The sequence below is a fragment of the Streptomyces sp. NPDC005004 genome (assembly GCF_053600675.1).
This window is the reverse complement of record NZ_JBSGAH010000005.1, coordinates 113732-168960: the sequence shown is the minus strand read 5'-3', so window position 1 is coordinate 168960 and position 55229 is coordinate 113732. Positions and strand designations below refer to the sequence as shown.

The following is a 55229-nucleotide window of genomic DNA, read 5'->3' as shown; positions in this document are numbered from 1 at the left end:
CGTGCACCTCCGAGGCGCGTTCGATGACGGAGCTGCGGTCGCGGATGATCTCGTTGGCGCGTTCGAGCCCGGCCAGGGCCGTGCGGGTCTCGGTGAGCAGGTTGGTCGCGTCGATGGCGGCCGCCGCGAGGGCGGCGAACGAGCCCAGCAGGGCGCTCTGTTCGCGTTCGAAGACCCTGGCGCGCCGGTCGGCGGCGTACAGGACGCCGATGACGTGCGGGCCGAGCATGAGCGGTACGCCGAGGATCGCGACCAGCCCCTCGTCACGCACCGCGGCGTCGATGGTGAGGGTGTGCCGAAAGCGGGCGTCCTGGAAGTAGTCCTCGGTGACGTACGGCCGGGCGGTCTGCGCGACGAGCCCGCCGAGCCCCTCGCCCATGCCGAGGCGTAGCTGCTGGAAGCGGGCGGAGACGCAGCCCTCGGTCACCTGGAGGTAGGTGTCGCCGCGCTCGGGGTCGTTGAGGCTGAGGTAGGCGGTGTCGGTGCCGAGCAGGGAGCGGGCGCGTTGCACGATGGCCCGCAGCACGGCGTCCACGTCGCGGAGCCCAGCCAGGTCGTGGGCGGTTTCGAAGAGCGCGGAGAGTTCCGCCTCGCGGCGGCGGCGCCCTTCCAGCTCCGCGCGGACGCGCAGCGCGAGGAGCTTGGCGTGCTCCAGCGCGGCGATCCGCTCGGCGGGCAGACCCTCGGCACGGGCGAGCAGCACCGGGCGCTCGTACATCTCCGGGGAGGCGTCCCGGGCGAGGAGTTCGAGGTACGGAATCTCCGTGCCTGGTGGGGGCGGTGCCGCGACGGTCCCGGTGCCGGGGCCCGCGGCCTGGTGGGCTTGATCGCGAGACATGGTCACAGCATCGCCCATCGGCCGCCGGACGCGTCAGCCCTGTGGACAACTCCGTCCGCGGGCTCCGCGCGTCCGTTCAGTGGGCCGTCCATCCGCCGTCCATCACCAGAGAGGTGCCGGTGATGAAAGAGGACTGCGGGGCGCACAGATAGGCCACCGCCTCCGCGACCTCCTCCGGTTCGATGAGCCGCTGGAGGGCGCTGTCCTTCAGCAGGACCTCGGAGAGCACACGTTCCTCGGGGACGCCATGGGCCTGCGCCTGGTCGGCGATCTGCTTCTCGACCAGTGGGGTGCGCACATAGGCGGGGTTCACACAGTTCGAGGTCACCCCGTGGGGGGCGCCTTCGAGGGCGGCCGTCTTGGACAGTCCCTCGAGACCGTGTTTGGCGGCCACATAGGCGGACTTGAAAGCCGAGGCGCGCAGCCCGTGCACGGAGGACACGTTGACGACGCGGCCCCAGCCCTGGTCGTACATGTGGGGCAGCGCGCCCCGGATCAGCCGGAACGGCGCCTCCAGCATCACGGTCAGCACGGTGTGGAAGACCTCGGGCGGGAACTCCTCCAGCGGGCGCACCAACTGGATTCCGGCGTTGTTGACCAGGACATCGGTGCCGGCGGCGGCCCGCTCGGCGGCGTCGAGATCCGTGAGGTCCAGGACGTACGGGACGACCGCGCCCCCGCCCGTCAGGTCCCCCGCGCGCTCGGCGAGTTCGGCCAGGCCGTCAGCGTCCCGGTCCACGGCCCTGACCTCGGCTCCGGCGGCGGCGAGCCGCAGCGCGCAGGCCCGGCCGATCCCGCCGGCCGCCCCGGTGACGAGGGCGACGCGACCGCCGAGGTCCAGGGGCACGGAGTACGGGCGGGGGCCGGGCTGCGGGCTGGGCGAGGTCATGTGCCGACCCTAAGTGGAACGGGAGGCTCGCCACATGTGGTGATGACCCATACTTCAGCCGCTGGTCATAGGGTCGAACCATGTGGGTGCGTCGGACATGGCCTGCTTGATCCGGAACAGCGCGAAGTCGTTCAGGTCGGGGAGCGCGTCCACCGCGTACCAGCCGACCTCCAGCGACTCGTCGTCGTTGACGCGCACCTCGCCCCCGGTCGCCCGGCAGCGGAAGGTGATGTCCATGTACTGGCAGACGTCGCCGTTGCCGTAGGTGACCGGTCCCAGCGCCTGGACGAGGACGACCCGCTCCACGGCGCAGTGCACCGCCGTCTCCTCGTGGACCTCCCGCACGGCGCAGGCCGCGGGCTGCTCGCCCGGCTCCGGGATGCCGCCGATCACCGACCACTCGCCGGTGTCGGAGCGGCGGCCCAGGAGCACCCGGCCCGCGTCGTCGAAGACGATCGCGGTGACTCCGGGGAGCCAGAGCAACTGGTGGCCCGCCGAGGCCCGGAGCGTACGGATGAATTCAGGTGTAGCCATGGGCCGACCCTATGGCCCCGTACTCCCCCGGCGAACCGCTTCCGGGGGCGTACGGCGGTCGTACGGCTACGCGCGACCGGCGCGCCGCCCGCGCATCCCGGCGCCGATCGCCCAGCCGAGGCCGCCCGCGGCGACCAGGACCAGCGCCAGCTCGGGCAGGACGCCCAGCCGGGTCGCCGGCGTCTCGGAGGAGCGCAGCGGGATCTTCTGATCGAGGTAGGCGGGCACGAACATGCCCGTCTTCCGGGTGACCTCGCCGTCCGGCATGATGACCGCGCTGACGCCGCTGGTGACCGGGACGGTCACGGCCCGGCTGTGCTCGACGGCGCGGACGCGGGACATGGCGAGCTGCTGATAGGTCATCTCGCTGCGGTCGAAGGTGGCGTTGTTGCTCGGCACGGAGATCATCTGCGCGCCGTGGGTGACGGTGTCGCGCACGGCCCAGTCGAACGCTGCCTCGTAGCAGGTGGCGAGGCCGACCTTGGCGCCGTCCATGCGGAACACGCCGGGCTTGTCGCCCCGGCTGAAGTCCTGGCGGACCATGCCGGTCCACTCGCTGTTGATCGCGCCGACGAGCGAACGCAGCGGCAGGTACTCGCCGAAGGGCTGGATCTGGCGCTTGTCGTAGGTCTGCGTGGGGCCCTTGCCCGGGGTCCAGAGGATCTGCTCGTTGTAGAGCTTGCCGTTCCGCTCGACGACCGAGCCGACCGAGATCGGCACGCCGACCGCCTTGGCGGCGTCGTCGATGACGATGGCGGCGTCGGGGTAGGCGAAGGGGTCTATGTCGGAGGAGTTCTCCGGCCACAGCACGAAGTCGGGACGGGGTGCCTTGCCCGCCTTGACGGCGGCGGCGAGCTTGAGGGTCTCGCGCGCGTGGTAGTCGAGCACGGCCCGGCGCTGGGCGTTGAACTCCAGGCCCGAGCGGGGCACGTTGCCCTGGATGAGCGCGACCGTGGCGGTGCCGTCCTCGGCCTTGTCGCTCACCAGGGTCCGGGCGGCGACGGCGCCCACGACGGGCACGGCGACACTGAGCAGCGCGGCCACCGCGGCCGAGCGGCGCACCTCGCGGGCGCGGCGGCGCTCGGTGACGAGCCGCACCGCCTCGTACAGCCCGAAGCCGCACAGGACGACCGCGAAGCCGAGCACGGGCGTGCCGCCCACCGCGGCGAGCGGCAGGAAGACGCCGTCCGCCTGACCGAAGGCGATCTTGCCCCAGGGGAAGCCGCCGAACGGCATCCGGGCGCGCACCGCCTCTCCCGCGATCCACAGCGCGGCCGCCCACACCGGCCACGCGGGCAGCCGGGAGACGGCGGCGATGCCCACGCCGACCAGGGCGACGAAGATCGCTTCGATGGCGACCAGCGCGAGCCAGGGACCGGGGCCGACCTCCACGCCGGTCCAGACCAGCAGCGGCAGCAGGAAGCCGAGCCCGAAGAGGTAGCCCAGGCCGAGGGCCGCCTTCCAGGTGCGGCCGCGCAGCACCCACGCCAGACCGGCGAAGGCGGGCAGGGCCAGCCACCACAGGGGTCGAGGCGGGAAGCTGAGGTACAGCAGCACACCGCACAGGGCGGAGACGGCGGCCGGGATCAGACGCAGCAGACGGCGGCGGCCCGGCGAGACGGGCGGCCGGAGCTGTTCCGGCTGGTCCACGGAGGTTGCGGTGACGGTCACGCGGGGAGTCTACGGCGCGGGGTGCGACCGCTGACAGGGCGGGCCGGGGCGCCGACCTGCGCGGTCTGTGGTCCGGGACGGAACAGCGTCGGCCCCTATGTGGTGCGGCACCATGTGGTCCGCGCATGTGTGGCGGCACCATGTGGCCGATGCCGCCCCGCGCAAGGCCGACGCCTCGTCCCCACCCGGAATCGCGACCTTCCCGCGCAACTCGTCCACAAACCGGCCAACAGCCGTTACGGTGTGCCCCAGCCTCGGCGGTGCGGCCGGTCCCGGTGCGCGTGGCGAGGCTGCGACCACAGGTCGGGGGACCGGGGGCGAGGGGCGACGGTGGGGTCGACGGGGATGACGCGCGCGACGGAGACGGATGCGGAGCGGGCGGGGCGGAACGTTTCGGACGGGGTGGGCATGATGCTGCTCGGTCTGTGCGCGCTGTGGGCGCTGATCACGGCGGCGGTGCACGACGGGCGTCCCGAGGGCATGCTGCTCGCGGTGCTCGCGTCGGCGGCCGGGTGTGCCACGGGCCGGATATCCGGGGCGCTGCTCCCGGTGGCGGCGCCCGGCGCGGGAGGGGCCGTCGGGCTGGTGCTCGCGGTGACGATGCCCGCCCTGCTGCCCGGACCGCCGTACGCCGTTCCGCTCGGGCACACCGGTGCCACCGCGGCCCTGCTGGCGCTGGCCGCGGGCGCGGCGTGCTGTGCCGCGCGGGCGACGCCCGTACCCGCGCTCAGGTCGGCGCTGTGGCTGCTGGCCGCGCTGATCGTGCTGAGCGGTGTCGCCGTGGGGTCGCCGGTCGGGTGCGTCGCGAGTGGCGCGGTACTGCTCTGTTCGCTCGCGGCGGGCTCGATGCCGCACCGGGGTGTCGGGGTGGCGGGGCTGGCCCTGGCGGCGGCCGGTGCGGCGGGCGCGGTGTGGGCGGTGGCGGCGGGCGTGCTGCCCGGCGGGCTCATGGAGGCGGTCACCGACCGGCTCGGCCCGTACCGCGTCCACATGTGGCAGGACGCGCTGGAGCCGGCCGGACGGGCCCCGCTGTCCGGGGTCGGCCCGGGCCTCTACGGTCAGCCCGGCGGTGCCGTGCCCGGAGTCCCCGCCGAGGTGAGACCGCACTCGGCGCCGTTGCAGTTGCTGGCCGAGCAGGGGCTCGTCGGGGTGCTGCTGCTCGCGGCCGTCTACTGCTGGGTGCTGCACGCCCTGTGGCGCGCCCCGCGTCCGACTCCGGTCGTGCTGACAGCGGGCGCGGCCCTGACGGTCCTGGCCGTCTTGGCCTCACTGGGCAACGTGCTGAGCTTCACCACCGTGACGGCGGGCGCGGGTCTGCTCGCCGGATGGGCGACGGCGCGTCCGTGGGTGGTGGAGGAGTGCACGGCCCGCGAGGAAGCGGTGGCCGGGGAACGAACACCGATCTGAGCGGGGTGGCGCGCCCCACCCCCGCATATATACGGGCGGCACGCGTGGGCGCCGTACATGTGGTGACACCACATATGAGAACCGCACCCACCGTGACGGGTAACCACGTGGGAGCCACACCGGGCGTCTCCGCCCCACACCCTCAGCGCGCGGACCCCGCCGTTCCCGCCCGCAGCCGGGACCGGATGACCCGCACTGCCGACTCCGCGTTGTCCACGGTGACGGTGAACGTGTGGCCGTCCCACAGGCTCAGCTCGATCCCCTCGCCCCGGCGCACCACGACGGCCGTGCCGCGCTCCGGGCGCCAGCGGTAGCCCCAGCCGCCCCAGTGGCGCGGGGTGACGAGCGGGAGGAAGTCGGCGCCGACGACGTCGGACAGCGGGATGCGGCGACGGGGCAGCCCCACGTGGCCGCAGCGCACTTCCAGGCAGTCCCGGTCGAGGATGAGGTCCACATGGACGAAGGCGAGCGTGCCGTAGAGGACGAGCAGGCCGGCCGCGATGCAGCCGACGACGGACATGACGAGCGGGATGACGCCGGACGTCCAGGCGGACTGGACGGCGAGCGCGATGCCGAGCGCCATGCAGGCGGCGCCGACCAGCGCCAGCAGCCATTGCACCCGGTTGGTGGCGCGACCGGTCCAGACGTCGGGGTGCGAGTCCTCGGCGTCGTGGTGCTCCCTCATGCCTATGAGGTTACTCAGGTTTCGCTGCGCCGGTACCCGGTCGCGCTCGGTGACTGCTCCGAGCGGCCCACCGGAACCGCACGCCGCCCCGCGTCACCGCCGGCACGTCGCATGGTGCCGAACCACACAGCCCCGGACCACATGGCGCCCGATCACTGAGGGCACCGGACCACGCCGCGCGCCCCGCGACACAGTCCCAGACCACATGACGCCGGATCACAGAGTGTCGAGCCGCCCGGCGGCCGGTCGCCGCGTCATCGCCGGTCGGCCAGCCGTTGCGTCGCCGGAAGCAGCCGTCCCTCCGCGTAGTGCAGCGCGGCGGCGGGCAGCTCGCCCTCGCGGCCGCTGAGGATCACGGTCAGCGTGCCCCCGGCCGGGGCGTCCGGCGCGGGCTGCTCGCCGATGCGGCGCAGCGTCTGGGCGGCGATGGCACCGGCTGAGGCGTGCAGGACGAGCGGGGCGGCGCCGGGGCGCTGGATGGCGGCGCGGATACGTTCCGCCACCAGCTCGTAGTGGGTGCAGCCGAGGACGACGGTCGTCACGTCCTCGGGGGTGAGTTCCGCGGCGGCGGCGATGGTGGCCTCGATGGCGCTTTCGTCGGCGTGCTCCACGGCCTCGGCCAGACCCCAGCACGGCACCTCGGTGACCTGGACGCCCTGGGCGAAGTCCTCGATGAGTCCGCGCTGGTAGGGGCTGCCGGTGGTGGCGGGGGTCGCCCAGATGGCGACGGAGCCGCCCCCGGCGGCGGCCGGCTTGATCGCCGGGACGGTGCCGATCACCGGGATGCCGGGTTCGAGACGGGCGCGGATCGCGGGCAGGGCGTGCACGGTGGCCGTGTTGCAGCCGATGATCAGGGCGTCGGGCCGGTGGGCGGCGGCGGCCTCGGCGACGGCGAGGGCGCGGCGCGTCAGGTCCTCGGGGGTGCGGGGCCCCCAGGGCATCCCGTCGGGGTCGAGTGAGAGGACGAGATCGGCGTCGGGTCGCAGGCGACGTACCGCGGCGGTCGCCGCGAGAAGGCCGATTCCGGAGTCCATGAGCGCGATCTTCACCCGGCCACGATAGTCGATGGCCCGCGCACCGGCCGTCCCGTGGGGCAGACTGCGGCCGTGAGCGCCATCCTGTGGACCGCCGTCGCCTCTCTCGTCGTCTGGTGCTGGCTGCTGTTCGGCCAGGGGTTCTTCTGGCGGACCGACGTACGGCTGCCGCCCCGCCGGGAACCGGACGCGTGGCCGTCGGTGTGCGTGGTCGTGCCGGCCCGGGACGAGGCGGAGGTGCTGCCCGCGAGTCTGCCCTCGCTGCTGGCGCAGGACTATCCGGGGCGGGCCGAGGTCTTCCTGGTGGACGACGGCAGCACCGACGGCACCGGGGAGCTGGCGCGGGAGCTGTCCCGACGCCACGGCGGGCTTCCGCTGACGGTGACCTCGCCGGGCGAACCGCCCTCGGGCTGGACGGGCAAGCTGTGGGCGGTGCGGCACGGCATCGGGCTGGCCCGGGCGCGGGAGCCGGAGTACCTGCTGCTGACGGACGCCGACATCGCGCACGCGCCGGACAGCCTGCGCGCGCTGGTGGCGGCGGCCGGGACCGGCGGCTTCGACCTGGTGTCGCAGATGGCGCGGCTGCGAGTGGCGAGCCCGTGGGAGCGGCTCGTGGTCCCGGCGTTCGTGTACTTCTTCGCCCAGTTGTATCCGTTCCGGTGGATCGGCCGGGAGGGCGGGCGCACGGCGGCCGCGGCGGGCGGCTGTGTACTGCTGCGCACGGACGCGGCCGAGCGGGCGCGGATTCCGGACGCCATCCGGCAGGCCGTGATCGACGACGTGGCGCTCGCACGCGCGGTGCGCGGCTCGGGCGGTCGCATCTGGCTGGGGCTCGCGGACCGGGTGGACAGTGTGCGCCCGTATCCGGGGCTGGGTGATCTGTGGCGGATGGTCTCGCGCAGCGCCTACGCGCAACTGCGGCACAACCCTTTGCTGCTGCTCGGCACGGTGGCCGGTCTCGCGCTGGTGTACCTGGTGCCGCCCGGCACGGTGGTGGCCGGGGCCGTGCTGGGCGACGCGGCGACGACGGCCGTGGGCGCGGCCGCGTGGGCGGTGATGGCGGGGACGTACGTGCCGATGCTGCGCTACTACCGGCAGCCTTTGTGGCTCGCTCCCCTGCTGCCGTTCACGGCGTTCCTCTATCTGCTGATGACGGTGGACTCGGCGGTGCGGCACTACCGGGGCCGGGGCGCCGCGTGGAAGGGACGGACGTACGCCCGTCCCGACGCGGTGGCCGACGAGGGCTGACCGAAGGCGGTCATTTCCGCCCGGGGGTCCAGTTCATGCCCCATCCGTAGGCGCGGTCGACGGTCCGCTGCGGGCTCATCCCGCGTTCGGGCACCAGGTAGCGGGCCTCGCGCCGGACGACGAGGTCGCCGCCCTCGTTGGTGAGCAGCGCGAGCGCGCACACGGTGGAGGGCACCGCGCACTCGTCGAGGGAGAAGTCGACCGGGGCGCCGTGCTGGGGGCGCAGGGTGACGGTGGCGTGGAGTCCGGCGAAGGAGGTGGCGCCCTCGTAGATGGTGACGAAGACCAGGATCCGCCGGAAGTCGGCGGCGTGGTCGAGGCTGACGGTGAGGTTCTCGCCGTCGGCGGAGGCGCCGGTGCGGTCGTCGCCGTCGAGGTGGATGTACGGCGGCCGGTACAGGGTGCCGAAGGCATTGCCGAGGGCCTGGACGACGCCCTTGCGGCCGTCGGTGAGTTCGTACAGGGCGCACAGGTCGAGGTCGAGGTCCCGGGCGGGTCCCTTGGTCCATCTGGTGTCGCAAATCCGCCAGTTGAGGTTGACGCGGAGATCTCCTGAGGTGGCGCCCTGCTTGGCGAGCGAGACGGCGGGGGCGGCCTTGGTGAGAGTGACCTTGGCGGGCCGGGCGGTCGACTCGTCTGCGGCGTGCGGGAGTTCAGGGGCAAGCTGCCCCGACCCGGCTGCCCGCTGACGGGGTTCGGTCGTCACCGGCTCGGGTTGCCGGATCTCGCGGCGAGCGGTGATGCCGTACTCCTGCGCCAGTCCCTCGAGTCCGCTGCCGTACCCCTGTCCGACGGCGCGGAACTTCCAGCCGCCTTGTCGGCGGTACAGCTCGCCGAGCACGAGGGCGGTCTCCACGCTCGCGCCGGTGCCGTCGTAGTGGGCGACGGTATTCCCGTCCGGGCCGGTGATGCGGATACCGAGCCCAGGGACCTGGCCGAAGGTGCCGCCGTCCGCCGTCGCGGCGAGGACGATCCGTTCGACGGTGTCCTCCACGCGCGCGAGGTCGACGGTGAAGACATCGGTGGCGAGGCCGTCGTCGCGGCGTGTCTCCTCGTGCCGGACGGCGCCGGAGGGGTGTACGGGATGGTCGCGGGTGAGGTGGTCGGCGTCGGAGCGGATCTTGCCGGAGGTCAGCAGGAGGGCAACGATCTCCGTCGCGGGTATGCCGGGGCCCGCGCGTCGGTTTGTTTCGAGACGCAGCACCGTGGTGGGCACCGGCGTGTTGGAACCTTTCGACATTGTCATGTCCGCCCCCAATAGATCTTGCCTTTCCGGTCCCGCGACCGTACCGGTGATCGTCTCGGTCGCCCCGCGTGCGGGTGTCGCGAACTCCCCTGCCCCGCGCGGAAGAACCGCACGCCGATCCCTGCCAACCCGTTGGAAACTCGCCCTTTACACGATCCAAACGTCGAATGGCGTCCATTTTTGCCAAGTTCGCTCGGATTAGCGATCCAAGTTCGCCACCGACACGGAAAACAACCTTCTTATCGGTCTCCCCAACCAGCACATCGTGGGCTTAACTTATGTGCCATGACCTCCCCCCGCTCCACCTATGGCGGCGGCTACTACTCCGCCTCCTTCCCGGACACCCCGATCTACGACTCGCTCGTGGCCGAGCGGGGCACCCCGCAGATCGCCCCGATCCGCGTCCCGGCCGCCTACGACACGCCCGGCGGCAACCTCCCCGTCGGCAACATGCCGGGCGCCCACATGGGCGGCAGCAACCTCCCCGCGCTGCCCTCCGCGCTGCCCGCTCTCCCGGCCGCCCCGTCGCAGCCGGCTCCCGCGTCCTACGGCTACCCGCAGGCGCCGCAGCCCGCGCCTCTGCAGCAGGCGCCCACCGCGTACATCCCGCAGCAGGCCGCCGCGCCGCGCGGTTACCCGGGACCGCAGCAGCCCCAGCCGCCGCGTCCCGCCGCGCCCACGGGGTACGAGGCGATGCGTCCGGCCGCGCCGCGCCCGCCGCAGCAGCCGTACCAGGACCCGTACAACAACCAGCAGCAGTACCGGGGCTACTGATCGCACCATCCCGTGGTCGGTGCCGTCCGGTGGTTCGGCGCCGTGGGGAGTCGGCCGGACACCGCTGCGGGCGCTGACGGACGACGGGGGGAAGGTCGCCGTACAACGCGAACGCGCACGTCGGACGGACGCCGCCGCCGAGCAGAGACTCGGCGGCGGCGTCCGTGCGTGCATCCCGAGGCGAACGGGCAGCGACCGGTCTGCAGTTCGGGTCGCGGGCGGGGAACCGGCGGCGGGGTCCGGTCGTTCGCAAAGATGAGAATCTCGTGAGTGTCGACCGCCGGAGGCGGCACCGCTCTCCCCCGGCCGTGCCAGGGGGCCGCGCGGTCCGGTGGTGCTCACGTCGGGCGAGGGGGTGGGGCCGTGCGTGCGATCAGCGGTCTGTGGCGCTGGCGGGGCAGTCCGCTGCGGCGGCCGACCGACCGGGCCGAGGCATGGGTGTGCCTCGTGGCGCTGCTGCTCATCTGCGTCGCCGCGCCCGCGATCGGCTGGCTGACGGGTACGGCCGCCCAGGACTCGTTGCGCCGTTCGGTGGCCGAGCAGCGCCACACCCGGCAGCGCGTGCCCGCGACCGTGCTGCGCCGGATGGCCTACCACCCGCCCGAGACCGATCCCGACTCCGGAGCCGCGCACAGCGTCCGCAGCCGCGTCCTGGCGGGCTGGACGGCACCGGACGGCGCGCCTCGGCACGGCGCGGTCCTCACCGGTCTCAAGTCCCCGCACCGGGGCGACCGTCTCCTGATCTGGACGGACCGGCAGGGTCACATGACGACCCGTCCGCTGGACTCGACCACGGCCCGGGCTCATGCCGTACTGGCCGGATTCGGGGCGGCGTTGCTAGCCGCCGCACTGGTCGAGACGGTCCGGCGGGTGGTGGTGTGGCGCATGGTCCGCCGCAGGTACGCGCGTTGGGACCAGGCGTGGGAACGCGCGGGCCCCGACTGGGGCAAGGCCGGGACAGGGAGCTGACCTGCTTGACGGCTCTGGTCAACCCGGCGTCCGCGCACACGCTACGGTGGACCGGCCGACTCCCTTTCGGCATCGACCCGCGCGCGAGCGAGCCGAAGGCCGCGCCGGAGTCCGGAGCGCACCCGCGCCGGCCCCGGGGCCGCGGGCGGTCGCCCCCGGCACCCGGCGGCGGAGTCCCAGAGGCGGACGAGCACAAGTACCACGAGGTGGGGGGCACAGCAACGCCATGGCACAGGGCACGGTCCAGGTGACGCACACCGGTACGTCGCGATGGCGGCGTCGCACAGGTGAGTACGCCTCGCTCGCCGCCGCCCTGGAGGCCGCCGCGGAGGGCGACGTCCTCACCATCGCCCCCGGCACCTACCGGGAGAACCTCGTCGTCGGCCGCCCGGTGACCCTGCGCGGCCCCGAGGGCGTGCCCGGCTCGGTGCGGATCGCGCCCGTGGACGGGGTGCCGCTCACGGTGCGGGCCTCGGCCGTCGTGCAGGGGCTGCACGTGGAGGGCCAGGACGGCACGGCGCCCGCGTTGCTGGTCGAGGAGGGCACGCCGGAGCTGTCGGACCTGCGGATCGTGACGCGCTCGGCCGCCGGCATCGAGGTGCGCGGCGGGGCCCGCCCGACGGTGCGCCGCTGCACGGTCGACAACCCGGCCGGCGCCGGCATCGCCGTGCTCGACGGGGGCGGCGGGGTGTTCGAGGAGTGCGAGGTCGTCGCGGCCGGGCAGGCCGGCGTGGCGGTCCGCGGCGGTGCGCATCCGCGTCTGGAGCGCTGCCGGGTGCACCACGCGGCGGGCTCGGGGCTGAGCGTGACCGGGGCGAACTCCACGCTGGAAGCGGTCGGTTGCGAGGTGTACGAGGTCCGGGGCGCGGGGGTGCACGTCACGCGGGAGGCGACGGCGCAGCTCACCGACTGCGCTGTGCACCGCACTTCGGGCGACGGCGTCACGCTGGACACGGACGCCTCTCTGACACTGGCCGACTGCCGGATCCACGACATCCCGGAGAACGCGGTCGATCTGCGTTCGCGCTCCGTGCTCACCCTGACCCGGACGACGGTGCAGCGCTTCGGGCGCAACGGTCTGTCGGTGTGGGACGCCGGTACCCGCGTGGACGCCAACCAGTGCGAGATCTCCGACAGCACCGGCGACTATCCGGCGGTGTGGGTGAGCGACGGCGCCACGGCGGTGCTCGACTCCTGCCGCGTGCACGACGTGCCGGACGCGCTGTTCGTCCTCGACCGGGGCTCGCGGGTGGACGTGGTGGACAGCGATATCCACCAGGTGCGCAACACGGCCGTGTCGGTGAGCGACGGGGCGACGGCGCAACTGGACGACTGCCGGGTGCGCGACGCGGCGACCGGCGCCTGGTTCCGGGACCACGGCAGCGGCGGCACACTCGCCAACTGCGTGCTGCAGGGCACCCAGACGGGTGTGATCGTCACCAAGGGCGCCGACCCGTCGCTCGAACGCTGTGTGGTGGAACGCCCTGCCGAGGCGGGTTTCTATGTGTCCGCAGGGGGCCGGGGCAGCTTCGTGAACTGCCGGGTGAGCGGCAGCGGTGGCTACGGCTTCCATGTGATCGACGGCTGTCGCACGACGCTGCGCGGCTGCCGCACGGAGCGGTGTGCGCGCGGGGGGTACGAGTTCGCCGACGCGGGCACCGATTCCGGCTCGGTCACGGGTCCGGTGGTGGAGGACTGCACGAGCGACGAGTCCGGCGGCGGTCCGCGGTCCCCCGAGCCGCCGCGCGCGACCGCGGTGCAGACGGCGTCCCCGTCGACCGGTGGGCTGCTCGGTGCGATCCCGGGGCAGCGCGGCACGGAACCGGAGGCGCCCGTCGTCCCGGCCGTGCCGGAGCCCGAGGTCCGTAAGTCCGAGGCGGTGCTCGGTGAACTGGACGCGCTGGTGGGCCTGGAGAGCGTCAAGCGCGAGGTACGGGCGCTGACCGACATGATCGAGGTGGGCCGGCGTCGCCAGAAGGCGGGCCTGAAGGCGGCCTCGGTCAAGCGGCACCTGGTGTTCACCGGCTCCCCCGGCACCGGCAAGACGACGGTGGCCCGGCTCTACGGCGAGATCCTCGCCTCGCTCGGCGTGCTGGAGAAGGGGCACCTGGTCGAGGTGTCCCGGGTCGACCTGGTCGGCGAGCACATCGGCTCCACGGCGATCCGTACCCAGGAGGCGTTCGGGCGGGCGCGCGGCGGTGTGCTGTTCATCGACGAGGCGTACGCGCTCTCCCCCGAGGACGCCGGGCGGGACTTCGGCAAGGAGGCCATCGACACGCTGGTGAAGCTGATGGAGGACCAGCGGGACGCGGTGGTGGTGATCGTCGCCGGCTACACGGCCGAGATGGAGCGCTTCCTCTCCGTCAACCCCGGTGTGGCGTCGCGGTTCTCGCGGACGATCACCTTCGGGGACTACGGTCCCGGGGAACTGCTGCGGATCGTGGAACAGCAGGCGGACGAGCACGAGTACCGGCTGGCGGAGTCCACTCCGGAGGCGTTGCTGAAGTACTTCACCGAGCTGCCGAAGGGCCCGGCCTTCGGCAACGGCCGCACCGCACGGCAGACCTTCGAGGCGATGGTGGAGCACCACGCGGGCCGGGTCGCGCAGCTTCCCGACCCGAGCACCGACGATCTGACGCTGCTGTACGCGGAGGACCTCCCCGAACTTCCCTGAGCCGTCAGCCCGTCGGCGTCCCGCCCTCGTGTGCGGAGGGGCGCTGTGCGGGCAGGCCGGGGTGGAGGCGGGCGAGCAGTCCGGCCCGCGCGCGGGCGAAGGCGGGGTCGTCCTGGTAGTCGGAGTGGCCCAGGATCGGGGCGGGCAGCGGGTGTTCGGGGCTGCGGCCGTAGGCCCGGGGGTCGGCGAGCGGTTCATGGTCGACGTGCGGCTCACCGGGGACGCGGAGCGGGCCGCCGATGGGGTCGGTGCGGCGGTAGAGGTTGGTCCAGGGTCCGGTGTCGCGGTGCAGCGCGGCCAGCGCGTCCGGACCGAAGTGGGCGGGGAACCAGCGGCCGTAGAGGCGTTCCAGCGGTGAGCCGTAGGTCAGCAGGGCGACCCGTTCACGGGTGGCGGGGCTGAGCTGCCAGGCCGCGGCGGCGACGAGGACGCTGCCCTGGGAGTGGCCGGAGAGGACCAGGCGGCCGCCGGTGCGCTCGGTCCAGGTGGCCGTGCGCCAGGTCAGGTCGGGTACGGCGCGCTCGGCGTAGCAGGGGGGCGCGAAGGGATGGGCGGCGCGCGGCCAGAAGGTGCCCACGTCCCACAGGATGCCTATGGTGCGCCGGGCGGAGGCGTCCTTGTAGGCGCGGCGGCCCCAGGTGACGACGAGCAGCAGACCGGCGCCGACCAGCCAGGAGCCGAGGGCCTGCGCGGTCTCGGCGGCGATCCGGACCGGTTCGTCGGCGCCCTGGGCGGCGCGGGCGGGCGGCAGTCCGGTGCTCTGGGAGCCGGTCAGGGCCGCCGCACCGAGCAGCAGGGTGGTGACGGAGACGACGGCGAGAAGCAGGGGCGCGCGGTCGGTGAGGGTGGCCATGGCGCGGGTGCGGGCGATGGCGCGGGTGCGGGCGGGGTCCTCGGGTTCGCCGGGGTGCTGATGGCGGACGCGCGCGCGTTCGGCGCGGGCGAGGCGCGCGACATGCGCTCCCAGCAGGGCGGACGTGGCGAGCAGGACCAGGAGGAGCGGGGGGATCGCGGACGCCTGCCAGGTCAGCGTGACGGGCGGTCCGGAGAGCGAGGAGCGGGTGCCGTCCAGCCAGTCGGCGACGCGCTGGGCGACTCCGCCGGAGGCCACTCCGCCGAGCGCGCAGGCGAGCAGGGCGACGGCCGGTCCGCCGAGGCCGCGCATGGCGGCGCGGGGGTCGGGGTCGCGGCGGTAGAGGTCGTACGCGACGACGGCGAGCGCCAGCACGAGGACGCCCTGGATCAGCATGAGCGTGCCGAAGACGGGGTCGCCGGGCAGCCGTCCGGTGGAGTGCCAGCCGGGGCGGGACCAGCCTGCGTACAGCGCGGCGAGGATCAGCAGGGCGAGGGCGCCGAGCGGGAGGCCGCGCACGAGGTGGCGGTCGGTCTCGGGGTCGAGGCGCGCCTCGCTGCGTCCCCGGCGGCAGACGACCACGACGACGGTGATCGCCCAGCCGAGCAGGGCCGTGCCGAGCATCAGGCCCAGGGTGTGGAGGAGCGCGGGGTGGTGGTCGCGACGGAGGGCGGGGAGGGTGAGGGTGGCCGCGACGGTCAGCAGTCCGGCGGCGGTGTGGGCGGCGCGGAGCCGGGCGCCGAGGCGGCGGCCGTACCAGAAGCCGGGGCTGGCCAGGGCTCCCGCTTCGGGGTCGGCCTCGGGGGTGCGGGCCATCGGACGGTGGGATTCGTACGCGCTCCAGGTGCGGTGGGAGAGGTACCAGAGCAGGGCGGTCAGCGCGGTGGGTACCAGGGCGGCGAGGGCGAGGCGGCGGCCGGGTTCGCTCCACCAGCCGTGACCCGCGGGCGAGAGGGGGGACAGCCAGGAGTGGCGGCCGGAGCAGGCGGTGACGCTCGCGCACTGCCAGGCGACCAGGTCGAGGGCGACCTCGCAGGCGGCGGCGCCCAGCAGCACGGTGAGGGAGAGCGCGGCGAGTCGGACGAGGAGGCCGTAGAGGCGGATGGTGCGGGTGCGGCCGGGGGCGGCGGGGCGCATCCAGTGGGCGAGGTTGACGACCATGAAGGGCAGGAGCAGCAGCCAGAGGGCGCGGCTGGCGTTGCCGGAGGTGAGGTTGCACCAGACGTACGCCTCCTGGACCGGTTCGCCGCGCGATCCGCCGTCGCGGTCCGGCTCGCCGCGGGGTCTCCCGCCGCTCGTGGCGTCGTCGGGGTCCTCGGGCGGGCCGGCGTCCTCGGCGCGGCGGAAGACGGCGGCCGTGTCGTCGCCGGTGACGCGGACCGTGCGCGGGTCGCCGAGCATCTTCTCCGGGGTCGTGCCGCCGACCCCGTGCACCAGCAGTTCCAGGTCCGGGCGTGCCGTCGGGGGCGCTGTGGGGGGAGGCACCGGTTCCGGCGCGGTGGGGTGTTTCTGCGCGCCTGCCACTGTTCGCTCGCATTCGTGTGACGCGGTCGGGATGACGCGCACGGCGAGCGTTTCCCGTGCGGGCTCCATGCGGGGGTTTCCGTGCGGGGTTTCCGTGCCGTGCGGGAATCAGGTTCTCCGCTTCGCGCGCTGTGTACACCCGCCGTCACTTTTCGTTACCGAATCTTCCCGATTCGTGCGACTGTCGCCGGTGTGGATGCGGCACACATGTGGCCGCAACCCAGGTGGACGGCGTGACAGGCGGTGGCGCGGCCTGTGGGGCGGCGTGACAAGATGAGACGCCCGCATAGTTGCTGCCGGACGGAACGTCCTGGTCGGACCAGGTGTGCCGGGCGTGTCGGACGAGCATGGGGCGAAAGGACCGGAGCGTACGTGAGTGAGAATCAGAACCTCCTCGCGGAGCAGCGCCGCGCCCTGATCGTGGACGAGGTACGGCGCCGGGGCGGCGTCCGGGTCAACGAACTGACCCGCAAGCTCGGCGTGTCGGACATGACGGTGCGCCGCGATCTGGACGCGCTGGCCCGCCAGGGCGTGCTGGAGAAGGTGCATGGCGGTGCGGTGCCGGTGGTCGAGGCGAGCACGCACGAGCCGGGGTTCGAGGCCAAGTCGGGCCTGGAGCCGACCGCCAAGGAGGAGATAGCGCTGGCCGCGGCGAGGCTGGTCGCGCCGGGTGCGGCGGTGGCGCTGTCCGGCGGTACGACCACCTACGCGCTCGCCCGGCATCTGCTGGAGGTGCCGGACCTGACGGTGGTGACGAACTCGGTGCGGGTGGCGGACGTGTTCCACGCGGCTCAGCGGGTCTCGGGGCAGCGGCAGGGCGCGGCCACGGTGGTGCTGACCGGCGGGGTGCGCACGCCCTCGGACTCGCTGGTGGGTCCGGTGGCCGACCGGGCGATCTCCGCGCTCCACTTCGACCTGCTGTTCCTCGGTGTGCACGGCATATCGGCCGAGGCGGGGCTGTCCACGCCGAACCTGGCGGAGGCCGAGACGAACCGGCGTCTGGTGCGCTCGGCGCGGCGCGTGGTGGTGGTCGCGGACCACACCAAGTGGGGCACGGTGGGACTGAGTTCGTTCGCCGCGCTGGACGAGGTGGACACGCTCGTCACCGATGCGGGGCTGCCCGCCGACGCCCGCGCGGAGGTTTCCGAGCGGCTGCGGCGCCTGGTGGTGGCGGGCGAGCCGGACGCGGACGAGGACGAGCCGGACGACACCGAGGACGCCTGAGGGCGCCTCGCGCCACCAGCCCTGAGCGCTCGCGGACAACGGCACCTCCGTCCAGCGACGACGCTCCCGCTCAGTCCGGCCAGACCCCCGTCGCCAGCAGCGTCTCGATCGCGGCGGTGTACGGCGCGATCTCCAGCCCCTGCTCCTCCAGCCAGCCGTCCGAGTAGTACTTGTCCAGATAGCGGTCGCCGGGGTCGCAGAGCAGGGTGACGACGCTGCCCGTCCGCCCCGCCGCGACCATCTCGGAGACGATCTTCAGCGCGCTCCACAGTCCGGTCCCCGTCGAGCCGCCCGCCTTGCGGCCGATGGCCCGTTCCAGGGCGCGTACGGCGGCCACGCTCGCCGCGTCCGGCACCTTCATCATCCGGTCGATGGCGCCGGGCACGAAGCTGGGCTCCATGCGCGGCCGTCCGATGCCCTCGATGCGCGAGCCGCAGTCGCAGGTGACGTGGGCGTCCCCGGTGGTCCAGCCCTCGAAGAAGCAGGAGTTCTCCGGGTCGGCGACGCAGACGCGGGTGTCGTACTGCATGTAGTGGACGTAGCGGGCGAGGGTCGCGGAGGTGCCGCCGGTTCCGGCGGTGGCGACGATCCAGGTGGGTACCGGGAAGCGTTCCAGGGCCAGTTGACGGAAGGTGGACTCGGCGATGTTGTTGTTGCCGCGCCAGTCGGTGGCGCGCTCGGCATAGGTGAACTGGTCCATGAAGTGGCCGCCGGTCTCGGCGGCGAGGCGCGCCGACTCCTCGTACATGGTGCGCGGGTCGTCCACGAAGTGGCAGCGGCCGCCGTGGAATTCGATGAGGCGGCATTTCTCCGCGCTGGTCGTGCGGGGCATGACCGCGATGAACGGCACGCCGATCAGGCTCGCGAAGTACGCCTCGGAGACGGCGGTCGAGCCGCTGGACGCCTCGATGACCGGGCGGTCCGGGCGGATCCAGCCGTTGCAGAGGCCGTAGAGGAAGAGGGAGCGGGCGAGGCGGTGCTTGAGGCTGCCCGTCGGGTGGGTCGACTCGTCCTTGAGGTACAGGTCGATGCCCCAGTGCTCGGGCAGCGGGAAGCGCAGCAGATGAGTGTCGGCCGAGCGGTTGGCGTCCGCCTGGACCTTGCGGACGGCCTCTTTCAGCCAGTCGCGGTAGGTCGCGTCGCTGCGGTCGACGTCGAGGGTGGCCCCGGCCCGGGCCGGTGGGGTGGTGCTCACGGCGAGGCTCCTTACTCGGTCGCGCCGACGGCGCCCCGCGCGGTCGGCACGCCGATCATAGGCACCTCCCGTCACGCTTCTCACCTGCATCAACGCATCTTTCAGCCACCCAAAGGAAGCCTGGGGCACACCTGTACGGGGGGCGTGGGGGCGCATTGGCGTGAGTACTCCCGGCGCTCGCAGCGCACTCCCTCCACACCCTGGTGCTCCGGTGCTCGGGGGGGCAGACTGCGAACGGCACGCGTCGGCGCGCGACACGCCGCGGCACACGACACGCGGTGCGGGCGCACGCCACGCGGCACGGACGACTCGCGGACGATCGGACGACACGCGCAGGAGGGACGGCGAGGATGGCGGAGCCCGAGTTCACGGCGAGAGGCGTGCGCGTCGGCAAGGGGCTGCGCTCGCTCACCCGGGCCGGAAAGGTCCGGATCAGCGACGGCAGGGTGGAACTGCTCAACAGCTACGACAGCGAGATCGACAGCGCGCCGGTCCAGGCGGTCCGCGCCTCCAAGCCGTGGTTCGCGCCGGACGACCGCGCGCGGGCCGAGCTGAACGGGCAGCGCTACGAACTGACACTCGGCGACCAGGATCCGGCGCCGGGCGAATCGGGTCCGCCCGCGGCCCGGCGCTTCATCGACGCGGTGCGCCGGGCAGCCCGACACGGCGACTGACCTGCGTGCCGCCGCGGCGAGTTGCGGGAGGGCGGGCACTGCGTCACGCTGATCTCACGTCACTCTGGGTTTACCTGAGGTAACGCTGAGGTCCAGCCTCCGGCCGCGCAGTCGGGCCGCCTCCTGGACGCGGGCGCCCTCCTGGATTTCCGTTGTTCTCCGTGTTCTTCCGGTTCCTTCCGGACCTCACATCGGGGAGTCGCAGCCGTGATCAGTCACCCCAACAGGCACTGCACGGTGGAGCTCCAAGCCCTGCCGTCGCGGATCGGACAGGTCCGCAGAATCGTCTCTGCGCAGTTGCGCTACTGGCATCTGGACCCTCTCATCGACCGCGCCGCGCTCGGCGTGACCGAACTCCTGAGCAACGTCCACCGACATGCGCGCCCCGACAAGTCGTGCACCGTCGAACTGGAGCTGCTGCCCGACCGCCTCACCGTCTCGGTACGGGACCGCGATCCGCGCCTGCCCGTGGTGGCCGACGCGACCGAGACACTCGAACTCGCCCCGCTGGCCACCTGCGGCCGGGGCCTGGCGATGGTCGCGGCCGTCAGCGAGAGCTGGGGAGCACGCCCGGACGGCGAGAGCGGCAAGGTCGTGTGGTTCACGCTGGCAGCCACCGTCGCGGAACCCGCCCGCCCGGCCCGCGACCCGCTCCGCTCGACGAGGCGGCGGCCCGCGTCCCGTGCCGCCGAACCGCGCCCGGCCCCGGTCGGCCCGGTCATTCCGGTCACCCCCGTCACTCCGGTCACCCCGAGCCCCGTCCCGGCGCCCCTCCCGGTCACCCCGGTGACTCCGGCGCCCGCGCCGACGCGCCCCGCACCGGCACCCGCCCTCGCGGCCGCGTCCGCCGGTCCCGTGACGGAGCCGGCCCTGGCGCCCGCTCCCGCCGGTCCCCCGCCGGCACCCGCCCTGGCCGGCCCCGCACCCGAACCCGCGCTGGCGTCCGCACCGGCCGTGGCCCAGTCCGCGGCGGCAACCGCTCCCGCCCGGTCGGCCGTTCCCGGCTGACCGGGCGGTGACCTTCCCGGTACGGCGGCGGGGCGGCGGGTGTCGATGACCCGCCGCCCCGCCGCACGGCCACGTCGCGCGGGGCGGCGGCGCCGCTGCCTCCGCCCACGGCTCTCAGCCCTTGTCCATGGACCCGAACCGCTCGTCCAGCACGGACAGCCGACGCCAGTACTCGTCCTCGTCGATCTCACCCGAGGCGAAACGGCGCCCGAGCACCGCGAGCGGCGAGTCGCCCAGGGGGCGGCCGGACTCCAGCGGCCGCCAGGGGGCACCCCGCCCACGCCGGACCGTACGGCGCAGCAGGGTGACGGCTCCCACCACCACGGCCGCCCAGATCAGTGGGAAGAACAGGATCCAGGGGCCGGGTCCGCCGCCGCCCCAGTTCGCCAGGGTCTCCATCTCGGGCTCATCTCCTCGGTCGAGCTCACGCATCGGTTGACGCTCCGAGGCTCCCTCCGCTCGGGGGTCCGGGTCGTCGTGCGGCGGGCGGCAGTGCGCGTACGACGCCGGGAGTACCGCGCCCGAAACCGGGCCCCACCGTGCCTTCTGTACCTATCGGTATGTACAGTGACCGCATGAGCACCTCCGAGCGTCTGATCGAGTCCACCCGCGAGCTGCTGTGGGAGCGCGGCTACGTCGGCACGAGCCCCAAGGCGATCCTGGAGCGGTCGGGCGCCGGGCAGGGCAGCATGTACCACCACTTCCGCGGCAAGCAGGATCTCGCCCTGGCCGCGATCCGCCGGTCCGCCGACGAGCTGGGCGCCGCGGCGGAGCGGATCTTCGACGGCCCGGGGACGCCGCAGGAGCGGATCGAGGCGTATCTGCTGCGTGAGCGCGACGTGTTGCGCGGCTGCCCGGTCGGACGGCTGACCATGGACCCCGAGGTGATCGCCAGCGACGAACTGCGCGCCCCGGTGGACGAGGTGATCGCACGGATTCGCGGGCGGATCGCGGAACTGGTCGAAGAGGGCAAGCGGCAGGGGCAGTTCGCCGCTTCCTTGGACGGCGAGGAGATCGGCGCCGCCGTGGTCGCGACCGTGCAGGGCGGCTACGTCCTGGCGCGGGCCTCCGGCTCCCCCGCGGCGTTCGACGCGGGCGTGCGCGGGCTGCTGTCCCTGCTCGCGCCGCCGACCCGCTCGGCCTGACCGACCCCGACTTGCCGTCGACACACCGAGAGGACCCGTCCCGTGCACGCCCTCCAGTACCAGGTCACGCTCCCCGCCGACTACGACATGACGGTGATCCGCGACCGCGTCGACCGGCTCGGGCATCTGCTGGACGACTGGGACGGCCTCGGCGTCAAGGCATACCTGGTGCGTGAACGCGGGCGGTACGGCTCACCGGTCAACCAGTACGCGCCCTTCTACCTGTGGGACACGATCGACGGCATGAACCGCTTCCTGTGGGGCGGCGGCTTCCAGGGGCTCTCGAACGACTTCGGGCGACCGGCGGTGCAGCAGTGGACCGGTCTCGCCCACGAGCGCGGCTCCGCGTCCCCCGCGTCCGCCGCGTTCGCGGTGCGACGCCGGCAACCGGTGCCGGAGGGCGTGGAGTTGAGCGCGTTCATGGAGGAGGCAGTGGCGGAGGCGCTGCGGCTCGCGGGCGAGGACGGAGCCGTACTCGCGGCCGCCGCCGTGGACGCCCGCCACTGGGAGCTGGTGCACTTCTCGCTCTGGGACCACGAACCCACCCAGACGGAGGGCGACTTGTTCCAGGTACGGCACCTGTCCGCACCCGGGCTCGACCGGCTCCCGCGCGGCAGGCAGTGGTAGCCGCGCAGGTGACGGTCCGTCAGCCAAGCGCGCCCAGGGGGTCGTCCAGCACCGGCTGCCAGGCGAGTTCGGCCGCGCCGACCAGGCTGTCGTGGTCCAGGGTGCACGGCAGGATGGGCACGCCGCCGCTCTGACCGCCCCACAGGCTGCGCTCGGCGACCACCGCGCAGAGCCGGTCGGGGTCGGCCTCCAGGAGGCTGCGGTGCAGGCCGCCGAGGATGATGCGGTCCGGGTTGAGGATGTTGACCAGTCCGGCGAGTCCCAGGCCCAGGCGGTCGATCAGGGTCTCGGCGGCGCGGCGTACGGCCGGTTCGTCGTACCGGGTGCGCAGCAGGTCGGTCGCCTGCTGGAGCAGGGAGACCTCGGGGCCGGGGTCGAGTCCGGCCTCGACCAGCAGGGCCAGCGGGTCGGCCTCGACGTCGAGACAGCCCCGGCTGCCACAGTGGCAGGGGCGGCCCTCGGGGTTGACGGTGAGGTGGCCGACCTCCAGGGCGAGGCCCGAACTGCCGATGTGCAGACGGCCGTCGAGGACCAGCGCGCCGCCGACGCCCCGGTGTCCGGTGGCCACGCAGAGCAGATCGCGAGCGCCGCGCCCGGCGCCGTGCCGGTGCTCGGCGAGGGCGGCGAGGTTGACGTCGTTGCCCGCGAACGCCGGGCCGGTGATGCCGGCGGCGCGGACGCACTCCGCGAAGATCCGGCGCACCGGCTCGCCCACCGGCCAGGCCAGGTGCAGCGGGTTCAGGGCGAGACCGTCGGGCTCGGCGACGGCGGAGGGCACGGCGAGTCCGGCGCCCACACAGCGGCGGCCGGTCGCGCGCAGCAGCTCGGCGCCCGCCTCGACGACAGTGCCGAGCACCTTGGCGGGGTCGGCGTCCACGGTCTCGCAGCCGGGCGTGGTCGCGACGATCCGGCCACCGAGGCCGACCAGCGCCGCCCGGAAGCCGTCGGCGTGGATCTGCGCCGCGAGCGCGACCGGGCCGTCCTCGGCGACCTCCAGCCGGTGCGAGGGGCGCCCCTGGGAACCCGTGGCCGCGGCGGGTCGCGCGTCCACGCGGATGAGGCCGAGCGCCTCAAGCTCGGCGGCGACCGCGCCGGCCGTGGCCCGGGTGACGCCCAGCTCGGCGGTGAGGACGGCGCGGGTCGGCGCCCGGCCCGTGTGCACCAGTTCCAGCGCGGGGCCGAGGGCGCTGCGCCCACGGTCCAGGCGCGCTCTGGTGGTGGTCTCTTCCCCCGCCTTCCGGGGGTCCGCCATGCCGCTCATGAGGGCGAGTCTCCCATGATCCGGGCCGCTCGTGGCGGGGTGCGCTCACCGGGCGGAGGACGGCAGTCCACTCACCCGCAGCGTGATGTTCAACCGCCCCGTGAGCCCCAGCGCGGGCGGTGCCGTACCCGGCCGTACGCGCGGCACGCCGTGGTACGCGAGGCGGGCCGGCCCGCCGAAGACGAACAGGTCTCCGCTGCGCAGTTCCACGTCGGTCCAGGGCCGGTTACGGGTGTCGGTGTTGCCGAAGCGGAACACACAGGTGTCTCCGAGGCTCAGCGACACCACCGGGGCGTCCGCGCGCTCGTCGGCGTCCCGGTGCATACCCATGCGGGCGTCCGCGTCGTAGAAGTTGATCAGTGCGATGTCGTACGGCTCCCCGGGGAGCGCGTCCGGGCCGAGGGCGTCCGCGACCGCGCGCCGGGCCAGGTCGTCCAGCCAGGCCGGGAAGGGCTTCACCGGCGAGCCGTCGCCGTCGACGGCCGTGGGGGCGTAGCCGTAGGGGTACCAGTGGCGGCCGAGGCAGACCTGGCGGGCGGTCATCGTGCCGCCGCCGGGGGTGTGGACCGTGCGGAGCCCGGCAGGGGGGCGGGCCCACTCCCGACATGCGGCGAGGAGCCCGCGCTGCGCGTCCGGGTCCAGCCAGTCCGGGACGTGCACGGCGCCCGGGGCGACCGCGTCCCGCTCGCGGGGGAACAGTTCCGCGTCCATGCCTCCCATCCTGCCCGAAGGGTCCGCGGGTCCCCTCCTGCCTGACGGGTCCCTGCGTCCCTCCTGCCCGGCAGCCGGGCCGACCCGGCCTGAGCTGCGGCTCGGCTAGCCTGGTGGGCGATGAACGACCGTATGACGACTCCGTGGGGCGAGCTGGACCTGTCCCGCTTCCCCGACGACCCCCGCGACCGGCTGCGTGCCTGGGACGCCTCCGACGCCTATCTGCTGCGGCATCTGGCCGAGGAAGGGGTGGACCTGTCGGGCGAGGTCGTCGTGCTCGGCGACCGCTGGGGCGCGCTGGCGACGGCGCTCGCCCCGCACCGCCCCGCGCAGATAACCGACTCCCATCTGGGTCAGGAGGCGACCCGCGCGAACCTGGCGCGGGCCGGTGCCGAGCCCGGCGCGGTGCGGCTGCTGACCACGCAGGACCCGGTGCCGGAGCGGGTGGACGTCCTGCTCGTGCGGGTGCCGAAGAGCCTGGCGCTCCTTGAGGACCAGCTCCACCGGCTGGCCCCGGCCGTGCACGCGGGGACGGTGATCGTCGGCACCGGCATGGTGAAGGACATCCACACCTCCACGCTTCGGCTCTTCGAGCGCGTTCTCGGGCCGACGCGCACGTCACTGGCCCGGCAGAAGGCCCGGCTGATCTTCTGCACCCCCGACGCGTCGCTCGTCCGGCCCGCGAACCCGTGGCCGTACCAGTACGCACTGGAGGACGGCATCGGCGCGGCGTCGGGGCGCCCTGTCGTCAACCACGCGGGGGTCTTCTGCGCCGACCGGCTGGACATCGGCACCCGGTTCTTCCTCGGGCATCTGCCCGCTCCGCGCGGCCGTCGGATCGTGGACCTGGGCTGTGGCAACGGCGTGGTGGGTACGGCGGTGGCGCTGACCGACCCGGACGCCGAGGTGCTGTTCGTGGACGAGTCGTTCCAGGCGGTCGCCTCGGCGGAGGCCACGTACAAGGCCAACGGGGTTCCTGGGCACGCCGAGTTCCGGGTCGGGGACGGCCTTGCCGGGGTGGCGCCGGGCAGTGTGGACCTCGTGCTGAACAACCCCCCGTTCCACTCCCACCAGGCGACGACGGACGCGACGGCCTGGCGGATGTTCACCGGGGCCGAGCGCGCGCTGCGGCCGGGCGGTGAGCTGTGGGTGGTCGGCAACCGGCATCTGGGCTATCACGTGAAGCTGAAGCGGCTGTTCGGGAACTGCGAAGTGGTCGCGAGCGATCCGAAGTTCGTCGTGCTGAAGGCCGTCAAGCGGGGCTAGGAGGCGTCCCCCTGGCGGGCGTCGCCGAGGACGCCGATGATCCGGGCGACCTCGGCCGCCATCGCCTCGCGGCCCGCGCCGAGGTAGCCCCGGGAGTCGACGGCCTGGGGGCGTTCGGTGAGGTGGCGGCGGACGGCGCCGGTGAGAACCGCGTTGAGCGCGGTGCCGACGTTGACCTTGCCGATGCCGCCCGCGACCGCGCGGGCCAGCGCGTCGTCCGGCACGCCGGAGGAGCCGTGCAGGACGAGCGGGACGGACAGCGTGGCGGAGAGGCGGCGCAGCAGCGTCTGGTCGAGGGTGGCGGTGCGGGTGGTCATGGCGTGCGCGCTGCCGATGGCGACGGCGAGGGCGTCCACCCCGGTCTCCGCGACGAACTCGTACGCCTGGTCGGGATCGGTGCGGGCGCCCGGCGCGTGCGCGTCCAGCGCCGGTCGTCCGCTCTTGCCGCCGATCTGCCCCAACTCCGCCTCGATCCAGAGCCCTTGATCATGAGCCCAAGCGGCCGTGGCGCGGGTGGCGGCGAGGTTGTCGGCGTAGGGCAGGCTGGAGGCGTCGTACATCACGGAGCTGAATCCGGCCTGCGGCGCCTGGCGCAGCAGGTCGTCGCTGTGTATGTGGTCGAGGTGCAACGCGACGGGTACGGCGGCGTGTTCGGCGGCGGCGCGGGCTGCTCGGGCCAGCGGGAGCAGTCGCCCGGCGCGGAACTTGACGGTGTTCTCGCTGACTTGGAGCACGACGGGCGCCCGTGCGGTCTCGGCGCCGATGACGACGGCCTCGATGTGTTCCAGGGTGACGATGTTGAAGGCGGCGACGGCGGAGCCGGCACGGGCCGCCCGGGTCACCAGGTCGCCGGTGGTGGCGAGGGGCACGGTGTCTCCCTTCCGGTGCCGGTCAGGGGGTGAGGATCACCGAGCGGGTGAGATGCCGCGGCCGGTCGGGGTCGAGGTCCCGGACGGCGGCGACGGCGAGGGCGAGCCGCTGGGCGCGGACCAGTTCGGCGAGCGGGTCGAGGGTGCCCTCGATCCAGCGGGCACCGGTGGCCAGGACCTGCTCCGGGAGACCCGCTGGAGCCGGGCCGAACATCCAGGTGGCGGTGCCTTCGGTGCTGACGCTGATCGGCCCGTGCCGGTACTCCATCGCCGGATACGCCTCGGTCCAGGACAGCGACGCCTCGCGCATCTTGAGCGCGGCCTCCTGGGCGAGTCCGGTGGTCCAGCCCCGGCCCAGGAAGGTGAACTGATCGCAGTGGGCGAGCCCCTCGGGCAACGGGGCGGTGAGCGCGGTGCGCGCGTCCGTGACGACGGCGGGAGTGTGCAGACCGAGGTGGGCGCGCAGCAGGGTGAGCGCGGTGGTGGCGAAGCGGGTCTGCACGACGGAGCGTTCGTCGGCGAAGTCCAGGACGATCAGCTGGTCGGCGGTCTCCTTGACGGGGGTGGCGGGGTCGGCGGTGAGCGCGGTGGTCGGTGTGTTCAACTCCGCGAGCAGGTGCAGCACTTCCGTGGTGGTGCCGGAGCGGGTGAGGGCGAGGACGCGGTCGTAGGAGCGCCCGCGGGGGAACTCCGAGGCGGGGAAGGCGTCCGTCTGTCCCTGCCCGGCTGCCTCGCGCAGGGCCGCCGCGGACTGCGCCATGAAGTACGAGGTGCCGCAGCCGGTGATCGCGACGCGCTCCCCCGGCGCGGGCAACGCGTCGGCGTATGTGGCCACTTCGGCGGCCGCGCGGGTCCAGCACTCGGGCTGGCTGTTCAGCTCGTGCTCGGCATGGCTCATGCCACGTCCTCCCCCATGCTGATCGCTCCCGACGGTACAGCGGGCGTTCGCGCGCCTACAAGGAGCGTGCGCGGTACGGCGAGTATGGGTGGTCAGCCGAGCCAGCCCGGCCGCACGAGCCCGGACTCGTAGGCGAGGACGACGAGTTGGGCCCGGTCGCGGGCGCCGAGCTTCACCATGGCGCGGCTGACGTGAGTCTTGGCGGTGAGCGGGCTGACCACCAGGCGGCGGGCGATCTCCTCGTTGGACAGGCCGATGCCGACGAGCGCCATCACCTCGCGCTCCCGTTCGGTGAGGCGGCCGAGGGCGTCGGCGGCGGCCGGTTCCTTGGAGCGGGCCGCGAACTCCGCGATCAGCCGACGGGTGACGCCGGGTGACAGCAGGGCGTCACCGTCGACCACGGCCCGTACCGCGCGCACGAGTTCGTCCGGCTCGGCGTCCTTGACGAGGAAGCCGGAGGCGCCGGAGCGGATCGCCTCGAAGACGTACTCGTCGAGTTCGAAGGTGGTCAGCATGATCACCTTCACCTCGGGGAGGGCGGGGTCCTCGGTGATGTGCCGGGCCGCTGCGAGGCCGTCGAGCACCGGCATCCGGATGTCCATCAGGACGACGTCGGGGCGCAGGGCGCGCACCTGGCGCAGCGCCTCCGCGCCGTCGGCCGCCTCCCCGGCGATCTCGATGTCCGACTGTGCGCCGAGCAGCGCCCCGAAACCGGCCCGGACCAGTGACTGGTCGTCCGCGAGCAGCACCCGGATCACCGCGCCTCCCCGCTCCGCGCGGGCAGGACGGCGAGCACCCGGAAGCCGCCGTCGCCGCGCGGTCCCGCCTTGATGATGCCGCCGAGCGCGGCGGCGCGCTCACGCATCCCGGCGAGCCCGTTGCCGGTGCCGCCCGCGTCGGCGCCGGTGGCGGGCCCGTCGTCGTCCACGGTGAGGCGCACCTCGTCCGCGCCCTGCTCGAAACGTACGCGCGCGTGCCGCGAGCCCGAGTGCCGTACGACGTTGGTGAGGGCTTCCTGGAGGATGCGGAAGGCGGCCAGGTCGGTGCCGGGCGGCAGGCTCGGCGGCTCTCCCCCGACCTCGACGGTGAGTCCGGCCGCGGCCGCCTGCTCGACCAGTTCGGGCAGCCGGTCGAGACCGGGAGCGGGCGCGCGCGGGGCGGCGCCGGGGGCGCGCAGGGTGTCGAGGACCTGACGCACCTCGCCGAGCGCCTCCTTGCTCGCGGCGCGGATGGTGGTGAGCGCGGTGCGGGCCTGCTCGGGGTCCTTGTCGAGGAGCGCGAGGCCCATGCCGGCCTGGACGTTGATGACGGAGATGCTGTGCGCGAGCACGTCGTGCAGCTCGCGGGCGATCCGCAGCCGCTCCTCGTCCGCGCGGCGCCGGGCGGCGCGGGCGCGGTCCGCGCGTTCACGCGCCCACTGTTCGCGCCGTACCCGGGCCAGTTCGGCCACGGCGACCACGGCCGCGACCCAGGTGGCGGCGACGATCTCCTGCCCGGCGCTCGCCCCGGAGTCCCCGGCCGGCGGGAGGTGGCGGTAGAGCCAGAGGGCGATCAGCAGATGGCCCGCCCAGAGCAGGCCGAGCGCGGCCCAGGCGGCGCGCCGGTGCCCGGCCACGACCGCGCTGAAGCAGCCGACCGCGACGGTCAGGAACACGGGCCCGTAGGGGTAGCCCGCCGCCAGATAGGCGAGGGTGACCACGGACGTGGTGTAGGCGACGGCCACCGGATGGCGTCGCCGCCACAGCAGGACGGCCGAGGCGGCGACCAGCAGCACGCGCCCGGCGACGTCCGGCGCCTCCCGGTGCGGCTGGGCGTGTGCGGCGAAGGACGATCCGGCGAGCACGACGGCGGTGATCAGCACGGTGGAGAGCCAGGGCCACCGGGCGGCGCGGTCACGGGACTCCGGGTCGCCGTCGGTCCGGTGCCACCAGGGGGGTCCGTACCTCCACCACCCGGGTTCGTGCTGCTCTTCCATGCCTGCCACGCTAGACGCCGCCGGGAGGCGAGGGCGTCGGCCGAGCGTGGTGATCACGCGTACTCCCCGGGGAGTACGGCGGGCCGACCCGGGAGCAGGGGAGGCCGATCCGGGGAGCACCGGAGGTCGGTCCGAGGGGTACGCGCCCTCACGCTCCCTTCAGCCCCACGCTCTCCCCCAGCCGCCCCGCCGCGTACCGGAAGAGTTCGGCGCGGTCGGTCACCATCCTGTCGAACTGCCCGAACACCTCGAAACCGACCAGCCCGAACAGCTCGGACCAGGCCGCCACCAGCGCGGGCGCCGCCTCGGGCGGCAGGGCCGGGGAGATGTCGGCGGCGAGGCGTTCGGCCTCGGGGCGCAGCTCGGTGGGGAGCGGCGGGAGCACGGAGCCGGTGCCGTCCCGCTGGGCGTCGCCGACGATGCCGACGAGGAGCAGTCCGACGCGGGCGGCGGAGGGGACGGTGGTCGGGGGTGCGGCGTAACCGGGCACGGGCGAGCCGTAGATGAGCGCGTACTCGTGGGGGTGGTCGAGCGCCCAGGCGCGTACCGCCTCGCAGACGGTGGTCCAGCGGCGCAGTGGGGCCGTGCTGTCCGGTAGGGCCGCGTGGGCGGTCTCGGCGGCCTCGCCGAGGGAGTCGTAGGCGTCGATGATGAGCGCGGTGAGCAGGTCGTCGCGGCTCGGGAAGTAGCGGTAGAGCGCGGACGAGACCATGCCCAGCTCGCGCGCCACCGCCCGCAGGGAGAGTTTGGCGGCGCCGTCGGCCGCGAGCTGTCTGCGGGCCGCGTCCTTGATGGCCGCGGTGACCTCGGTCCTGGCCCGCGCGCGGGCGCCCTGTGCGGTGCTCATGCGACGAGTCTGCCATGGAACGAGAGCGGCGCCCACAAAAGAGAGCACCGCTCTTGCGTGAGAGCACCGATCTCGGCACACTGGAGAAAAGCGAGAGCACCGCTCTCCCACAGCAATGGAGGTCGCCATGTCGTCTTCGTCGCCGTACTACGTGCAGGGCAGCCCGATGGCCGTCCGCTTCAACAACGTCATCGGCTGGCTCGCCCGGCACGGGCTCAGCTTCGCGGGCAGCGCCGAGCTGTCGGTGCGGGGCCGCAAGAGCGGCGTGATGCAGCGCATCCCGGTCAATCCGCACACCTACGAGGGCGGGCAGTACCTGGTCTCCGCGCGCGGCCACTCCCAGTGGGTGCGCAACATGCGCGCGGCGGGCGGCGGGGAGCTGCGGGTGGGCCGCAAGGTGCGCACCTTCACGGCGGTGGAGCTGCCGGACGCCGAGAAGGTGCCCGTCGTCCGGACCTATCTGGAGCGCTGGGGCTGGCAGGTGGACGCGTTCTTCGCGGGTGTGACCGCCGGGTCCTCCGACGCGGAGATCCTGGCGGCCGCCCCCGACCACCCGGTGTTCCGGATCACTGTCGCGGACTGACGGCGTTCGCGACGGCCGTCACGCGTCGACGCCGTCGCGAACGGGCGGCCGTCACGAACGGGCGGCCGTCACGACTCGACGAGGTCCTCGTCCTCGTCCGTCACCGGCGCCGCCTGCCCCCGGTCGAGCAGCGCGATGGTGCGCTGGGCGAGCGGGCGGGACCTGACCATCTCGCCGAGCGAGGACGCGCCGCTGGTGATGTCCCGGAACGCCTTCCAGGCGGGGCGGAAGCCGGTCAGCGCGGCGTGGAAGAGCCCGGGCCGGCGTTCGAACGCGGCCAGCAGCCGCTTGCCGACGCTCATCTCCACCCCGAGGCCCGCCTTGACGGCGAACGCGTAGTTCAGGGCCTGGCGCCGGGTGTCCACGGCGTCGTGCGCCTCGGCGATCCGTACCGCCCACTCCCCCGCGAGGCGGCCCGAGCGCAGCGCGAAGGAGATGCCCTCGCGGGTCCAGGGCTCCAGCAGGCCCGCCGCGTCGCCGCAGACCAGCACCCGGCCCCGGGAGAGGGGGGAGTCCTCGGCGCGGCAGCGGGTCAAGTGCCCTGAGGAGACGCTGGGTTCGAACCCGGCGAGACCGAGCCGGGCGATGAAGTCCTCCAAGTACCGCTTGGTGGCCGGGCCTTCACCGCGCCGGGAGATCACGCCGACGGTCAGGGTGTCGCCCTTGGGGAAGACCCAGCCGTAACTTCCGGGCAGCGGACCCCAGTCGATGAGCACCCGGCCCTTCCAGTCCTCGGCGACGGTGTCCGGCACCGGGATCTCCGCCTCAAGACCGAGGTCGACCTGGTCCATCTTGACGCCGACGTGGGCCCCTATCCGGCTGGCGCTGCCGTCGGCGCCGACGACCGCGCGGGCCAGCACCGTCTCGCCGCCCTGGAGCACCACGGCGACCGTGCGCCGGTCCGGGACCGCCGAGCCGTGCTGCTCGACGCGCTGCACAGTGACACCGGTGCGCAGTTCGGCGCCGGCCTTCTGCGCGTGCTCGACCAACTGCTGGTCGAACTCGGGCCGGTTGATGAGCCCGAACAGCATCTGCCGGGAGCGCCGGGTGCGGGTGAAGCGGCCGTTGTGCGAGAACGTGACCGCGTGCACCCGGTCCTTGAAGGGCAGTTCGAAGCCGGGCGGCAGCGCGTCGCGGGAGGGGCCGATGATGCCGCCGCCGCAGGTCTTGTAGCGGGGCAGTTCGGCCTTCTCCAGCAGCAGGACCCGCCGTCCCGCGACCGCCGCCGCATAGGCGGCCGAGGCCCCCGCGGGTCCCGCGCCCACCACGACGACGTCCCAGACCCGCTGCACGCCGTCCGCCGAAGAGTTCTCGCCGCTCACGATGGTCTACCGCTCCGATCCAGCCGATGCCGCTCTCCCGGGCTCCCGGCCGCACCGGAGCGGGGAAACCCATGTCATCCGGCATCCTACGGCGATCACCGCCGGAGCCCACTGTGGGAGGATCGGGGATATCCCAGCAGTTCAACGTCGCGAAAGCAGCGTCGCACCCACGAGGAGCGTGCCCCATGCCGTCGAATCCGGTCGCCGAGACCGTCGTCTCGCTCATGCCCCGCGCCAAGGCGGAGCTGACCGAGCTGGTCGCCTTCAAGTCGGTGGCGGACTTCGAACAGTTCCCCAAGAGCGAGAGCGAGGGCGCGGCGCACTGGATCGCGGACGCGCTGCGCGCCGAGGGCTTCACCGACGTGGCCCTGCTCGACACCCCCGACGGCACCCAGTCGGTCTACGGCTACCTGCCCGGGCCCGAGGGCGCGAAGACCGTCCTGCTCTACGCCCACTACGACGTGCAGCCGCCGCTGGACGAGGCCGCGTGGACGACTCCGCCGTTCGAGCTGACCGAGCGGAACGGCCGCTGGTACGGCCGGGGCAGCGCCGACTGCAAGGGCGGCCTGATCATGCACCTGCTGGCGCTGCGCGCCCTCAAGGCGAACGGCGGCGTGCCGGTCGGCGTCAAGGTGATCGTGGAGGGCTCGGAGGAGCAGGGCACCGGCGGTCTGGAGCGTTACGCCGAGCAGCACCCCGAGCTGCTCACGGCCGACGCCATCGTCATCGGCGACGCGGGCAACTTCCGCGTCGGCCTGCCGACCGTGACCAGCACCCTGCGCGGCATGACGCTGGTGCGTGTCCAGGTGGACACCCTCTCCGGGAACCTGCACTCGGGCCAGTTCGGCGGCGCCGCCCCGGACGCGCTCGCCGCGCTGATCCGGGTCCTGGACTCGCTGCGCGCCGAGGACGGTTCGACCACGGTGGACGGCCTCGGCGCCTCGGAGCACTGGGAGGGCCTGGAGTACACCGAGGAGCAGTTCCGCTCGGACGCCAAGGTGCTCGACGGGGTCGGCCTGATCGGCGACGGCTCGGTGGCGGACCGCATCTGGGCCCGGCCCGCCGTCACGGTGCTCGGCATCGACTGCCCGCCGGTCGTGGGCGCCACCCCGTCGGTGCAGTCGAGCGCCCGCGCGCTGATCAGCCTCCGGGTGCCGCCGGGCACGGACGCCACCGAGGCGTCCAAGCTGCTCCAGGCCCACCTGGAGACGCACGTGCCGTGGGGCGCCAAGGTCACCACCGAGCAGATCGGCAGCGGCCAGCCCTTCCGCGCCGACACCACCAGCCCGGCCTACCAGGCGATGGCCACGGCCATGGCCGCCGCCTACCCCGGCGAGACCATGCAGTACGCGGGCCAGGGCGGCTCCATCCCGCTCTGCAACACCCTCGCCTCCCTCTACCCGCAGGCGGAGATCCTGCTCATCGGCCTCAGCGAGCCCGAGGCCCAGATCCACGCGGTCGACGAGAGCGTGTCCCCCGAGGAGCTGGAGCGCCTCTCGATCGCCGAGGCCCTGTTCCTCCAGGAGTACGCGGCGAACTGACCCGCCCTCCGTGACGGCCCCCGGCATGAGACACCGCCGGGGGCGCTCCCCTACGCCTCGTGCACCCGCCTGAGCTGACGGCCCTCCTCGGCGCCGAGCGGTGCCGGCAGTTCGGTGCGGGCCCGCTCGGCCGGCTCCGCGCAGCGCTCCAGGGTCCTCGGTGACGGACTTCCGGACGACCGCCGTCGCCCGCACACCGCCCGAGCCGTACACCCGCCGGCTCACCGAACTCCGGGACCCCTACCGTCAAGGGACCTTGCGCCCCGGCGTCTTCGCGCGCATCCCGCTCGCGGACGCCTCGGAAGCCCACCGGATCATCGAGTCCCGCCGCACCTCGGCCAGGTGGTCCTTGTCCCGTGAACCAGGTCAGCCGACCGGCGTCCCCGCCTCCAGGTAGATCGCCGCACCCCGCTCGCGCGCCCGCAGGGCCCAGCGGAGGCGTTCGTAGCGGACCGGGGGGAGCATACCGGCGGCGTCGTGTTCGGAGGCGAAGCGCCAGGCGCGGAGTTCGGGGCCGGGGAGGTGGACGCGGGCGGCTTCGGCGGGGTCGAGGCGGCCGCCATCGAAGAGGAGGCGCAGGCCGCCGTAGCCGGGCGGGTCGGGGCGTTCCCAGTCGACGACGAGCAGCCGGGGCACCTCGCGCAGCCGTATGCCGGTCTCCTCGGCGACCTCGCGCATCCCGGCGCGGGCGGGGGCCTCGCCGGGTTCGACCACACCGCCGGGGAACTCCCACCCGGGCTTGTAGGTGGGGTCGACGAGGAGCACCTGGTCGTGTGCGTCGAAGAGGAGCACCCCGGCAGCCAGGGTCTCGGCGGTGGGCTCGGGGGTCTGCACGATGTCGCAGGGGCGGGCCGCGCCGCTGCCGATGGCCTCGGTGACGCACAGGGCGGCCTCGCGCGGCGTGAGGGCGCCGGTGTCGATCGGGTGGGCGTCGGCGGCGAGCCAGGAGGCGAACGCGGCGCGATAGGGCTCGATGTGGTCGTAGGCCCACTGACGCACCCGCATCTCGCCGTCGGGGAGGTCCGGCGGTACGTCCCGGGCGGCTATGCGGGCGCGCAGGATCGTTTCGGCCGGGGCGAGCACCAAGTGGCGCACGGCGATGCGGCGGGCGGCGAGGCCGCCGAAGATCTCGTCGCGGTACTCCTGGCGCAGCAGGGTCATCGGCACGATGAGCGTGCCGCCCAGCTCGGCGAGCATCGCGGCCGCCGTGTCGACGACGAGACGGCGCCAGATCGGCAGGTCCTGGAAGTCGCCGACCTCGGCCAGGTGCTTGGCGGGCAGCAGCCGGGACAGCTCCGCGCCGATGATCTCGGGGTCGAAGAGCGTGCTGTTCGGGATCAGTTCGATCAGTTCCCGTGCGGTGGTGGTCTTGCCCGCACCGAACGCGCCGTTGATCCAGACGACGGTCACGGTTCCCCCTCTTGTGTTGGCCCCCTGGGGCTTGCCCGTTCCACCCTGCCACGGAAACCACCCCCAGTTGAGGGCGCACAGCGCGGCGCCGGCACTCCCGCGAACGGGGCGCCGGCGCCTCACTCGGCGGTGTCAGGCCGTACCGAGCGTGCCCTCGTCCAGGTCCAGGCTCTCCTGGCTGACGAGGTGGTCGACCGTGCCCAGGGTGTCGGTGACCCTGAGGTCCTTCAGCGCGCCGTCCTCGGCCGCGTGGGACGGGGTGACGGCGGCCACGACGAATCCGGTGGCGAGGCTGGCGATGGCGAGCATGCTGCGCTTCTTCATGCCCTGACCAACTGCCACGGCGCCCGGAGGTCACGCGGCCCGGCCCCTGTGCGGGAATGCGTGCCACCGGCCGGACACGCGCCGAAAGGCGTGCGGCGACTCCCCCACCCTGTCGGTGGCCGAGTCGCCGCACGCCTTTCGGCGCGGAATGCGCCGCGTCAGTCCTGCGCGGCGTCCTTCAGCTTCTCCTTGGCCTGGCGGGCGTCGCCGACAACCTGTTCGGCGCGGCCCTCGGCGGTCAGCTTCTCGTTGCCCACCGTGCGGCCCGCGGCTTCCTTGGCCTTGCCGCCGGCCTGCTCGGTCGCCGCCTTGGCCTTCTCGCTGGCGCTCATGCCGCTCACCTTTCGCCGTGCCGTTGTTTCCTGATGGGAGGCGAATGGCCGCTACTCCACGACGCAAACCCCTTGACCGGAACTCGGTTTGCCCTGGCCCGGCCGCCTCCCGGATCTGACGGCGGCGCAAATCAACGACAGATGCCCGGAAGTCCGGTGATCTAACTTTGTTTTCGTGCGCATGTGTGGCGGCGACGGGGACATTAGGCGGTCAGGAGGTTGATAAACATGGTTCCCCTGATTCTGGTTCTGCTTCTGGCTCTTATTCTTTTCGGTGCGGGTTTCGCGCTGAAGGCCCTGTGGTGGGTCGCGGTCATCGTTCTCGTCCTGTGGCTGCTCGGCTTCATCGTCCGTCCGGCCGGCAGTGGCGGCCGCAAGGGCCGCTGGTACCGCTGGTAGAGCGCCTCGGCGCGATTCCCCACCCCTGACGTGAAGTGGCCCGGCCGGCATCGGCCGGGCCACTTCACGTCTCGGTGCCCGTCGGTGGTGCGGTGAGGTGGTCGAGAACGTTGGTGAGTTGCAGCATTCGGTCGAGGTGGGGCGGCCGGTTGTCCAGGTGCAGGGTGGCGCCGAGGGCGTTGGTGCGGCGGTGGATCATCAGCAGGGCCGTCAGGCCGGAGGAGTCGATGTGCGCCAGCTCGCGGAAGTCGAGTCGTACGTCCCGTGGGGTGGGAGGGGCGGCCCTCAGCTCCTGGCTGACCTCGTCGAGGAGGTCGTCGCTCGTGTCGTGATCGAGCTCACCGCCGATCATCACGATGAGCGTGCCGGGCTCGCGGCGGAAGGTCAGGGTGAATTCACTGGGCGTCAGGTGAGTCATGCGTGTATGCCGGGGCCGGGGACGGGACGGGTGAGGTGGTCGTTCAGGGCGTTCGCGCCGTGCTCGAGCAGTTTGACGGTGCGCGGGAAGTCACGGAGCCGCTCGGCGAGGGCGTCGAGGGCGGCCGACAGCGAATGGGCGGGCACCCCCCGGACGGTGAGGATGCCGGCGGTCCAGGTGACGAACGTCGTGAACAGCGCGGGGTCGTCGACATAGAGGGCGGTGGCCAGGAAGTCGACGATATGGGCGATGTCCTCGGCGGTGCGTTCGTGCTGGGCGCTGCTGTAGGCGCGCATGGCGGGAAATCGGTGTTCCAGGTCGGCCAGGGCCTGCCGGACGAGCCGCGGCCGGGACTGGGCGACCAGGGTGTACTCCTGGTCGGCCAGATGCGGCAGATCGTCCACGGCGTGCCGCATCGCCGAGGCGTCCGGTCGCGGTATGCCGCCCTCCAGGGTGGCGGCCGCGGCACGCGCGTCGGCCGCCCACCCGTCGGCCTTCAGAGCGGTGGCGTAGCGGCCGTCGGGGCCGAAGGCGCGACCACCGGCCAGGACGGGCACCCCGATGGACTGGCAGGCGGTGACGGCCGCGTGGGCCGTGGGCAGATGGGTGGGGATCGAGGCGGACAGCAGGACCGCGTCCGCGTGGGTCAGGTGCAGATGGGCGATCAGGTGCGGAGTGGGGGTCTGGGCGCCGAGATAGTCCACCCGCCAGCCGCGCAGGGCGAGGACCTCGGCGACCAGGCGAGCGGGCAGCGCGTGCCATTCGCCGTCCACGCAGCTCACCGTCACCCGGCCGCGATCGGCGGTCCGTCGGCCGGCGCCGGGGCGGTGGGCGAGGGCGGCGATGACCCGCTCGTTGATGGCGGTGGCGGCGTGTTCCTGGGCCACGCTGATCCGGTCGGCCGCCCATTCGCGTCCGACTCTCTCCTGCACGGGCGCGATGACCTCGAGCAGCAGGGTCTCCTCGTCCACTCCCCCGGCCAGGGCGTCGTGGACGGTCGCGGCGGCCCGGCGCTCGTCGCCGTCGGCGACCGCCTGCCACAGCTTCCCCACCGTGGCATCGATTTCGGTGGCCTCGCTCACCGGATGGTCCCCTCGGCCGGTCCGCCGTCCGCCTGCCCGTCGACGACGCTCGGCGCGCCGGTGCGGGGGGCGGTGACGGCCATGACGGCCATGTCGTCGTGACGGCCGGTGCCGAGCCACTGGGAGACCAGCATCTGTACCCGCTCGACCACCGCCTCCGCCGGAAGACCGGCGCACTCGGCGAGCGCCCGCTTCAGCCGGTTCTCGCCGAAGAGGTCGTCACCCAGCGGGCCGCCGCGGGCCTCGGTGATCCCGTCGGTGTACAGCAGGCAGGTCTCGCCCGGTGCGAGGTACGTCTCGACCGTGCGCGCCGTCACGGTGGGCAGCGCGCCGACCAGGGTGCCGCGGGTCTCCGCCTCCTCCACGGTGCCGTCGGTGCGCACGATGAGGGGTGGCATGTGCCCGGCGCTGGTCAGCCGCAGCCGCACCCGGCCGTCGCGGCGACGGACGGACGCCAGCGTGAGAGTGGCGAAGCGGGCGTGGTGGGAGGTGAGCAGCGCGCTGTTGAGCAGGTTGAGGATGTGCTCGTGGTCGTCGGCGAGGGGCAGCAGGGCGTGCAGAGTGTTGCGGATCTTGCCGGTCAGGACCGCCGCGTTCAGGCCCTTGCCCGCCACGTCACCGAGGACGACCAGCGTCTCCTCGTCGGGTCCGGCGCCGGGGTGGACGTCGTAGAAGTCGCCGCCTACGCGCTCGTGGTCGGCGGAGCTGCGGTAGCCCCCGGCGTACTCCACGCCGTGCACCGTGCGCAGCGCGGGCGGCAGGAGGTCCTGCATGAGGGTGGCGGTGATCGTGGCCTGCTCGGTGTAGAGGCGGGCGGCGGACAGGGCCGCCCCGGCGCGTGCGGCGAACAGACGGGCGAAGACCTCCTCGCCCTCGGTGAAGGCCTGCTCGGTGCTGGAGCGCAGCAGGATGAGGGCGCCGGCCGGGACGCCGTGTCCGGGCAGCGGCGTGACGATCACGGAGCCGACCGGTCCGGCGAAACCCTCCGGGACGGCCCAGTCGGGGATCTCGGCGGGGTTGATCCAGCGGGCGGGCACCGGCGGGAAGCCCTGCAAAGCCTCCCGCAGTCCGGGCACGCCGGCGATGTCGACCTGCCGGGTGGTCTGCACGACGGGGCCGCCCGCGCAGGCGTAGGTGAGGGAGAAGCGCCGGCCTCGCGGCGGCGCGATCAGGACGGCGGCTTCGGCAAGATGTTCCGCGGCCATGGCGGCGGCCACCTCCATGCACCGCGGCACGTTGAGCGTGGACAGCAGCGTGCTGGACGTCTCCGACAGCACCTCGGCGCGCCGTCGGGTGTCGCTGAGCGCCGTCTCGGCCAGGCGGCGATCGGTGTCGTCGACCAGCCACCACACGACGTCGCCCTCGATGACCGTGGGATGCGCCTCGAAGAACCGGTCGCCGATGGCTCCGTACGGGACCTTCGTGTCCGTACCAGGAGAGGGTGCGGCGAGGACGCACCGATGGGCGTCCGCGAGCCAGGCCGGAACCTGCTCGGAGAACCGGGCGCCGCTCGCCGCGTCCGGCAGTACCTGCCGGGCCGCGTCGTTCAGGCGCCCCAGCCGGCCGTGTCGGTCGGTGACCAGCACGGGATAGGGGGCATCAGTCCACGCGGGCCTGATGTCCAGGCCCGCCTCGGACGGACGGGCGGAAAAGCTGTGGGACGCAGTCACAAATACAGGCACGCACGGTGCGCACCTCACCACCTTCCTGTCAGTCGGAAACAGTTGTCCTGCGGCAACCGTCCCCCACCGGGGCGGTTCTTTGCAACCAGCGCAGCAAATACACACGCAACCGCCACAAAAGGGCCCGACCGGGAACGGCGGGACCGCCTGCGGCGATCGGACCGCGAACACCGCGGTGAAGACGACCGCCGAACCGGCCGGTGCCGCCGACCGCGCCGTGGACGCCTCCCCGGCGGGTTCCCGGCCTCCGCCCCGCCCTCACCGCGCCCCCGGTGGAGCGAACAAGGACCTCAACAGGGCACTATGACTCCCATGATGGACAGCGGTCACCAGCTCGACGACTCCGAGGCCACGGCTTCGCCCGCGGTGTCCTACTCCCGCCCGGAGGATGGCCTGTGGATCATCGGCCTGCGCGGGGACGTCGAACTCCACCTCATGGAGGACGTCGAGGCCGCCACCAGTGCCGCCCTGTGCCGAAGCCGCGGCCCCGTACTGTTCGACCTGCGGGAACTCGGCTTCTGCGACTCGTCGCTGCTCAACCATCTGCTGCGCACCACCCGGCAGCGCCAGGTGGCCCTGCTCGGCGCCGACCGGAACGTACGGCGTCTCCTCGAAGTGACAGGAGCGGGAACCGTGCTGCCGCTGTATCCCGACCTCGACGCGGCGCGCACCGCCCTGTCCCTGCCGCCCTCACCGGACCGCCCATGAGCACCCTCGACCCGTCCCCTCACGTACCCGATCCCCGCGAGGACAGCGGCGGGCCGGTCCGGCCGAGCGCCGTGTTCTCCGCGGACTCCAGCACCTCCTCGCCCGGCGACGCCCGCCGGCTGGCCGTCGCCTACCTCCGGGATCACTGTCCGGGCGCCGACATTCCGGCCGTCCAGGTCGTGCTCAGCGAACTGGTCACCAACGCCGCCCGGCACACCCCCGACGGCACCTGGACCGTCACACTGCGTCACGCCGACGGAATGCTCACCCTCCAGGTCGAGGACTCCAGTCCCCGTCTCCCGCGCCCCCGGCAGGGCGACACCCTCGACGGGCGCGGCGGCCTCGGCCTGGGACTGGTGGACAGCCTCAGCGACTTGGTCACCACGCTGCGCACCCCGAGGGGCAAGGCGGTCGTCGCCCACTGGAAGGTGGACCGGTCCGCCTCCGCCGGGCAGGGAGAGTCTCCCGTGTAGCTCCGAACCGCGTGCTTGGCCCCGTCTCCTCCGCGTGGTGAGCGGTACGGGGCGCGCCACGCGAACCCGGCACGCCGGGAGACCGCATCGAAACCCACACAACCGAACGGCCGATACCCGTTCGTCGCGAGTCTTCCAACACAGTCCCACACGTCCTACCGTAATCGCGCACCGCTGACACGAACATGCCGTCACCCGCGCACGCGAGTCGGAGGACCGTGGACGATGCGTCACCCCCACATGTACAGATCCCGCAGATCCGGTGTCACCGCGGTCGGCGCGCTCGCCGCCGCGCTGCTGGTGAGCGCCGCCGCCCTGACCGTGCCCGCCGCGGCGACTCCCGTGCGGAGTCCGGCCGTCGCCCCGGACGGCGGTCTCGCCCTCACCCCGCCCATGGGCTTCAACAACTGGAACTCCACGCATTGCCGGGCCGAGTTCAACGAGACCATGGTCGAGGGCATCGCGGACCTCTTCGTCGACAAGGGCCTGAAGGACGCCGGTTACCAGTACGTCAATCTGGACGACTGCTGGGCGCTGCCGAACCGGGACGCGAACGGGCAGTTGGTGCCAGACCCGGCTCGGTTCCCCCATGGGATCAAGGCCGTTGCCGACTATGTGCACGCCAGGGGACTCAAGCTCGGCATCTACACCAGCGCGGGCACCAAGACGTGCGACACCGCGGGCTTCCCCGGCGCGCTCGGCCACGAGGCGAGCGACGCACGGCAGTTCGCGGAGTGGGGCGTCGACTACCTCAAGTACGACAACTGCAACAACCAGGGCGTCGACGCACGGCAGCGTTACCGCACGATGCGTGACGCCCTGAAGGCCACCGGGCGCCCCATCGTCTTCAGCATCTGCGAGTGGGGCGAGAACAAGCCCTGGGAGTGGGCCGCCGACGTGGGCCAACTCTGGCGTACCACCGGGGACATCAGCGACAACTGGGGCTCGATGCTGTCGATCCTCAAGCAGAACCTGCCCCTCGCGCCCTACGCCGGTCCGGGCCACTGGAACGACCCCGACATGCTGGAGGTCGGCAACGGCGGCATGACGGACACCGAGTACCGCTCGCACTTCTCCCTCTGGTCGATCATGGCGGCTCCGCTGCTCATCGGCACCGATCTGCGCAAGGCGTCCGCCGAGACCCTCGGCATCCTCGGCAACAAGGAGGTCGTCGCGGTCGACCAGGACCCGCTGGGCCGCCAGGGGACGGTCGTCTCGTCCGAGGGCGGCCGCTGGGTCGTCACCAAGGAAATGGCGGACGGCAGCCGGGCGGTGGCCCTCTTCAACGAGTCCGCGAGCGCCCAGCACATCGCCACCAGCGCCTCGGCCGTGGGGCTGCCCAAGGCGGCCGGCTACACCCAGCGGGACCTCTGGCGGCACCGCAGCCTCAACACGGCGGGCACCATCGCCGCGACCGTCCCGGCCCACGGCACCGTCCTGCTGCGGGTGTCGGCGGACGGCCACTGGGCGACGCATCCCCCGGCCACCGAACTCGGCCTGGCCGAACATCCGTTGATCGAGGCGGGCACTCCGGCCACCCTGACCACCACCCTCACCGACCTGGGCCGTACGACAGCCCACCGGGCGTCCGTGTCCCTGACCGGCCCCGACGGCTGGGGCGTACGCGCCCTCTCCCCCACCCGAACCGCGACGCTCGCCCCGGGCAGGTCCCTGCGCACCCGTTGGCGCGTCACGGCCCCGGAGGGCACCCCCGCCGGCTCCTACGCCCTTTCCCTGCGCGCGAGTTACCGCTCGGCCACCGGGACCCGGGTCACCGACGTCCTCCCGCTGACCGCCGACGTGGTGGTACGCCCGCCCTCCGGCACCTCCTACCTCAGCGACCTGCCCTGGATGTCGGCCACCGGCGGCTGGGGTCCCGTGGAGCGCGACACCAGCAACGGGGAGAGCGCGGCGGGCGACGGCAACCCCCTCACCATCGGCTCGGTGCCCTACACCAAGGGACTCGGCACCCACGCGCCCAGCGAGATCGTCTACTACATCGGCGGCCGGTGCACGCGGTTCACCGCCGAGGTGGGCGTGGACGACGAGAAGGACACCAAGGGCACCGTCGCCTTCGAGATCTGGAAGGACGACACCAAGGCGGCCTCGACCGGCGTCCTCACCAACGCGGACCCCGCCCATCCCCTGACCGCCGACGTCACCGGCGCCCGGGTGATACGTCTCGTCGTCACGGACGGCGGCGACGGCATCGACTCGGACCACGCGGACTGGGCGGAGGCGCGGGTGAGCTGCTGAGAAGCGGGAGTTCACGGCGGTCCTCCCTGTGAGTGAGCCGACCGCCTCGGTACCGCAGCACCCTGTCCACTCGTCCGGGTGAACGCGGGCCGCCGCCCCCTGCCGTACTCCGGCCGGGGGCGGCGGCTCTGCCACGCGGCGCCTGATCATCCGCGACCGGTCCGGTGTCCTTCCCCGTCCATGAGCGGTGGCGCCCGGTGCCGCGATCACGTCGTTACGATCTGCGGCGCCGAGGCCAGCGCGTCGATGCCTGCCGTCATGCACAGGGCCGACCTCCCGTTATGCCGTCATGCGGACGCGGCTCGGACCCGGCTGTCGTAAGGACGACGACGAGCGGGACGACGGGGAGAGACATGGACCGGACGCATGAACGGGGTGGCCCGGACGGGAAGTCGAGTGCGGGGGTGCGGCTGGCGCTGCTGCTGCGCCGTTGGTGGGAGGAGAGCGGCAGCTCCTCCGGCGGCGCCCGGCCCACCCAGCAGGCGCTGGCCGCGCGGCTGGGGGTCGACCAGACGACGCTGTCGCGCTACCTGAACCCGAAACACCTGTCGGCCGCTCCTCTGCGGGTTGTCGACTCGCTGCACGCCCAGTTGCGGGCCCCGGCGGCGGAGCTGGAGCAGGCACGGGCGCTGTGCCGGGCCGCGCAGCGGGAGAACGGCCGTCGGCGGACGGCCACGCCGACGGACGCCGACGAGATCCCGACAGCCGATGCCGCACCTGGCGGGGCGCCCGCCACCACCCCCGGGAAGGACGGAACGGCCGTCGGCGGACGGACTCCCTCCCGTTGGCTCACGCCGGTGCTCGTCGCGGCGGCCATGGTGCTCGCGTTCACCGCCGGGGTTCTGGTCCACCGCCGGCTCTCCCCCCAGGACCACGTCACCATGGCCAACGGGCCGGCCGGTGCCGCCCCGGCGAGCAAGGGGCCGTACCAGTGGCCCTTGCTGCGCGTGGGCGAGGACTGCTTCGCCCGCGGCCGCGCACTGCAGTACCTGCTGAGGGCACATGGCTACCCGGTGCCGACCGACGGCTTCTTCGGGGAGGACACCCGGAAGGCAGCCCTCGGGTTCCAGCGGCGGGAGGAGATCCCCGCCGACGGGAAGGTGGGCGGACTCACCTGGCCGCGGCTGGTGATGGACGTCAGGCCCGGCAGCGGATCGTACGAGGTACGGGCCGTGCAGGAGCTTCTGGCCAATGTGAACCGGGGTCACACACCGGTGTCGGGGAGGTTCGACACGGAGACCGCGGAGCAGGTGAAGCAGTTCCAGCACGAGCACGGCCTGCGCGCGACCGGCCGGGTGGAGAAGGACACCTGGCTGACCCTCCTGGCGAAACAACTCCCTCCGGCCCATGCGCCGGAGTACCAGCGGACCATGGTTCCGCTGCCTTCCTCCTCACGGTGAGACCCGCCTTCGGGCACACCGTCGGGCAGGTGCCGCACATCGGGGCATAACACCAGTTCAGAGCCCTGTCATGCAGGCTGCATCGATGTGCCTGGACAAGCCGCCGGGATGGTCTTCTTCCGCCCGGCCGTCCCGGCCATGCTGATTCCGCGACCGGCGCTCCAGGACGGCCCGCCCCAGCGGCGCCCACGCCCTCGTCCGGTCCGCTTCCCGTCAGCACGTCGCCCGAAGGGGGCACCCATGTCCGCTGTCCGCAAGATCCTCACGTCCGTCGCCTCGGCAGTCGTCCTCGCCGGCGGGCTCGCCGTCGGCGCCGCCGGCCATGCGAGCGCGAGCGCCTGCCCGTCCTCATCGTCCCCGTTGATCGGCGGGGCGGAGGCTCACTGGAGCATTCGCTGTTCCGGCCGCGACGTGGTCATGTCCGGCTGGGTCCAGGACACCCGCGCGGACGGCAAGTGCGCCGTAGTCCGCATCAACGCCGGCAACGGCACGTTCAAGCGCCCGACCGCGTGCGGCTCCGGCGCCCGCAAGCAGTTCTCCTACAAGTTCACCAGGACGAACAAGGCGGAGGGCCGCCTGGCCCTCGCCTGACCGCGCACCGGGGGCGGGCGGCGGCGCCCGCCCCCGCGTCTTCCACGCACGCGTCGTACGGAATGGACAAGGGACACACATGAACAGCAACGGACGTCACCTGCGCGGTGCCGTGATCGCCGGGGCCGTACTGGCCACGCTGAGCCTGACGCCGGCCGCGGCGGCACGGAACCCCGCCGGGGCACCCCCGGCGACCTTCCTGGTCTTCGACAAGAACCCGGACGACCCCGGCGACTCACGGCTCGACGTCTACCGTGGCACCAAGCTCTGGGCCGCCTACCGGGCCGGTTCGGGCCACGGCGCGAAGACCAAGGACGACTGCGCCGTCAGGAGGGGCTGGATCCCGAACGGCACCTGGAAGATCCGGGGCAGGTACACCCGGTACAACGGCCGCGTCATCAAGGGCTACGCACTCCAGCTGGAGGACATCCCGTGCTCCTCGGGCAAGCGGAAGCGCACGGAGATGTTCATCCACTCGGAGATGAACCGCGCCGGCGGCCGGGGCCGCCCCGAGTCCCAGCGCTGGGACGGCAACCGTGACTACCTGTCCAACGGCTGCGTGAAGCTGGCGCCGGACGACATCAAGAAGATGTTCCGCCTCCTGGACCGCATCGGCCGGCCGACCCACCTGCGCGTGGTGGACTGACGCGGCGACGGGACCCGAGGACCCTTCAGACCCCCGCCGCGGTCGCGTCCGGTCTGCGGCTCAGTGCCGCCGCGGCGGCACCCACCAGTCCCGCGTCCGTGCCCATCTGCGCGGGAGCGACGGTAAGGCGCTGGACGAACGACAGCGTCGCGTACCGCGCGAGGGCCTTGCGGAGGGGGACGAAGAGGACGTCGCCGGCCTTGCCGACGCCGCCGCCGATCACCGCGATGTCGATCTCGACGAGGGTCGCGGTGGCGGCGATGCCGGCGGCGAGGGCCTGGGCGGCGCGTTCGAAGGCGGCGACGGCGACCGGGTCGCCCGCGCGGGCGGCGGCGGCCACGGCGACGGCGGAGGTGTCGCCGTCGGGGCCGGGCCGCCAGCCCTGTTCCAGGGCGCGGCGGGCGATGTTGGGGCCGCTGGAGAGCCCCTCGACGCAGCCGCGCGAGCCGCAGGGACACAGCTCGCCGTCCAGGTCGACGCTGATGTGGCCGATGTGACCGGCGTTGCCGGTGGGACCGGGGTGCAGTCGGCCGCCCAGGACCAGACCGCCGCCGACGCCCGTGGAGACCACCATGCACAGCGCGTTGTCGTGGCCGCGCGCCGCGCCCTGCCAGTGCTCGGCGGCCGTGATGGCCACGCCGTCCCCGATCAGCTCCACCGGCAGACCGCCCCCGGTCGCCGCGCGCACCCGCTCCACGAGCGGATAGCCGCGCCAGCCCGGCACGTTGACGGGGCTGACGGTGCCCGCGGAGGCGTCCACTGGTCCGGCGCTGCCGATGCCGACGGCCTCGGCGCGGGACCACAGCGGCGAGGCGGACAGCTCGGCCAGCACCTCCTCGACCGCGCGCATGACCGTGTCACCGTCCTCGCGGGCAGGCGTGGCACGCTGCGTCCGCATGAGGATCCGGCCGTCGCCGTCCACCAGCGCGCCCGCGATCTTGGTGCCGCCGATGTCCAGCGCAGCCACGAGGTCGGTGTGCATCAGTGTCAGGTCTCCCCGTCGAGCCGTGAGATGGAGCGAAGCTGGAACACGCCCCCGACCGGTCACGACGGACCTGGACCGGGGACGGCGGTGGACAGTCTCTCGCGCACCTGACAACGTTGTCCAGGCTCTATGCTCGACGCCACACGCTCGTACCGGCCCCGACCGGGGCACCGGCCAGTGAAGACCACGGACGACAGGACAGGACTGCGCATCGTGCCCGAGACCACCCGCCGGGCGGACGCCGCCGGCGCCACCGGCCGTTACGGCAACCGGCCCACCATGAAGGACGTGGCCGCGCGGGCCGGGGTGGGGCTCAAGACGGTCTCCCGCGTGGTCAACGGCGAGCCCGGGGTCACCCCGGACACCGAACGGCGCGTCCAGGAGGCCATCGACGCCCTGGGCTTCCGGCGCAACGACAGCGCGCGCGTGCTCCGCAAGGGCCGCACGGCCAGCATCGGCCTGGTCCTGGAGGACCTCGCGGACCCGTTCTACGGCCCGCTGAGCCGCGCGGTCGAGGAGGTGGCCCGCGCCCACGGCGCCCTGCTGATCAACGGCTCCAGCGCCGAGGACCCCGAGCGGGAACGGGAGCTGGCGCTCGCTCTGTGCGCACGCCGGGTGGACGGGTTGGTGGTGATCCCGGCCGGGGACGACCACCGCTATCTGGAGCCGGAGATCAGGGCGGGCGTCGCGACGGTGTTCGTGGACCGCCCGGCCGGGCGCATCGAGGCGGACGTGGTGCTCTCCGACAACTTCGGGGGCGCCCGCGACGGCGTGGCCCATCTCATCGCGCACGGGCACCGCCGGATCGGCTTCATCGGCGACATGCCGAACATCCACACGGCGGCGGAGCGGCTGCGCGGCTACCGGGCCGCCATGGAGGACGCGGGAATAGCCGTCGAGGACGACTGGATGTCGCTCGGCGCGACCAACCCGGAACGGGTGCGCCGGGCGGCCGAGGAGATGCTGACCGGGCCCTCGCCGGTGACCGCCGTGTTCACGGGCAACAACCGGGTGACGGTCACCGTGATCCGGGTGCTGGCCGAGCACACGCGCCCGGTCGCCCTGGTCGGGTTCGACGACTTCGAGCTGGCCGACCTGCTCCAGCCGGGGGTGACGGTCGTCGCGCAGGACGCGGCCGCGCTGGGCCGTACGGCCGCCGAGCTGCTGTTCCGGCGGCTGGACGGCGCGCTCGTGGCGCCCGAGCGGATCGAGCTGCCGACCCGGCTGATCGAGCGGGGCTCGGGCGAACTGCCCCCGGCGGACTGAGACTTCGGTGGGCTCAGGCTGGGCGGCCACCGGGAGCCGCGTAGGACTCCAGGCCGGCCCGGCTCAGCCCGGTCGCCGCGGTGACCTCGGCACTGTCGAGGGCACCGCAGTCCAGACCGCGCAGCAGGTGGCCGGCGAGGGCCCGGGCGGTGGCAGGCTCGTCCATGACGTCTCCCCCCGCGCGGGCGACGTAGCGGGCGAGCCGGTCGGCGGCGCGCTCGAACCCCTCGCGGTAGAAGGCGAAGACGGCCGCGTAACGGGTCGGCAGATGGCCGGGGTGCATGTCCCAGCCCTGGTAGTAGGCGCGGGCCAGGGAGCGGCGGACGAGGCGGTGATGCAGCCGCCAGGCCGCGTGGACCTGCTCGGCGGGGCCGACCGGCAGCACGTTGGTGGAGCCGTCGGACAGGCGGACGCCGGTGCCCGCGGCGGCGACCTGCATGACCGCCTTGGCGTGGTCGGCGGCGGGGTGGTCGGGTGCCTGGTGGGCGGCGGAGACGCCGAGGGCGGCGCTGTAGTCGAAGGTGCCGTAGTGGAGTCCGGTGACACGGTCCTCCCCCGCCTGGATCATGCGGGCGACGGTCGCGGTCCCGTCGGCGGCGAGGACGGCCTGGCCGGTCTCGATCTGGATCTCGAAGCCGAGGCGGCCGCGCTCCAGTCCGTGGGTCTCCTCGAAGGCGTCCAGCAGCCGTGCGAACGCGGTCACTTGCTCGGCGTATGTCACCTTCGGCAACGTCAGCACCAGCCCCTCGGGCAGCCCGCCCACCGCGAGCAGCCCGGTGAGGAAGACGTCCAGGGTGCGGATGCCCCGCTCGCGCACCCCGGCCTCCAGGCACTTGACGCGGATGCCGGTGTACGGCGGCGCCGTGCCCTTCTCGTACGCCTCGGCCACGAGCCGGGCGGCGCGGGCGGCGGCCTGGTCCTCCTCCGCGGAGGGGCGGATACCGTAGCCGTCCTCGAAGTCGACCCGGAGGTCTTCCACCGGTTCGCGCTCCAGCTTGGCGCGGACGCGGGCGTACACCGGGTCGGCGAGTTCGGCGGACAGCCCGAGGACGGCCGCGAAGGACCCGGCGTCGGGGGCGTGCCGGTCGAGGGCGGCGAGGGCTCTGTCGCCCCAGGCGCGCGGGGTGTCGGCGGCGTAGGCGTCGGCGGGGACGTAGACGGTGTGGACGGGCTGGCGGGTGCCGGGGTCGCCCGGGTAGCGGCGGGCCAGGTCGGCGTCGACGGGGGCGAGAAGGGCGCCGACGCGTTCCGCGACCGAGTCCGCGAGGCTGGTCCTGATCTTCTCCTGCCCGTCCATCCACACCCTCCCTCTCGCGCGGCGCGGAGCCGGACGGGTCCGCGCGCCGAAGCTATCCGGGGTGATTCTCGCTGGTCAACACCCTCCGGTCCCGGTCGACATCCTGCGAACGGGCGGGAGACGCGGAACCCCCGCGGCCGGGGACCGGTCGCGGGGGTTGCTGTGCGCACGGGCGCGCTCCGGCGCGCCCCGGCGGGATCAGCCCTTGCGGGTCTTGATCTCGTCGGTGAGCTGCGGGACGACCTCGAAGAGGTCGCCGACGACGCCGTAGTCGACCAGGTCGAAGATCGGGGCCTCGGGGTCCTTGTTGACGGCCACGATCGTCTTGGAGGTCTGCATACCGGCGCGGTGCTGGATGGCGCCGGAGATGCCGTTGGCGATGTAGAGCTGCGGCGAGACGGACTTGCCGGTCTGACCGACCTGGTTGGTGTGCGGGTACCAGCCGGCGTCCACGGCGGCGCGGGAGGCGCCCACGGCCGCGCCGAGGGAGTCGGCCAGCGCCTCGATGATCGCGAAGTTCTCCGCGCCGTTCACGCCACGGCCGCCGGAGACGACGATCGCGGCCTCGGTCAGGTCCGGGCGACCGGTCGACTCGCGCGGGGTGCGGCCGGTGACCTTGGTGCCGGTGGCCTGGTCGGAGAAGGACACCGACAGGGCCTCGACGGCACCGGCGGCCGGGGCGGCCTCGACGGCGGCCGAGTTCGGCTTGACCGTGATGACCGGGGTGCCCTTGACGACACGGGACTTGGTGGTGAAGGACGCGGCGAACACCGACTGGGTGGCCACCGGGCCCTCGTCGCCGGCCTCGATGTCGACGGCGTCGGTGATGACGCCGGAGCCGGTGCGCAGCGCCAGGCGGGCGGCGATCTCCTTGCCCTCGGCGGAGGACGGGACCAGCACGGCGGCCGGGGACACGGCCTCGACGGCGGCCTGGAGGGCGTCGACCTTCGGGACGACGAGGTAGTCGGCGTACTCGGACGCGTCGTGGGTGAGGACGCGGGTCGCGCCGTGCTCGGCCAGCGTGGCGGCGGTGTCGGCGGCGCCGTTGCCCAGCGCGACCGCGACGGGCTCGCCGATGCGGCGGGCCAGCGTCAGCAGCTCCAGGGTGGGCTTGCGGACGGCACCGTCCACGTGGTCGACGTAGACGAGGACTTCAGCCATGGGATTGCTCTCCTGCGTAACGAAGTTGAGGGGCGGTCTGGGCGCGGGGCCTTAGATGAACTTCTGGCCCGCGAGGAACTCGGCGAGCTGCTTGCCGCCCTCGCCCTCGTCCTTGACGATCGTGCCCGCGGTGCGCGCCGGGCGCTCGGCCACGGCCTCGACCTTGGTCCACGCGCCGTCCAGACCGACCTCTTCCGCCTCGATGTCGAGGTCGGACAGGTCCCAGGACTCCACCGGCTTCTTCTTGGCGGCCATGATGCCCTTGAAGGACGGGTAACGCGCCTCGCCGGACTGGTCGGTGACGGACACGACCGCCGGGAGGGATGCCTCCAGCTGCTCCGAGGCGGTGTCGCCGTCGCGGCGGCCCTTGACGGTGCCGTCCTCGACGGAGACCTCGGACAGCAGCGTCACCTGCGGTACACCGAGACGCTCGGCGACCAGGGCGGGTACGACGCCCATGGTGCCGTCGGTGGAGGCCATACCGGAGATCACCAGGTCGTAACCGGCCTTCTCGATGGCCTTGGCCAGCACCAGGGAGGTGCCGAGGGCGTCGGTGCCGTGCAGGTCGTCGTCCTCGACGTGGATCGCCTTGTCGGCACCCATCGAGAGGGCCTTGCGCAGCGCGTCCTTGGCGTCCTCGGGGCCGACGGTCAGAACGGTGACCTCGGCGTCGTCGGCGTCCTCCGCGATCTGGAGCGCCTGCTCGACCGCGTACTCGTCCAGCTCGGAGAGCAGACCGTCCACGTCGTCGCGGTCGACGGTCAGGTCATCGGCGAAGTGCCGGTCGCCAGTGGCGTCGGGCACGTACTTCACAGTGACAACGATCCTCAAGCTCACGCCGGCTCTCCTACTGCATCGTCATTTCCGGGCTGCCTCTTGAAGGCAGCATAGGCGCCTCAAGCGGCCGGTCCCGGTCGGGGCGTCGGTGCGCTCCCGGCCGAAATATTACTCGCCAGTACATCCAGTTCGTGCCCGCTGAGCAAGCGCTTTGAACTGTGACCTTCGCAACGCAGCGTAACCGGAACTCGACGGCGACGCAGAAGCGGGCCGCCGTCCCGGAAGCCGCACGGCCGCGGTCAGTCCCGCAGCGCGTTGAAGCGACCCTGGTGGTAGAGCAGCGGGCGACCGGTGCCCGAGGGGTCCCCCAGCACGACCTCGGCGAGCACGATCCGGTGGTCCCCGGCCGGGACCCGGCCGACGATCCGGCAGACCAGCCAGGCGAGCACGTCGTCCAGGACGGGCACGCCCTCCGGGCCCTCGCGCCAGGCGGTGGCCGGGCCGAAGCGGTCGGCTCCGCTGCGGGCGAAGGTGGCGGCGAGACCGTCCTGGTGCTCGGCGAGCAGATGGACGCCGACGTACTCGGCGCGCGAGACGGCGGGCCAGCTCGACGCGCCGGTGCCTATGCCGAAGGAGACGAGCGGGGGTTCGGCGGAGACGGAGGTGAGGGAGGTGGCGGTGAAGCCGACCGGGCCGTGCTCGGCGCGGGCGGTGATGACCGCGACACCGGCGGCGTGGCGGCGGAAGGTGGCGCGCAGCAGTTCGGGCGAGGCGGTCTGATGGGTGCCGAGATCGGGCGTGGCCGTCATGGAGTTGTCCTTCTGCTGAGGAGGGCGAGCGGAGCGGATTCCGTGGCTGCTCAACAGCCCGGACAGCGCGCGCTCGCGGTGCGGGCCAGGTCGACGTGGGCCCGCCCGACGAGAAGGAGTTCGGTCGGCATACGGCCAGGCTGACGATGGTTGGTGTGCGCAGTCAAGTACGGTCCGCGATCTGGAAGAGGCCCCGCGGGGCGGTTCCCGCCGCTCACAGGGCCTCCCCGAGCGCGGCGATCACATCGGCTCTGCGCGGCTGTCCGGCGGCGCGGCGCACCACACGCCCCGCGGCGTCGAGGACCAGGACGGTGGGAGTGCGGACGATGCCGAGGGCGCGGACGAGGCTCAGATGGGCCTCGGCGTCGATGTCGACGTGGGTCACGCCGGGCACCATCGCGGCGACCTCGCTCAGGGTGCGGCGGGTGGCGCGGCAGGGGGCGCAGAAGGCGCTGGAGAACTGAACGAGGGTGGCCCGCTCGCCCAGTTCGCCGCTCAGGTCGGCCGGCCCCAGCCGCTGTTCGTCACCCTGCCCGCGCACGCGTGTCCTCCGCTCCGCCGCTCGCGCGGCACTTGTCCGGCCGGTCCGGCGGCCCGGTCTGCCGGTCCGGTCGTTCGGTCCGGGCGTCCTCGACACAAGCGTGTCAAAGCCCCGCGGGATTCCCGCGCCCGCCGGGAGCGCGCTCCCGAGGCTGGTGAGGCGTCTGCGCCGCTCTCCCCGATGGGCTGTTACAGGGACGTGACGAGGATCTCGCCGCCACGGGGCATCAGGACTGGCTACCCGTCCGTTCTTGGGGCACGATCTGGAGACGCCGTAAACCTACGGCTGCGTAACTTCCCGCCGGGAACCCCTTTCCCGAGCAGAGCAGAAAGGGCCGACCCCGCCCATGGCAGAACTGGTCTACCGTCCCGTCGTCGGTCTCGCGAAGACGATGTTCAAGGTGTGGGACCTCAAGATCGACTGCAAGGGGTCGGAGAACATCCCGCGCACCGGCGGCGCCGTTCTGGTGAGCAATCACATCAGCTACCTGGACTTCATCTTCAACGGTCTGGCAGCGCTCCCGCAGAAGCGGCTGGTGCGGTTCATGGCCAAGGAGTCGGTCTTCCGGCACAAGGTGTCGGGTCCGCTGATGCGCGGCATGAAGCACATCCCTGTGGACCGCGCGCAGGGCGAGGCCGCGTACGCGCACGCGCTGGACTCGCTGCGCTCCGGCGAGGTCGTGGGTGTGTTCCCGGAGGCGACGATCTCGGAGTCCTTCACGCTGAAGAGCTTCAAGTCGGGTGCGGCACGGCTCGCGCAGGAGGCGGGCGTCCCGCTGATCCCGATGGCGCTGTGGGGCACCCAGCGGCTGTGGACCAAGGGCCACCCGCGCAACTTCAAGCGCAGCCACACCCCCATCACCGTCCGGGTCGGCGAGGCGCTGGAGGCCCCGCGCGACCAGTACGCGGGCGCCATCACCCGCCGCCTGCGCGAGCGCGTCCAGGACCTCCTGGACGCCGCCCAGCGCGCCTACCCCGCCCGTCCCAAGTCCGCCGAGGACTCCTGGTGGCTCCCGGCCCACCTCGGCGGCACGGCCCCGACGGCGGAGCAGTTGCGGGCGGTCCAGGCGCTCTGACGCCCGGCGCCCCGGCTTCCGGTCGGAGGGAGCCGGGCGGCGTCCGCAACGGGGGGACGCCCCAGGTAGACAGGTCGGCGGCGTCCTGAACGGGCGCCACGACCCGCAGCACAAGGACACAAGGACGCGACCGCCCGGAGATCGACGGATCTCCGGGCGGTCGCCTGCTCGACTCGTGCGCGGAACTAGGGCGTGGCCCTAGCGGGCCATCTCCTCCTTGAGGGCCGCGACGAACAGGTCGACGTCGTCCTCCGTGGTGTCGAAGGAACACATCCAGCGGACGTCGCCGGCGGCCTCGTCCCAGAAGTAGAAGCGGAAGCGCTTCTGGAGACGTTCGCTCACGTCGTGGGGGAGGCGCGCGAAGACGCCGTTGGCCTGGACGGGGTGGAGGATCTCCACGCCGTCCACCGCGCGGGCACCCTCCGCCAGGCGCTGCGCCATCTCGTTGGCGTGGCGGGCGTTGCGGAGCCAGAGGTCCTTGGCGTAGAGGGCCTCCAACTGCACCGAGACGAAGCGCATCTTGGAGGCGAGCTGCATGGACAGCTTGCGCAGGTGCTTCATGTGGGAGACGGCGTCCTGGTTGATCACCACGACCGCCTCGCCGAAGAGCGCGCCGTTCTTCGTCCCGCCGAGGGAGAGGATGTCCACGCCGACCGCGTTGGTGAAGGTCCGCATGGGGACGTTCAGGGAGGCGGCGGCGTTGGAGATGCGGGAGCCGTCCAGGTGCACCTTCATGCCGTGCGCGTGGGCGTGCTCGCAGATCGCGCGGATCTCGCCGGGGGTGTAGAGGGTGCCCAGCTCGGTGGACTGGGTGATGGAGACGACCTGCGGCTTGGCCCGGTGCTCGTCGTCGAAGCCCCATGCCTGCCGGTCGATCAGCTCGGGCGTGAGCTTGCCGTCCGGTGTGGGCACGGTGAGCAGCTTGAGGCCGCCCATGCGCTCGGGGGCGCCGCCCTCGTCCACGTTGATGTGCGCGCTCTCGGCGCAGATCACCGCGCCCCAGCGGTCGGTGACCGCCTGGAGCGCGACGACGTTGGCGCCCGTGCCGTTGAAGACCGGGAACGCCTCGGCACTCGCGCCGAAGTGGCCGCGGATGATCCGCTGGAGGTTCTCGGTGTACTCGTCCTCGCCGTACGCCACCTGGTGGCCGCCGTTGGCAAGGGCCACGGCGGCCAGCACCTCGGGGTGCGCACCGGCGTAGTTGTCGCTGGCGAAGCCCCGGACCTTCGGGTCGTGATGACGACGCGCGTCGGTCCTGGGAGGGTTCACGGCTTCTCGGTCAGCCACAGACGGGTTCCGTTCACTTCGGCGGCGGGCTCGCTCCAGACGCCGGCGAGGGCGTCGGCCAGGTCCTTGACGTCCGTGAAGCCCGCGAACTTCGCGTTGGGTCGCTCGGCACGCATCGCGTCGTGCACCAACGCCTTCACCACCAGGATCGCAGCGGCGGCGCGCGGCCCCTCCTCGCCCCCCGCCTTGCGGAAGCCGTCGGCCATGGCGAGCGTCCACGCCTCGGCGGCGGCCTTGGCGGCGGAGTACGCCGCGTTGCCCGCCGTGGGCTTGGACGCGCCCGCGGCGCTGATCAGCAGGTAGCGGCCGTTGCCGCTCTGCTGGAGGGCGTCGTAGAAGGCCAGGGAGGTGTTCTGGACGGTGCGGATCAGCAGCTTCTCCAGCAGGTCCCAGTCGGCCAGGTCGGTGTCCTCGAACTTGGCACCGCCGCGCCAGCCGCCGACCAGGTGCACCAGGCCGTCGATCCGGCCGTGCTCCTTCTCGATGCCCGCGGCCCAGGCCCGGGTGGAGTCGAGGTCGAGCAGGTCGACCGTCTCGCCGGTGACCGTGGCGCCGCCGTTGGCGTAGCGGGCCGCGTCCACGGCCTCCGCCAGACGGGCGGGGTCGTTGTCCGCGCCGACGACGGTCGCACCCGCCTCGGCCAGCCGGACCAGGGCAGCGCGCCCCGCCGGGCCGCCCGCTCCGGCGACCGCGATCACCGCACCCCGCAGAACCCCGTTGCCCATCGTCTTCCTCTCCCGCTCCGCGCTCTCGTGCACGTCGCTCTCGCGCACGCCGTTCTCCTGGGTGCCGTCGCTCACGCGGCGGTCCGCTCGGCG

Annotated in this window: 55 protein-coding genes and 1 pseudogene (2 of these 56 running past the window's edge); 23 read left to right on the top strand and 33 right to left on the bottom strand. The window is 73.2% G+C overall.

Annotated features, from left to right (window positions below):
* From ACWEEU_RS08640 to lnt, 4 genes are all read right to left on the bottom strand, one after another.
* A protein-coding gene (locus ACWEEU_RS08640) for a helix-turn-helix domain-containing protein (protein WP_451730117.1) crosses the window boundary here: on the bottom strand, positions 1-838 show its 5' end (the start). 1115 nt of this gene lie to the left of the window's left edge; 838 of the gene's 1953 nt are visible here — the first part of the coding sequence; the start codon lies at positions 836-838; its stop codon lies beyond the left edge, outside the window.
* 76 nt (positions 839-914) lie between these two features.
* Positions 915-1727, bottom strand: a complete 813-nt coding sequence (locus tag ACWEEU_RS08635; protein ID WP_451730114.1) for a 3-hydroxybutyrate dehydrogenase — start codon at positions 1725-1727, stop codon at positions 915-917.
* A gap of 54 nt (positions 1728-1781) precedes the next feature.
* The gene (locus tag ACWEEU_RS08630) at positions 1782-2261 is read right to left on the bottom strand and encodes an NUDIX hydrolase (protein ID WP_451730111.1); all 480 of its coding nucleotides are present in this window, start codon (positions 2259-2261) and stop codon (positions 1782-1784) included.
* A gap of 66 nt (positions 2262-2327) precedes the next feature.
* A complete protein-coding gene (gene lnt, locus ACWEEU_RS08625; RefSeq protein ID WP_451730108.1) occupies positions 2328-3932 on the bottom strand; it encodes an apolipoprotein N-acyltransferase in 1605 nt (534 codons plus the stop codon).
* 345 nt (positions 3933-4277) lie between these two features.
* Here lnt and ACWEEU_RS08620 point away from each other — a divergent pair, with 345 nt between their 5' ends.
* Positions 4278-5339 (top strand): O-antigen ligase family protein, encoded by a 1062-nt coding sequence (locus ACWEEU_RS08620; protein ID WP_385743304.1) that lies wholly within the window; start codon positions 4278-4280, stop codon positions 5337-5339.
* 142 nt (positions 5340-5481) lie between these two features.
* Here ACWEEU_RS08620 and ACWEEU_RS08615 read toward each other — a convergent pair whose 3' ends face one another.
* Complete coding sequence (locus ACWEEU_RS08615; protein ID WP_385743302.1) at positions 5482-6024, bottom strand: hypothetical protein; 543 nt, start codon at positions 6022-6024, stop codon at positions 5482-5484.
* A 254-nt stretch (positions 6025-6278) separates the two neighbouring features.
* Complete coding sequence (locus ACWEEU_RS08610) at positions 6279-7073, bottom strand: glutamate racemase (RefSeq protein ID WP_451730103.1); 795 nt, start codon at positions 7071-7073, stop codon at positions 6279-6281.
* Between the two features lie 57 nt (positions 7074-7130).
* Between ACWEEU_RS08610 and ACWEEU_RS08605 the strand changes: the two genes are divergently transcribed.
* The gene (locus ACWEEU_RS08605; RefSeq protein ID WP_385743298.1) at positions 7131-8306 is read left to right on the top strand and encodes a glycosyltransferase; all 1176 of its coding nucleotides are present in this window, start codon (positions 7131-7133) and stop codon (positions 8304-8306) included.
* 10 nt (positions 8307-8316) lie between these two features.
* Here the strand turns inward: ACWEEU_RS08605 and ACWEEU_RS08600 are convergent, their stop codons facing one another.
* On the bottom strand, positions 8317-9546 hold the full coding sequence (locus ACWEEU_RS08600; protein WP_451730479.1) for a TerD family protein: 1230 nt from the start codon (positions 9544-9546) through the stop codon (positions 8317-8319).
* A gap of 291 nt (positions 9547-9837) precedes the next feature.
* On the opposite strand from ACWEEU_RS08600, the gene ACWEEU_RS08595 reads away from it, so the two are divergent.
* The 3 genes from ACWEEU_RS08595 to ACWEEU_RS08585 all read left to right on the top strand — a co-directional run bounded on the left by ACWEEU_RS08595 (position 9838) and on the right by ACWEEU_RS08585 (position 13969).
* On the top strand, positions 9838-10326 hold the full coding sequence (locus ACWEEU_RS08595) for a DUF6643 family protein (RefSeq protein WP_385743296.1): 489 nt from the start codon (positions 9838-9840) through the stop codon (positions 10324-10326).
* A gap of 363 nt (positions 10327-10689) precedes the next feature.
* Entirely contained in the window at positions 10690-11295 is a 606-nt protein-coding gene (locus ACWEEU_RS08590) for an Rv1733c family protein (protein ID WP_451730100.1), read from the top strand.
* Positions 11296-11521: 226 nt separating this feature from the next.
* Positions 11522-13969, top strand: coding sequence for a right-handed parallel beta-helix repeat-containing protein (locus ACWEEU_RS08585; RefSeq protein ID WP_451730097.1), 2448 nt, complete (start codon positions 11522-11524; stop codon positions 13967-13969).
* 4 nt (positions 13970-13973) lie between these two features.
* Here ACWEEU_RS08585 and ACWEEU_RS08580 read toward each other — a convergent pair whose 3' ends face one another.
* A complete protein-coding gene (locus ACWEEU_RS08580; protein ID WP_451730094.1) occupies positions 13974-16346 on the bottom strand; it encodes a hypothetical protein in 2373 nt (790 codons plus the stop codon).
* A gap of 372 nt (positions 16347-16718) precedes the next feature.
* Here ACWEEU_RS08580 and ACWEEU_RS08575 point away from each other — a divergent pair, with 372 nt between their 5' ends.
* Positions 16719-17570 (top strand): DeoR/GlpR family DNA-binding transcription regulator, encoded by an 852-nt coding sequence (locus tag ACWEEU_RS08575; protein ID WP_385743287.1) that lies wholly within the window; start codon positions 16719-16721, stop codon positions 17568-17570.
* Positions 17571-17640: 70 nt separating this feature from the next.
* On the opposite strand, the gene ACWEEU_RS08570 is transcribed toward ACWEEU_RS08575, so the two are convergent.
* On the bottom strand, positions 17641-18765 hold the full coding sequence (locus tag ACWEEU_RS08570; RefSeq protein ID WP_385743285.1) for an L-cysteine desulfhydrase Cds1: 1125 nt from the start codon (positions 18763-18765) through the stop codon (positions 17641-17643).
* Positions 18766-19115: 350 nt separating this feature from the next.
* Between ACWEEU_RS08570 and ACWEEU_RS08565 the strand changes: the two genes are divergently transcribed.
* Both ACWEEU_RS08565 and ACWEEU_RS08560 read left to right on the top strand, forming a co-directional pair.
* On the top strand, positions 19116-19439 hold the full coding sequence (locus ACWEEU_RS08565; protein WP_451730090.1) for a hypothetical protein: 324 nt from the start codon (positions 19116-19118) through the stop codon (positions 19437-19439).
* A gap of 207 nt (positions 19440-19646) precedes the next feature.
* A pseudogene (locus tag ACWEEU_RS08560) lies at positions 19647-20055 on the top strand (ATP-binding protein); the annotation flags it as partial.
* A gap of 506 nt (positions 20056-20561) precedes the next feature.
* On the opposite strand, the gene ACWEEU_RS08555 reads toward ACWEEU_RS08560, so the two are convergent.
* Positions 20562-20846 carry an SHOCT domain-containing protein gene (locus ACWEEU_RS08555; protein ID WP_385750229.1) on the bottom strand — a complete coding sequence of 95 codons (285 nt, stop codon included), beginning with the start codon at positions 20844-20846 and terminating at the stop codon, positions 20562-20564.
* A gap of 176 nt (positions 20847-21022) precedes the next feature.
* Between ACWEEU_RS08555 and ACWEEU_RS08550 the strand changes: the two genes are divergently transcribed.
* Both ACWEEU_RS08550 and ACWEEU_RS08545 read left to right on the top strand, forming a co-directional pair.
* Positions 21023-21592, top strand: a complete 570-nt coding sequence (locus ACWEEU_RS08550; protein ID WP_385750232.1) for a TetR/AcrR family transcriptional regulator — start codon at positions 21023-21025, stop codon at positions 21590-21592.
* A gap of 42 nt (positions 21593-21634) precedes the next feature.
* Positions 21635-22219, top strand: a complete 585-nt coding sequence (locus tag ACWEEU_RS08545) for a DUF4865 family protein (protein ID WP_385750234.1) — start codon at positions 21635-21637, stop codon at positions 22217-22219.
* A 19-nt stretch (positions 22220-22238) separates the two neighbouring features.
* Here the strand turns inward: ACWEEU_RS08545 and ACWEEU_RS08540 are convergent, their stop codons facing one another.
* Both ACWEEU_RS08540 and ACWEEU_RS08535 read right to left on the bottom strand, forming a co-directional pair.
* Positions 22239-23480, bottom strand: coding sequence for an ROK family protein (locus ACWEEU_RS08540; protein WP_451730086.1), 1242 nt, complete (start codon positions 23478-23480; stop codon positions 22239-22241).
* Between the two features lie 45 nt (positions 23481-23525).
* Positions 23526-24191, bottom strand: a complete 666-nt coding sequence (locus ACWEEU_RS08535) for an alpha-ketoglutarate-dependent dioxygenase AlkB family protein (protein ID WP_385750239.1) — start codon at positions 24189-24191, stop codon at positions 23526-23528.
* Between the two features lie 132 nt (positions 24192-24323).
* On the opposite strand from ACWEEU_RS08535, the gene ACWEEU_RS08530 reads away from it, so the two are divergent.
* Entirely contained in the window at positions 24324-25457 is a 1134-nt protein-coding gene (locus ACWEEU_RS08530; protein WP_451730476.1) for a methyltransferase, read from the top strand.
* On the opposite strand, the gene ACWEEU_RS08525 is transcribed toward ACWEEU_RS08530, so the two are convergent.
* From ACWEEU_RS08525 to ACWEEU_RS08505, 5 genes are all read right to left on the bottom strand, one after another.
* A complete protein-coding gene (locus tag ACWEEU_RS08525; RefSeq protein WP_451730082.1) occupies positions 25454-26326 on the bottom strand; it encodes a class II fructose-bisphosphate aldolase in 873 nt (290 codons plus the stop codon). The two genes, ACWEEU_RS08530 and ACWEEU_RS08525, sit on opposite strands and share 4 nt — an antisense overlap.
* Positions 26327-26348: 22 nt before the next feature.
* Positions 26349-27224: an SIS domain-containing protein gene (locus tag ACWEEU_RS08520; RefSeq protein ID WP_385750244.1), complete on the bottom strand. Its 876-nt coding sequence runs from the start codon at positions 27222-27224 to the stop codon at positions 26349-26351.
* 92 nt (positions 27225-27316) lie between these two features.
* The gene (locus ACWEEU_RS08515; protein WP_451730078.1) at positions 27317-27982 is read right to left on the bottom strand and encodes a response regulator; all 666 of its coding nucleotides are present in this window, start codon (positions 27980-27982) and stop codon (positions 27317-27319) included.
* Complete coding sequence (locus ACWEEU_RS08510) at positions 27979-29199, bottom strand: sensor histidine kinase (protein ID WP_451730075.1); 1221 nt, start codon at positions 29197-29199, stop codon at positions 27979-27981. The genes ACWEEU_RS08515 and ACWEEU_RS08510 overlap by 4 nt, the downstream gene beginning before the upstream one ends.
* Before the next feature lie 148 nt (positions 29200-29347).
* Positions 29348-30046, bottom strand: a complete 699-nt coding sequence (locus tag ACWEEU_RS08505; protein ID WP_451730072.1) for a TetR/AcrR family transcriptional regulator — start codon at positions 30044-30046, stop codon at positions 29348-29350.
* Positions 30047-30173: 127 nt separating this feature from the next.
* Here ACWEEU_RS08505 and ACWEEU_RS08500 point away from each other — a divergent pair, with 127 nt between their 5' ends.
* On the top strand, positions 30174-30629 hold the full coding sequence (locus ACWEEU_RS08500) for a nitroreductase family deazaflavin-dependent oxidoreductase (RefSeq protein ID WP_451730069.1): 456 nt from the start codon (positions 30174-30176) through the stop codon (positions 30627-30629).
* A 68-nt stretch (positions 30630-30697) separates the two neighbouring features.
* On the opposite strand, the gene ACWEEU_RS08495 is transcribed toward ACWEEU_RS08500, so the two are convergent.
* Positions 30698-31951 (bottom strand): geranylgeranyl reductase family protein, encoded by a 1254-nt coding sequence (locus ACWEEU_RS08495; protein ID WP_451730066.1) that lies wholly within the window; start codon positions 31949-31951, stop codon positions 30698-30700.
* 185 nt (positions 31952-32136) lie between these two features.
* Here ACWEEU_RS08495 and ACWEEU_RS08490 point away from each other — a divergent pair, with 185 nt between their 5' ends.
* On the top strand, positions 32137-33492 hold the full coding sequence (locus tag ACWEEU_RS08490; protein ID WP_385750256.1) for a dipeptidase: 1356 nt from the start codon (positions 32137-32139) through the stop codon (positions 33490-33492).
* Between the two features lie 160 nt (positions 33493-33652).
* Entirely contained in the window at positions 33653-33889 is a 237-nt protein-coding gene (locus ACWEEU_RS08485) for a hypothetical protein (protein ID WP_451730062.1), read from the top strand.
* On the opposite strand, the gene ACWEEU_RS08480 is transcribed toward ACWEEU_RS08485, so the two are convergent.
* The 3 genes from ACWEEU_RS08480 to ACWEEU_RS08470 all read right to left on the bottom strand — a co-directional run bounded on the left by ACWEEU_RS08480 (position 33859) and on the right by ACWEEU_RS08470 (position 35558).
* A complete protein-coding gene (locus ACWEEU_RS08480) occupies positions 33859-34902 on the bottom strand; it encodes an NUDIX hydrolase (protein WP_451730059.1) in 1044 nt (347 codons plus the stop codon). The genes ACWEEU_RS08485 and ACWEEU_RS08480 overlap by 31 nt on opposite strands.
* A 132-nt stretch (positions 34903-35034) precedes the next feature.
* Positions 35035-35226 carry a hypothetical protein gene (locus ACWEEU_RS08475; protein WP_385750260.1) on the bottom strand — a complete coding sequence of 64 codons (192 nt, stop codon included), beginning with the start codon at positions 35224-35226 and terminating at the stop codon, positions 35035-35037.
* Between the two features lie 158 nt (positions 35227-35384).
* The gene (locus ACWEEU_RS08470) at positions 35385-35558 is read right to left on the bottom strand and encodes a CsbD family protein (protein WP_385749702.1); all 174 of its coding nucleotides are present in this window, start codon (positions 35556-35558) and stop codon (positions 35385-35387) included.
* A 228-nt stretch (positions 35559-35786) separates the two neighbouring features.
* Here ACWEEU_RS08470 and ACWEEU_RS08465 point away from each other — a divergent pair, with 228 nt between their 5' ends.
* Positions 35787-35957, top strand: a complete 171-nt coding sequence (locus tag ACWEEU_RS08465) for a hydrophobic protein (protein ID WP_385749701.1) — start codon at positions 35787-35789, stop codon at positions 35955-35957.
* Between the two features lie 64 nt (positions 35958-36021).
* Here the strand turns inward: ACWEEU_RS08465 and ACWEEU_RS08460 are convergent, their stop codons facing one another.
* Genes ACWEEU_RS08460 through ACWEEU_RS08450 form a run of 3 tightly spaced genes read right to left on the bottom strand, consistent with a single transcriptional unit; the run spans position 36022 to position 39082 of the window.
* Positions 36022-36375: an STAS domain-containing protein gene (locus tag ACWEEU_RS08460; RefSeq protein ID WP_451730054.1), complete on the bottom strand. Its 354-nt coding sequence runs from the start codon at positions 36373-36375 to the stop codon at positions 36022-36024.
* Positions 36372-37457: a cobalamin B12-binding domain-containing protein gene (locus ACWEEU_RS08455; RefSeq protein WP_451730051.1), complete on the bottom strand. Its 1086-nt coding sequence runs from the start codon at positions 37455-37457 to the stop codon at positions 36372-36374. The genes ACWEEU_RS08460 and ACWEEU_RS08455 overlap by 4 nt, the downstream gene beginning before the upstream one ends.
* Entirely contained in the window at positions 37454-39082 is a 1629-nt protein-coding gene (locus tag ACWEEU_RS08450) for a PP2C family protein-serine/threonine phosphatase (protein WP_451730473.1), read from the bottom strand. The genes ACWEEU_RS08455 and ACWEEU_RS08450 overlap by 4 nt, the downstream gene beginning before the upstream one ends.
* Before the next feature lie 369 nt (positions 39083-39451).
* Between ACWEEU_RS08450 and ACWEEU_RS08445 the strand changes: the two genes are divergently transcribed.
* The 6 genes from ACWEEU_RS08445 (at position 39452) to ACWEEU_RS08420 (ending at position 45213) form a co-directional block, all read left to right on the top strand.
* Complete coding sequence (locus ACWEEU_RS08445) at positions 39452-39847, top strand: STAS domain-containing protein (protein WP_385749694.1); 396 nt, start codon at positions 39452-39454, stop codon at positions 39845-39847.
* Positions 39844-40320, top strand: a complete 477-nt coding sequence (locus ACWEEU_RS08440; RefSeq protein ID WP_451730048.1) for an ATP-binding protein — start codon at positions 39844-39846, stop codon at positions 40318-40320. Before ACWEEU_RS08445 ends, ACWEEU_RS08440 begins: the two co-directional genes overlap by 4 nt.
* A 225-nt stretch (positions 40321-40545) precedes the next feature.
* Entirely contained in the window at positions 40546-42576 is a 2031-nt protein-coding gene (locus ACWEEU_RS08435; RefSeq protein ID WP_451730045.1) for an NPCBM/NEW2 domain-containing protein, read from the top strand.
* Between the two features lie 353 nt (positions 42577-42929).
* Positions 42930-43976 (top strand): peptidoglycan-binding domain-containing protein, encoded by a 1047-nt coding sequence (locus ACWEEU_RS08430; protein WP_451730042.1) that lies wholly within the window; start codon positions 42930-42932, stop codon positions 43974-43976.
* A gap of 240 nt (positions 43977-44216) precedes the next feature.
* The gene (locus ACWEEU_RS08425; RefSeq protein ID WP_385749685.1) at positions 44217-44567 is read left to right on the top strand and encodes a hypothetical protein; all 351 of its coding nucleotides are present in this window, start codon (positions 44217-44219) and stop codon (positions 44565-44567) included.
* 79 nt (positions 44568-44646) lie between these two features.
* Positions 44647-45213: a L,D-transpeptidase gene (locus tag ACWEEU_RS08420; protein ID WP_451730036.1), complete on the top strand. Its 567-nt coding sequence runs from the start codon at positions 44647-44649 to the stop codon at positions 45211-45213.
* Between the two features lie 25 nt (positions 45214-45238).
* Here ACWEEU_RS08420 and ACWEEU_RS08415 read toward each other — a convergent pair whose 3' ends face one another.
* The gene (locus ACWEEU_RS08415; RefSeq protein ID WP_451730033.1) at positions 45239-46195 is read right to left on the bottom strand and encodes an ROK family protein; all 957 of its coding nucleotides are present in this window, start codon (positions 46193-46195) and stop codon (positions 45239-45241) included.
* Positions 46196-46411: 216 nt separating this feature from the next.
* On the opposite strand from ACWEEU_RS08415, the gene ACWEEU_RS08410 reads away from it, so the two are divergent.
* On the top strand, positions 46412-47464 hold the full coding sequence (locus tag ACWEEU_RS08410; RefSeq protein WP_385749679.1) for a LacI family DNA-binding transcriptional regulator: 1053 nt from the start codon (positions 46412-46414) through the stop codon (positions 47462-47464).
* Positions 47465-47477: 13 nt separating this feature from the next.
* Here the strand turns inward: ACWEEU_RS08410 and ACWEEU_RS08405 are convergent, their stop codons facing one another.
* The 5 genes from ACWEEU_RS08405 to ACWEEU_RS08385 all read right to left on the bottom strand — a co-directional run bounded on the left by ACWEEU_RS08405 (position 47478) and on the right by ACWEEU_RS08385 (position 52049).
* Complete coding sequence (locus ACWEEU_RS08405; RefSeq protein ID WP_451730029.1) at positions 47478-48761, bottom strand: DUF6986 family protein; 1284 nt, start codon at positions 48759-48761, stop codon at positions 47478-47480.
* A 198-nt stretch (positions 48762-48959) separates the two neighbouring features.
* Positions 48960-49922: an electron transfer flavoprotein subunit alpha/FixB family protein gene (locus ACWEEU_RS08400; RefSeq protein ID WP_451730026.1), complete on the bottom strand. Its 963-nt coding sequence runs from the start codon at positions 49920-49922 to the stop codon at positions 48960-48962.
* Between the two features lie 51 nt (positions 49923-49973).
* Positions 49974-50759 carry an electron transfer flavoprotein subunit beta/FixA family protein gene (locus ACWEEU_RS08395; RefSeq protein ID WP_385749671.1) on the bottom strand — a complete coding sequence of 262 codons (786 nt, stop codon included), beginning with the start codon at positions 50757-50759 and terminating at the stop codon, positions 49974-49976.
* 239 nt (positions 50760-50998) lie between these two features.
* Positions 50999-51508, bottom strand: a complete 510-nt coding sequence (locus ACWEEU_RS08390) for a flavin reductase family protein (protein ID WP_385749669.1) — start codon at positions 51506-51508, stop codon at positions 50999-51001.
* Between the two features lie 214 nt (positions 51509-51722).
* On the bottom strand, positions 51723-52049 hold the full coding sequence (locus tag ACWEEU_RS08385; protein WP_385749666.1) for a TlpA family protein disulfide reductase: 327 nt from the start codon (positions 52047-52049) through the stop codon (positions 51723-51725).
* 346 nt (positions 52050-52395) lie between these two features.
* On the opposite strand from ACWEEU_RS08385, the gene ACWEEU_RS08380 reads away from it, so the two are divergent.
* On the top strand, positions 52396-53124 hold the full coding sequence (locus ACWEEU_RS08380; protein ID WP_385749664.1) for a lysophospholipid acyltransferase family protein: 729 nt from the start codon (positions 52396-52398) through the stop codon (positions 53122-53124).
* A gap of 198 nt (positions 53125-53322) precedes the next feature.
* Here ACWEEU_RS08380 and ACWEEU_RS08375 read toward each other — a convergent pair whose 3' ends face one another.
* The 3 genes from ACWEEU_RS08375 to ACWEEU_RS08365 form a co-directional block, all read right to left on the bottom strand.
* Positions 53323-54393, bottom strand: a complete 1071-nt coding sequence (locus tag ACWEEU_RS08375; protein ID WP_451730020.1) for a threonine aldolase family protein — start codon at positions 54391-54393, stop codon at positions 53323-53325.
* Positions 54390-55136 carry an SDR family NAD(P)-dependent oxidoreductase gene (locus tag ACWEEU_RS08370; protein ID WP_451730471.1) on the bottom strand — a complete coding sequence of 249 codons (747 nt, stop codon included), beginning with the start codon at positions 55134-55136 and terminating at the stop codon, positions 54390-54392. Before ACWEEU_RS08370 ends, ACWEEU_RS08375 begins: the two co-directional genes overlap by 4 nt.
* A gap of 71 nt (positions 55137-55207) precedes the next feature.
* Positions 55208-55229: the 3' end of a DUF6421 family protein gene (locus ACWEEU_RS08365; protein WP_451730017.1), read on the bottom strand. It continues 1376 nt past the right edge of the window; 22 of the gene's 1398 nt are visible here — the last part of the coding sequence; the start codon falls outside the window, past its right edge; the stop codon is at positions 55208-55210.

What these genes read in the sequence shown, in the direction of transcription:
- ACWEEU_RS08635 (WP_451730114.1), bottom strand. Translation starts at nt 1,727, where the DNA reads ATGACCTCGCCCAGCCCGCAGCCCGGCCCCCGCCCGTACTCCGTGCCC.
- ACWEEU_RS08630 (WP_451730111.1), bottom strand. Translation starts at nt 2,261, where the DNA reads ATGGCTACACCTGAATTCATCCGTACGCTCCGGGCCTCGGCGGGCCAC.
- ACWEEU_RS08620 (WP_385743304.1), top strand. Translation starts at nt 4,278, where the DNA reads ATGACGCGCGCGACGGAGACGGATGCGGAGCGGGCGGGGCGGAACGTT.
- ACWEEU_RS08615 (WP_385743302.1), bottom strand. Translation starts at nt 6,024, where the DNA reads ATGAGGGAGCACCACGACGCCGAGGACTCGCACCCCGACGTCTGGACC.
- ACWEEU_RS08600 (WP_451730479.1), bottom strand. Translation starts at nt 9,546, where the DNA reads ATGTCGAAAGGTTCCAACACGCCGGTGCCCACCACGGTGCTGCGTCTC.
- ACWEEU_RS08595 (WP_385743296.1), top strand. Translation starts at nt 9,838, where the DNA reads ATGACCTCCCCCCGCTCCACCTATGGCGGCGGCTACTACTCCGCCTCC.
- ACWEEU_RS08585 (WP_451730097.1), top strand. Translation starts at nt 11,522, where the DNA reads ATGGCACAGGGCACGGTCCAGGTGACGCACACCGGTACGTCGCGATGG.
- ACWEEU_RS08565 (WP_451730090.1), top strand. Translation starts at nt 19,116, where the DNA reads ATGGCGGAGCCCGAGTTCACGGCGAGAGGCGTGCGCGTCGGCAAGGGG.
- ACWEEU_RS08555 (WP_385750229.1), bottom strand. Translation starts at nt 20,846, where the DNA reads ATGGAGACCCTGGCGAACTGGGGCGGCGGCGGACCCGGCCCCTGGATC.
- ACWEEU_RS08550 (WP_385750232.1), top strand. Translation starts at nt 21,023, where the DNA reads ATGAGCACCTCCGAGCGTCTGATCGAGTCCACCCGCGAGCTGCTGTGG.
- ACWEEU_RS08540 (WP_451730086.1), bottom strand. Translation starts at nt 23,480, where the DNA reads ATGAGCGGCATGGCGGACCCCCGGAAGGCGGGGGAAGAGACCACCACC.
- ACWEEU_RS08535 (WP_385750239.1), bottom strand. Translation starts at nt 24,191, where the DNA reads ATGGACGCGGAACTGTTCCCCCGCGAGCGGGACGCGGTCGCCCCGGGC.
- ACWEEU_RS08530 (WP_451730476.1), top strand. Translation starts at nt 24,324, where the DNA reads ATGACGACTCCGTGGGGCGAGCTGGACCTGTCCCGCTTCCCCGACGAC.
- ACWEEU_RS08520 (WP_385750244.1), bottom strand. Translation starts at nt 27,224, where the DNA reads ATGAGCCATGCCGAGCACGAGCTGAACAGCCAGCCCGAGTGCTGGACC.
- ACWEEU_RS08510 (WP_451730075.1), bottom strand. Translation starts at nt 29,199, where the DNA reads ATGGAAGAGCAGCACGAACCCGGGTGGTGGAGGTACGGACCCCCCTGG.
- ACWEEU_RS08505 (WP_451730072.1), bottom strand. Translation starts at nt 30,046, where the DNA reads ATGAGCACCGCACAGGGCGCCCGCGCGCGGGCCAGGACCGAGGTCACC.
- ACWEEU_RS08500 (WP_451730069.1), top strand. Translation starts at nt 30,174, where the DNA reads ATGTCGTCTTCGTCGCCGTACTACGTGCAGGGCAGCCCGATGGCCGTC.
- ACWEEU_RS08490 (WP_385750256.1), top strand. Translation starts at nt 32,137, where the DNA reads ATGCCGTCGAATCCGGTCGCCGAGACCGTCGTCTCGCTCATGCCCCGC.
- ACWEEU_RS08475 (WP_385750260.1), bottom strand. Translation starts at nt 35,226, where the DNA reads ATGAAGAAGCGCAGCATGCTCGCCATCGCCAGCCTCGCCACCGGATTC.
- ACWEEU_RS08470 (WP_385749702.1), bottom strand. Translation starts at nt 35,558, where the DNA reads ATGAGCGCCAGCGAGAAGGCCAAGGCGGCGACCGAGCAGGCCGGCGGC.
- ACWEEU_RS08465 (WP_385749701.1), top strand. Translation starts at nt 35,787, where the DNA reads ATGGTTCCCCTGATTCTGGTTCTGCTTCTGGCTCTTATTCTTTTCGGT.
- ACWEEU_RS08460 (WP_451730054.1), bottom strand. Translation starts at nt 36,375, where the DNA reads ATGACTCACCTGACGCCCAGTGAATTCACCCTGACCTTCCGCCGCGAG.
- ACWEEU_RS08445 (WP_385749694.1), top strand. Translation starts at nt 39,452, where the DNA reads ATGATGGACAGCGGTCACCAGCTCGACGACTCCGAGGCCACGGCTTCG.
- ACWEEU_RS08440 (WP_451730048.1), top strand. Translation starts at nt 39,844, where the DNA reads ATGAGCACCCTCGACCCGTCCCCTCACGTACCCGATCCCCGCGAGGAC.
- ACWEEU_RS08435 (WP_451730045.1), top strand. Translation starts at nt 40,546, where the DNA reads ATGCGTCACCCCCACATGTACAGATCCCGCAGATCCGGTGTCACCGCG.
- ACWEEU_RS08430 (WP_451730042.1), top strand. Translation starts at nt 42,930, where the DNA reads ATGGACCGGACGCATGAACGGGGTGGCCCGGACGGGAAGTCGAGTGCG.
- ACWEEU_RS08425 (WP_385749685.1), top strand. Translation starts at nt 44,217, where the DNA reads ATGTCCGCTGTCCGCAAGATCCTCACGTCCGTCGCCTCGGCAGTCGTC.
- ACWEEU_RS08420 (WP_451730036.1), top strand. Translation starts at nt 44,647, where the DNA reads ATGAACAGCAACGGACGTCACCTGCGCGGTGCCGTGATCGCCGGGGCC.
- ACWEEU_RS08415 (WP_451730033.1), bottom strand. Translation starts at nt 46,195, where the DNA reads ATGCACACCGACCTCGTGGCTGCGCTGGACATCGGCGGCACCAAGATC.
- ACWEEU_RS08405 (WP_451730029.1), bottom strand. Translation starts at nt 48,761, where the DNA reads ATGGACGGGCAGGAGAAGATCAGGACCAGCCTCGCGGACTCGGTCGCG.
- ACWEEU_RS08400 (WP_451730026.1), bottom strand. Translation starts at nt 49,922, where the DNA reads ATGGCTGAAGTCCTCGTCTACGTCGACCACGTGGACGGTGCCGTCCGC.
- ACWEEU_RS08390 (WP_385749669.1), bottom strand. Translation starts at nt 51,508, where the DNA reads ATGACGGCCACGCCCGATCTCGGCACCCATCAGACCGCCTCGCCCGAA.
- ACWEEU_RS08380 (WP_385749664.1), top strand. Translation starts at nt 52,396, where the DNA reads ATGGCAGAACTGGTCTACCGTCCCGTCGTCGGTCTCGCGAAGACGATG.
- ACWEEU_RS08370 (WP_451730471.1), bottom strand. Translation starts at nt 55,136, where the DNA reads ATGGGCAACGGGGTTCTGCGGGGTGCGGTGATCGCGGTCGCCGGAGCG.